Annotated in this window: 59 protein-coding genes and 1 pseudogene (1 of these 60 cut by a window edge); 34 read left to right on the top strand and 26 right to left on the bottom strand. The window is 68.2% G+C overall.

The window, feature by feature from the left end:
• Positions 1–425: the 3' portion of a hypothetical protein gene (locus ACWGSK_RS27165; RefSeq protein ID WP_358515469.1), read on the top strand. It extends 265 nt beyond the left edge of the window; only the last 425 of its 690 coding nucleotides appear in the window; its start codon lies off the left edge, out of view; the stop codon is at positions 423–425.
• Between the two features lie 4 nt (positions 426–429).
• A complete protein-coding gene (locus ACWGSK_RS27160) occupies positions 430–1041 on the top strand; it encodes a mismatch-specific DNA-glycosylase (protein WP_452457145.1) in 612 nt (203 codons plus the stop codon).
• 71 nt (positions 1042–1112) lie between these two features.
• Here the strand turns inward: ACWGSK_RS27160 and ACWGSK_RS27155 are convergent, their stop codons facing one another.
• Positions 1113–2705, bottom strand: coding sequence for an OmpA family protein (locus ACWGSK_RS27155; RefSeq protein ID WP_358515462.1), 1593 nt, complete (start codon positions 2703–2705; stop codon positions 1113–1115).
• Positions 2706–2973: 268 nt separating this feature from the next.
• On the opposite strand from ACWGSK_RS27155, the gene ACWGSK_RS27150 reads away from it, so the two are divergent.
• The 5 genes from ACWGSK_RS27150 (at position 2974) to ACWGSK_RS27130 (ending at position 7541) form a co-directional block, all read left to right on the top strand.
• A complete protein-coding gene (locus ACWGSK_RS27150; RefSeq protein ID WP_452457144.1) occupies positions 2974–3573 on the top strand; it encodes a fasciclin domain-containing protein in 600 nt (199 codons plus the stop codon).
• 144 nt (positions 3574–3717) lie between these two features.
• Complete coding sequence (locus ACWGSK_RS27145) at positions 3718–5346, top strand: molybdopterin-dependent oxidoreductase (RefSeq protein WP_452457150.1); 1629 nt, start codon at positions 3718–3720, stop codon at positions 5344–5346.
• A gap of 100 nt (positions 5347–5446) precedes the next feature.
• Positions 5447–6103 (top strand): fasciclin domain-containing protein, encoded by a 657-nt coding sequence (locus ACWGSK_RS27140; RefSeq protein ID WP_358515486.1) that lies wholly within the window; start codon positions 5447–5449, stop codon positions 6101–6103.
• 110 nt (positions 6104–6213) lie between these two features.
• A complete protein-coding gene (locus ACWGSK_RS27135; protein ID WP_452457143.1) occupies positions 6214–6804 on the top strand; it encodes a sigma-70 family RNA polymerase sigma factor in 591 nt (196 codons plus the stop codon).
• Entirely contained in the window at positions 6801–7541 is a 741-nt protein-coding gene (locus tag ACWGSK_RS27130; protein ID WP_358515453.1) for an anti-sigma factor, read from the top strand. Before ACWGSK_RS27135 ends, ACWGSK_RS27130 begins: the two co-directional genes overlap by 4 nt.
• A gap of 92 nt (positions 7542–7633) precedes the next feature.
• On the opposite strand, the gene ACWGSK_RS27125 is transcribed toward ACWGSK_RS27130, so the two are convergent.
• Both ACWGSK_RS27125 and ACWGSK_RS27120 read right to left on the bottom strand, forming a co-directional pair.
• Entirely contained in the window at positions 7634–8920 is a 1287-nt protein-coding gene (locus ACWGSK_RS27125; protein ID WP_452457142.1) for an MFS transporter, read from the bottom strand.
• Between the two features lie 472 nt (positions 8921–9392).
• Complete coding sequence (locus tag ACWGSK_RS27120) at positions 9393–10670, bottom strand: MFS transporter (protein WP_452457141.1); 1278 nt, start codon at positions 10668–10670, stop codon at positions 9393–9395.
• Between the two features lie 189 nt (positions 10671–10859).
• Between ACWGSK_RS27120 and ACWGSK_RS27115 the strand changes: the two genes are divergently transcribed.
• The 5 genes from ACWGSK_RS27115 to ACWGSK_RS27095 all read left to right on the top strand — a co-directional run bounded on the left by ACWGSK_RS27115 (position 10860) and on the right by ACWGSK_RS27095 (position 16197).
• Complete coding sequence (locus tag ACWGSK_RS27115) at positions 10860–11336, top strand: Lrp/AsnC family transcriptional regulator (RefSeq protein ID WP_452457140.1); 477 nt, start codon at positions 10860–10862, stop codon at positions 11334–11336.
• A 106-nt stretch (positions 11337–11442) separates the two neighbouring features.
• Positions 11443–12282, top strand: coding sequence for an EamA family transporter (locus tag ACWGSK_RS27110; RefSeq protein ID WP_452457139.1), 840 nt, complete (start codon positions 11443–11445; stop codon positions 12280–12282).
• A gap of 179 nt (positions 12283–12461) precedes the next feature.
• On the top strand, positions 12462–13526 hold the full coding sequence (locus ACWGSK_RS27105; protein WP_452457138.1) for a DUF6924 domain-containing protein: 1065 nt from the start codon (positions 12462–12464) through the stop codon (positions 13524–13526).
• A gap of 130 nt (positions 13527–13656) precedes the next feature.
• The gene (locus ACWGSK_RS27100) at positions 13657–14547 is read left to right on the top strand and encodes an amidohydrolase family protein (RefSeq protein WP_452457137.1); all 891 of its coding nucleotides are present in this window, start codon (positions 13657–13659) and stop codon (positions 14545–14547) included.
• A 78-nt stretch (positions 14548–14625) separates the two neighbouring features.
• Positions 14626–16197 carry a long-chain-fatty-acid--CoA ligase gene (locus tag ACWGSK_RS27095; RefSeq protein ID WP_452457136.1) on the top strand — a complete coding sequence of 524 codons (1572 nt, stop codon included), beginning with the start codon at positions 14626–14628 and terminating at the stop codon, positions 16195–16197.
• 73 nt (positions 16198–16270) lie between these two features.
• Here ACWGSK_RS27095 and ACWGSK_RS27090 read toward each other — a convergent pair whose 3' ends face one another.
• Positions 16271–17059 (bottom strand): VOC family protein, encoded by a 789-nt coding sequence (locus ACWGSK_RS27090; RefSeq protein WP_452457135.1) that lies wholly within the window; start codon positions 17057–17059, stop codon positions 16271–16273.
• Between the two features lie 85 nt (positions 17060–17144).
• Entirely contained in the window at positions 17145–17942 is a 798-nt protein-coding gene (locus ACWGSK_RS27085) for a VOC family protein (RefSeq protein WP_358515085.1), read from the bottom strand.
• Positions 17943–18074: 132 nt separating this feature from the next.
• Here ACWGSK_RS27085 and ACWGSK_RS27080 point away from each other — a divergent pair, with 132 nt between their 5' ends.
• From ACWGSK_RS27080 to ACWGSK_RS27070, 3 genes are all read left to right on the top strand, one after another.
• Positions 18075–18998: a PfkB family carbohydrate kinase gene (locus ACWGSK_RS27080; protein WP_358515082.1), complete on the top strand. Its 924-nt coding sequence runs from the start codon at positions 18075–18077 to the stop codon at positions 18996–18998.
• A 175-nt stretch (positions 18999–19173) separates the two neighbouring features.
• Positions 19174–19425: a type II toxin-antitoxin system Phd/YefM family antitoxin gene (locus ACWGSK_RS27075; RefSeq protein ID WP_067607479.1), complete on the top strand. Its 252-nt coding sequence runs from the start codon at positions 19174–19176 to the stop codon at positions 19423–19425.
• The gene (locus ACWGSK_RS27070; protein WP_358515079.1) at positions 19422–19682 is read left to right on the top strand and encodes a Txe/YoeB family addiction module toxin; all 261 of its coding nucleotides are present in this window, start codon (positions 19422–19424) and stop codon (positions 19680–19682) included. The genes ACWGSK_RS27075 and ACWGSK_RS27070 overlap by 4 nt, the downstream gene beginning before the upstream one ends.
• A gap of 4 nt (positions 19683–19686) precedes the next feature.
• Here ACWGSK_RS27070 and ACWGSK_RS27065 read toward each other — a convergent pair whose 3' ends face one another.
• Positions 19687–19944, bottom strand: coding sequence for a GNAT family N-acetyltransferase (locus ACWGSK_RS27065; protein ID WP_358515076.1), 258 nt, complete (start codon positions 19942–19944; stop codon positions 19687–19689).
• Positions 19945–19992: 48 nt separating this feature from the next.
• Positions 19993–21714, bottom strand: coding sequence for a M23 family metallopeptidase (locus ACWGSK_RS27060; RefSeq protein WP_358515074.1), 1722 nt, complete (start codon positions 21712–21714; stop codon positions 19993–19995).
• Positions 21715–22263: 549 nt separating this feature from the next.
• Between ACWGSK_RS27060 and ACWGSK_RS27055 the strand changes: the two genes are divergently transcribed.
• A complete protein-coding gene (locus tag ACWGSK_RS27055) occupies positions 22264–22491 on the top strand; it encodes a type II toxin-antitoxin system YoeB family toxin (protein ID WP_358515071.1) in 228 nt (75 codons plus the stop codon).
• 76 nt (positions 22492–22567) lie between these two features.
• Here the strand turns inward: ACWGSK_RS27055 and ACWGSK_RS27050 are convergent, their stop codons facing one another.
• From ACWGSK_RS27050 to ACWGSK_RS27030, 5 genes are all read right to left on the bottom strand, one after another.
• Complete coding sequence (locus ACWGSK_RS27050) at positions 22568–23086, bottom strand: GNAT family N-acetyltransferase (RefSeq protein ID WP_452457134.1); 519 nt, start codon at positions 23084–23086, stop codon at positions 22568–22570.
• Between the two features lie 61 nt (positions 23087–23147).
• A complete protein-coding gene (locus tag ACWGSK_RS27045) occupies positions 23148–23375 on the bottom strand; it encodes a plasmid mobilization protein (RefSeq protein ID WP_452457133.1) in 228 nt (75 codons plus the stop codon).
• Positions 23376–23439: 64 nt separating this feature from the next.
• Entirely contained in the window at positions 23440–23691 is a 252-nt protein-coding gene (locus ACWGSK_RS27040) for a Smr/MutS family protein (protein ID WP_067607473.1), read from the bottom strand.
• A 105-nt stretch (positions 23692–23796) separates the two neighbouring features.
• Positions 23797–24240 carry a hypothetical protein gene (locus tag ACWGSK_RS27035; protein ID WP_452457132.1) on the bottom strand — a complete coding sequence of 148 codons (444 nt, stop codon included), beginning with the start codon at positions 24238–24240 and terminating at the stop codon, positions 23797–23799.
• Complete coding sequence (locus tag ACWGSK_RS27030) at positions 24237–24578, bottom strand: hypothetical protein (protein WP_358515062.1); 342 nt, start codon at positions 24576–24578, stop codon at positions 24237–24239. Before ACWGSK_RS27030 ends, ACWGSK_RS27035 begins: the two co-directional genes overlap by 4 nt.
• A gap of 174 nt (positions 24579–24752) precedes the next feature.
• On the opposite strand from ACWGSK_RS27030, the gene ACWGSK_RS27025 reads away from it, so the two are divergent.
• Complete coding sequence (locus tag ACWGSK_RS27025) at positions 24753–24992, top strand: GntR family transcriptional regulator (RefSeq protein WP_452457131.1); 240 nt, start codon at positions 24753–24755, stop codon at positions 24990–24992.
• Between the two features lie 49 nt (positions 24993–25041).
• Here the strand turns inward: ACWGSK_RS27025 and ACWGSK_RS27020 are convergent, their stop codons facing one another.
• The 5 genes from ACWGSK_RS27020 to ACWGSK_RS27000 all read right to left on the bottom strand — a co-directional run bounded on the left by ACWGSK_RS27020 (position 25042) and on the right by ACWGSK_RS27000 (position 29310).
• Complete coding sequence (locus ACWGSK_RS27020) at positions 25042–25527, bottom strand: N-acetyltransferase family protein (RefSeq protein WP_452457130.1); 486 nt, start codon at positions 25525–25527, stop codon at positions 25042–25044.
• Positions 25524–26336 carry a TIGR02452 family protein gene (locus ACWGSK_RS27015; protein ID WP_452457129.1) on the bottom strand — a complete coding sequence of 271 codons (813 nt, stop codon included), beginning with the start codon at positions 26334–26336 and terminating at the stop codon, positions 25524–25526. The genes ACWGSK_RS27020 and ACWGSK_RS27015 overlap by 4 nt, the downstream gene beginning before the upstream one ends.
• 101 nt (positions 26337–26437) lie before the next feature.
• Complete coding sequence (locus tag ACWGSK_RS27010) at positions 26438–27223, bottom strand: class I SAM-dependent methyltransferase (protein ID WP_452457149.1); 786 nt, start codon at positions 27221–27223, stop codon at positions 26438–26440.
• A 55-nt stretch (positions 27224–27278) separates the two neighbouring features.
• On the bottom strand, positions 27279–28166 hold the full coding sequence (locus ACWGSK_RS27005) for an SURF1 family cytochrome oxidase biogenesis protein (protein WP_452457128.1): 888 nt from the start codon (positions 28164–28166) through the stop codon (positions 27279–27281).
• A gap of 100 nt (positions 28167–28266) precedes the next feature.
• A complete protein-coding gene (locus ACWGSK_RS27000) occupies positions 28267–29310 on the bottom strand; it encodes a chaplin family protein (RefSeq protein WP_452457127.1) in 1044 nt (347 codons plus the stop codon).
• 775 nt (positions 29311–30085) lie between these two features.
• Between ACWGSK_RS27000 and ACWGSK_RS26995 the strand changes: the two genes are divergently transcribed.
• The gene (locus ACWGSK_RS26995; RefSeq protein WP_452457126.1) at positions 30086–31207 is read left to right on the top strand and encodes a CapA family protein; all 1122 of its coding nucleotides are present in this window, start codon (positions 30086–30088) and stop codon (positions 31205–31207) included.
• 74 nt (positions 31208–31281) lie between these two features.
• On the opposite strand, the gene ACWGSK_RS26990 is transcribed toward ACWGSK_RS26995, so the two are convergent.
• Positions 31282–32256 (bottom strand): GntR family transcriptional regulator, encoded by a 975-nt coding sequence (locus ACWGSK_RS26990; RefSeq protein WP_452457125.1) that lies wholly within the window; start codon positions 32254–32256, stop codon positions 31282–31284.
• 282 nt (positions 32257–32538) lie between these two features.
• Here ACWGSK_RS26990 and ACWGSK_RS26985 point away from each other — a divergent pair, with 282 nt between their 5' ends.
• A complete protein-coding gene (locus ACWGSK_RS26985; RefSeq protein WP_452457124.1) occupies positions 32539–33711 on the top strand; it encodes a DUF418 domain-containing protein in 1173 nt (390 codons plus the stop codon).
• Positions 33712–33758: 47 nt separating this feature from the next.
• Here the strand turns inward: ACWGSK_RS26985 and add are convergent, their stop codons facing one another.
• Positions 33759–34634 carry an adenosine deaminase gene (gene add / locus ACWGSK_RS26980; RefSeq protein ID WP_358514826.1) on the bottom strand — a complete coding sequence of 292 codons (876 nt, stop codon included), beginning with the start codon at positions 34632–34634 and terminating at the stop codon, positions 33759–33761.
• A 61-nt stretch (positions 34635–34695) separates the two neighbouring features.
• On the opposite strand from add, the gene ACWGSK_RS26975 reads away from it, so the two are divergent.
• The 6 genes from ACWGSK_RS26975 (at position 34696) to ACWGSK_RS26950 (ending at position 40916) form a co-directional block, all read left to right on the top strand.
• The gene (locus ACWGSK_RS26975; RefSeq protein ID WP_452457123.1) at positions 34696–36240 is read left to right on the top strand and encodes a recombinase family protein; all 1545 of its coding nucleotides are present in this window, start codon (positions 34696–34698) and stop codon (positions 36238–36240) included.
• A 54-nt stretch (positions 36241–36294) separates the two neighbouring features.
• Positions 36295–36453: a hypothetical protein gene (locus tag ACWGSK_RS26970; protein WP_452457122.1), complete on the top strand. Its 159-nt coding sequence runs from the start codon at positions 36295–36297 to the stop codon at positions 36451–36453.
• A gap of 1795 nt (positions 36454–38248) precedes the next feature.
• Positions 38249–38440: a hypothetical protein gene (locus ACWGSK_RS26965; RefSeq protein WP_452457121.1), complete on the top strand. Its 192-nt coding sequence runs from the start codon at positions 38249–38251 to the stop codon at positions 38438–38440.
• Between the two features lie 242 nt (positions 38441–38682).
• Positions 38683–39066 carry a hypothetical protein gene (locus ACWGSK_RS26960; RefSeq protein ID WP_452457120.1) on the top strand — a complete coding sequence of 128 codons (384 nt, stop codon included), beginning with the start codon at positions 38683–38685 and terminating at the stop codon, positions 39064–39066.
• Between the two features lie 2 nt (positions 39067–39068).
• Positions 39069–39989, top strand: coding sequence for a hypothetical protein (locus ACWGSK_RS26955; RefSeq protein ID WP_452457119.1), 921 nt, complete (start codon positions 39069–39071; stop codon positions 39987–39989).
• A 531-nt stretch (positions 39990–40520) separates the two neighbouring features.
• Positions 40521–40916 (top strand): hypothetical protein, encoded by a 396-nt coding sequence (locus ACWGSK_RS26950; protein ID WP_452457118.1) that lies wholly within the window; start codon positions 40521–40523, stop codon positions 40914–40916.
• 664 nt (positions 40917–41580) lie between these two features.
• On the opposite strand, the gene ACWGSK_RS26945 is transcribed toward ACWGSK_RS26950, so the two are convergent.
• Positions 41581–42552 carry a helix-turn-helix domain-containing protein gene (locus ACWGSK_RS26945; RefSeq protein ID WP_452457117.1) on the bottom strand — a complete coding sequence of 324 codons (972 nt, stop codon included), beginning with the start codon at positions 42550–42552 and terminating at the stop codon, positions 41581–41583.
• 739 nt (positions 42553–43291) lie between these two features.
• Entirely contained in the window at positions 43292–43561 is a 270-nt protein-coding gene (locus ACWGSK_RS26940) for a GntR family transcriptional regulator (RefSeq protein ID WP_452457116.1), read from the bottom strand.
• A gap of 164 nt (positions 43562–43725) precedes the next feature.
• Here ACWGSK_RS26940 and ACWGSK_RS26935 point away from each other — a divergent pair, with 164 nt between their 5' ends.
• Positions 43726–44079, top strand: a complete 354-nt coding sequence (locus tag ACWGSK_RS26935) for a hypothetical protein (protein ID WP_452457115.1) — start codon at positions 43726–43728, stop codon at positions 44077–44079.
• On the top strand, positions 44076–44489 hold the full coding sequence (locus ACWGSK_RS26930) for a hypothetical protein (RefSeq protein ID WP_452457114.1): 414 nt from the start codon (positions 44076–44078) through the stop codon (positions 44487–44489). The genes ACWGSK_RS26935 and ACWGSK_RS26930 overlap by 4 nt, the downstream gene beginning before the upstream one ends.
• Before the next feature lie 88 nt (positions 44490–44577).
• On the opposite strand, the pseudogene ACWGSK_RS26925 reads toward ACWGSK_RS26930, so the two are convergent.
• Positions 44578–44736, bottom strand: a pseudogene (locus ACWGSK_RS26925) (adenosine deaminase); the annotation flags it as partial.
• 172 nt (positions 44737–44908) lie between these two features.
• On the opposite strand from ACWGSK_RS26925, the gene ACWGSK_RS26920 reads away from it, so the two are divergent.
• Positions 44909–45553 carry a hypothetical protein gene (locus ACWGSK_RS26920; protein ID WP_358514795.1) on the top strand — a complete coding sequence of 215 codons (645 nt, stop codon included), beginning with the start codon at positions 44909–44911 and terminating at the stop codon, positions 45551–45553.
• Between the two features lie 42 nt (positions 45554–45595).
• Here the strand turns inward: ACWGSK_RS26920 and ACWGSK_RS26915 are convergent, their stop codons facing one another.
• The gene (locus ACWGSK_RS26915; protein WP_452457113.1) at positions 45596–47056 is read right to left on the bottom strand and encodes an aldehyde dehydrogenase (NADP(+)); all 1461 of its coding nucleotides are present in this window, start codon (positions 47054–47056) and stop codon (positions 45596–45598) included.
• Between the two features lie 494 nt (positions 47057–47550).
• On the opposite strand from ACWGSK_RS26915, the gene ACWGSK_RS26910 reads away from it, so the two are divergent.
• The 3 genes from ACWGSK_RS26910 to ACWGSK_RS26900 all read left to right on the top strand — a co-directional run bounded on the left by ACWGSK_RS26910 (position 47551) and on the right by ACWGSK_RS26900 (position 49857).
• Positions 47551–48141, top strand: a complete 591-nt coding sequence (locus ACWGSK_RS26910) for a TetR/AcrR family transcriptional regulator (protein ID WP_358514835.1) — start codon at positions 47551–47553, stop codon at positions 48139–48141.
• Complete coding sequence (locus ACWGSK_RS26905; protein ID WP_358514789.1) at positions 48135–49037, top strand: alpha/beta hydrolase family protein; 903 nt, start codon at positions 48135–48137, stop codon at positions 49035–49037. Before ACWGSK_RS26910 ends, ACWGSK_RS26905 begins: the two co-directional genes overlap by 7 nt.
• A 196-nt stretch (positions 49038–49233) precedes the next feature.
• Entirely contained in the window at positions 49234–49857 is a 624-nt protein-coding gene (locus ACWGSK_RS26900; protein ID WP_358514786.1) for an HD domain-containing protein, read from the top strand.
• Between the two features lie 28 nt (positions 49858–49885).
• Here ACWGSK_RS26900 and ACWGSK_RS26895 read toward each other — a convergent pair whose 3' ends face one another.
• The 3 genes from ACWGSK_RS26895 to ACWGSK_RS26885 form a co-directional block, all read right to left on the bottom strand.
• Positions 49886–50644: a sulfite exporter TauE/SafE family protein gene (locus tag ACWGSK_RS26895; RefSeq protein WP_358514783.1), complete on the bottom strand. Its 759-nt coding sequence runs from the start codon at positions 50642–50644 to the stop codon at positions 49886–49888.
• A 187-nt stretch (positions 50645–50831) separates the two neighbouring features.
• A complete protein-coding gene (locus ACWGSK_RS26890; protein WP_358514780.1) occupies positions 50832–51758 on the bottom strand; it encodes an SPFH domain-containing protein in 927 nt (308 codons plus the stop codon).
• 355 nt (positions 51759–52113) lie between these two features.
• Complete coding sequence (locus ACWGSK_RS26885) at positions 52114–52899, bottom strand: ABC transporter ATP-binding protein (RefSeq protein ID WP_452457112.1); 786 nt, start codon at positions 52897–52899, stop codon at positions 52114–52116.
• Between the two features lie 55 nt (positions 52900–52954).
• Here ACWGSK_RS26885 and ACWGSK_RS26880 point away from each other — a divergent pair, with 55 nt between their 5' ends.
• The 3 genes from ACWGSK_RS26880 (at position 52955) to serB (ending at position 55912) form a co-directional block, all read left to right on the top strand.
• The gene (locus ACWGSK_RS26880; RefSeq protein WP_358514774.1) at positions 52955–53716 is read left to right on the top strand and encodes a hypothetical protein; all 762 of its coding nucleotides are present in this window, start codon (positions 52955–52957) and stop codon (positions 53714–53716) included.
• Between the two features lie 185 nt (positions 53717–53901).
• Complete coding sequence (locus ACWGSK_RS26875; protein ID WP_358514771.1) at positions 53902–54567, top strand: DUF1707 SHOCT-like domain-containing protein; 666 nt, start codon at positions 53902–53904, stop codon at positions 54565–54567.
• Positions 54568–54688: 121 nt separating this feature from the next.
• The gene (gene serB / locus ACWGSK_RS26870; protein WP_358514768.1) at positions 54689–55912 is read left to right on the top strand and encodes a phosphoserine phosphatase SerB; all 1224 of its coding nucleotides are present in this window, start codon (positions 54689–54691) and stop codon (positions 55910–55912) included.
• Positions 55913–56200: the final 288 nt, after the last annotated feature.

Raw genomic sequence — 56200 nt, 5'->3', positions numbered from 1 at the left:
ACCTCGCCCCCGGCACCGTCCTCACCGAGGAGAGCGGAGCGATCGACGGGGTCGACGACGCCGAACAGCTCTCCTGCACCTACAGCGACGGGAACGCCGCACCGGGCACCCCCTCCTTCACCCTCCTGTTCACCTCCGGCGCCGACCCGAGCGCCAACCCGGACGTCATCGAGGTTCCCGGTTCGGAGGCCGAGATGAACTGGGAGGTGGACGTCGACGTGGACGTGGACACCTACCACACGGAGGAGTCCGACGACCTCGACGGCGACCTGGAGTACGTGGGCACCGTGGACGGCTCCAGCCGCCACCTGTACCTGCAACTGCCCGGCGACTTCCACGTCACCGCCATCGTCTTCAACGAAGACGTCGAGCGGGGCGACCTGGAGCGTGTCGTGTTGCAGGCCGCCGGTCAGATCCGAAACTAGTGTCATGGCCGGTGAGGCAGGGAGCGGACCCACACGAGGGGTCGGGGGACTGAGCCGAGAGGAGCTCGACGCCGGCCGCGACCTCCTGGTGCCCGACGTACTCGTCGAAGGGTTGTCGGTGGTGTTCTGCGGGCTCAATCCCGGGCTGACCAGCGCGGTGCGCGGACACCACTTCGCCACCCCCGGCAACCGCTTCTGGCCCTCGCTGGGCCGGTCCGGGTTCACCCCGGGCCGCTACACCCCCGACCGGGAGTGGGAGCTGCCCCGACTGGGGTTGGGGATCACCAACCTCGTCGCGCGCACCACCCGCGGTTCGGACGAACTCGCACCCGAGGAGTTCGTCCAAGGCTCCGAAGAGCTGCGCGGCAAGATCCTCGACCTGGCCCCCGCGTGGTTGACGTTCCTGGGCATCACCGGTTACCGGGCGGCCTTCGGGGTCAGGCGACCGAAGGTCGGCCCTCAGGAGGAGACCATCGGTCGAACCCGGCTGTGGTTGCTGCCCAATCCGAGCGGACGCAACGCCCACTACACGCCCGCGATGTTGACCGAGGAGTTCGTCCGGCTCCGGCTCGCCGCGGGCCTGCCCGACCGTTCGGCGGACACCGACTCCCCCTGAGAGCCGGCCCCGGGAAACGACAAGGGAGGGGGGCCCGACATCGTGTCGGGCCCCTCCCTGTTCACGTACCCCTAGTACTCGACGGGGATCTCCTCGAACTCACCGAAGGGGCCGGCGCGCATCGTGAGCTCCTCGATGTCCACCGGCGGGGCGGGGAACACCGCGACCAGCTCGTGCGTGTTGCCGGGCTGGATGGTGTGCACCTCCTCGGCGAAGCTGCTGTAGCGGTTCTCTCCGAAGTCCATCTGCGCCACGTAGCGGACCAGTCCGCCCTCCGGCTCGTACAACTGGAACCCGCCCAGGGTGCCCTTGTTGAACTGCTCGGGGCCACCGGCCACCGTCTCACTGCCGCCCAGCTCGGGGGCGAGCGGTTCGTCGGTGGTGTTGGTCATCGCCACGGTGCCGATGACGTAGGCGCCGTCACGGCGCAACGGGTAGATCTCCAGCCGGATCCCGTTCTCCTCCCCCTCGGCGACCACGGAACCCGGGTCGTCGCTGTAGGGGGCGGGCCAGGTCACGTTGCGCTGGGCCACGCCGAGGCCGTCGTCGTCGTACTCCTCGTCCTCGGTGGCCTCCACCGTCGGGTTGAAGACGTAGGAGAACTCCACGCGCCGGTTGCGGGCCCGCGCCTCCTCGTCGTCGGAACCGCCCTCGCGGGCGATGGGCTCGCGCTTGCCGCGACCCTCGACCTCCAGCTGGTAGTCGGTCCCGAGTTCCTCGGCGAGCAGGTCCCGTACGCTCTCGGCGCGTTCCACCGACAGGTTGTCGTTGTAGGCGTCGTCACCGATGCCGTCGGTGTGGCCGACCACGGTGATGCTGGGCTCGTCGGGGTCGACGTTCTGGGCCAGGGTGGTGGCGGCGCGGCGGACCACGTCCTCGGCGTCGTCGGTCAGGTCCGAGCGGTCGAACTCGAACATCACGTCCGAGTGCAGCGAGATGATCTCGCGGTCGCCGTCCCGGGTGGTGGAGGCGATCTCGGAGTCGACGAAGCTCTGTACCCAACCCTCGTCGGCGAGGGCGTCCTCGTCGGGGCGACGGTTGGCGAAGACGAGGTTCTCACCCCGTGCGGGCGGGTCGTCCAAGGTCAGGTGGTCGGGCCCGTTGGGGTTCTCCGGGTCCTCCCGCTCGGTCTCCACGTCCTGGACGGGGATGCCGGTCATGGCGCCCAGCCCGCTGCCGACGAACGTCACCTGGGACACCTCGTCGGGAATGCGGGGGAAGTAGCGGGTGTACTCGTTGGTGACCCCGTCGTGCACCGGGTAGAGCCCGTCCTCGTTGGGGCTCTCCGATCCGTACTTGAGGCCCTCGCCGTCGAGGAACTGTCGGTAGACGCGTCCGGTGAGGGGGTCGACCAGGGTGTGGGCCATGCTCAGGTTCCGGTTGGGCCCGGCGAAATCGTCCAGGTAGGTGACCTCGTAGTGCATGACCGTGTAGTCGTCGGTGCGCTCCAGTCCGGTGACGGCGAAGCGCATCTCGGCGTCCTGTCCGGTGTCCTGGAAGATGCGTCCCTCGCGTACGTAGGGGAACTCCTCCCTGACCTCGGGCGGTCCGGACGCGTCTCCGAAGGTTTCGGACCACCAGTCGGACACGGGGGCGCAGCCACTGAGGAGGAGGCTGCCCGAGACCATGAGCGCGACCACGGTTAGGTGCTTCTTCCGCGCCATGTGGGGGAACTCCGATCGTTGAGAGGACGTACCGGCAACATCTTCCTGCACTCACGGGGTCGAACCGACCACAGTGCCCCAAGAAGAGTCACGGCACCCGCCCTGGCCAGCCATGACCCGTATAGGCGGATTCCATGGCGGGGCGTTCCGGAGCGTTGGCCGGTGCCCCGTTTCGCGTTCGCGCATATGCGCGTCGCGGCTCTCGATGCAAGCGATTCACACGTAACGTGATGAACTCGTAACGTCGAGTCATCCATCGGGGCGGAAGATGCACCGAACCACCCTCACGGCCGGGTGTGCCGTACTCCTCCTCTCCCTCGCCGCCTGTTCCGGTGGCAACGGCGAGGGTGAGGGCGAAGAACACGGCCACAGCGCCGAGGCCGGCGTCGAACCGGTCAAAGCCTTCGGCCCCGGTTGCGCGGACTTCCCCGACACGGGACCCGGAAGCCTCTCCGCGATGGCCGACCGCCCCCTCTCCACCGCCATCGCCGACAGCCCCTTTCTGGGCCGCCTGGCCGAGGTGGTGGAGCGATCCGGTCTGGGATCGGACCTGGACACGGCCGACGACATGACCCTGTTCGCCCCCACCGACGACGCCTTCGACATGTATCCCACCCCGGCGATCCAGGAGCTGCTGGACTCCCCCGACGGGCCGGCGCACCTTCTGGGCCACCACGTCGTCCTCGGCGAGTTCGGCAGCGCCGATCTGGACGGCGGCTCCTTCGACACCCTCAACGGCGACCGGATCCGTGCCACCGCGGACGAGGGCGAGTACACGATCGACGGCTACGCCCCGGTGGTCTGTGCCGACGTGCGGACCACCAACGCCACCGTCCATGTGGTGGGCATGCTCCTCATCCCGTCCTGACACACCGCCTCGCGTTCCGGCACACCACTCGACGTGGGCCGCGAAACCCACGTCGACGGCGGGCGCACGGTGGCTCCGGGCGCTTGGAAAAAGAATCCCGAGAAAAGTCGTCGACCGACCCATCCGCCCCCGCGTCGGCGCCGAATACCCGACGTGACCACCAAGGAACGCGGGACACGACGCCCGCAACGCGACACCCGGCACCTCATGGTCGGGGTGGGTCTCGGCCTGCTCGTCGTCGGGGCGGCCCTCGGATTCGGCGAACTCACCGCCGGACTGACGCGTGCGACCTCGCCGGTGGTCACGGTCGGCGACGCGCTCGTCGACAACAGTCCCCCGTTCCTCATGGAGTGGGCGATCTCGCTCTTCGGCACGGCCGACAAGGCCGTACTGATCACCGGGGTCGTGGTCGTCCTCGTCCTGGCCGGCGCGCTGCTCGGTGTCGTGTCACCGCGCCGCCCGGCCGTCGGATACGTGGGGCTGCTCCTGTTCACGGTGGTGGGGCTCGCCGCCGTGTTCCTCCGCCGCGCCGATGACCTGGGAGCGGCCTCGGCCGTGGTCGTCGGCGGGGCGGCGGGCGCCGTGGCGCTGTGGCTCCTTCTCAGGAGCGCTCGCCCGGCCCTCGAAACCGGGGGAGAGAAGGGGGAGCCTCGGGCACCGGCGGAAGCGGAGGGTGGAACACCCCCCGCGCCGGGGCCGGACCGAGGACCTGGGAGGCGCGGTTTCGTACTCACCGCGGCCGGGGTCCTCGCCGCCACCGGTTCCGCCGGTGCCCTGGGGCGGTTCCTTCCCTCCATGACCGGCGGTACCGGATCGCGAAGCGCACTGGCGCTGCCCGCACCCGCCGAGCCCCTGCCGGCGCCGCCCTCCGGGGTCGACCTCGGCGTTCCGGGACTGGCGCCCTTCACGACCCCGAACCGGGACTTCTACCGGATCGACACCGCCCTCACCATCCCGCGCCTGGACTCCGATCGTTGGACCCTGCGTGTGCACGGACTCGTGGACCGGCCCTTCGAGATCGACATGGACGAACTGCTGTCCCGCGAACTCGTCGAGACCGACACCACCCTGACCTGTGTGTCCAACCAGGTCGGCGGGGACCTGGTCGGCAACACCCGCTGGCTCGGGTTCCCCCTCGCCGACCTGCTGCGCGAAGCGGGGGTCCACGCCGACGCCGACCAGATCCTCAGCACCTCGCACGACGGCTGGACCTGCGGCACCCCCACCGAGGTGGTCATGGACGGGCGCGACGCCCTCCTCGCCGTGGGGATGGGCGGCGAACCGCTCCCCCACGTCAACGGCTACCCCGCTCGCATGGTGGTGCCCGGCCTGTACGGGTTCGTCAGCGCCACCAAGTGGGTCACCGAGATCAGGCTCACCCGTTTCGCGGACGACCAGGCGTACTGGGCCCGGCGCGGGTGGGGCGTGCGCGCTCCGATCAAGACCATGTCCCGGATCGACGTGCCTTCCCCGCTGGGTCGTGTGGACGCCGGCGAGGTCGTCCTGGCCGGGGTCGCCTGGGCCCAGCACCGCGGGATCGACGCCGTGGAGGTGCGTGTCGACGACGGCGACTGGTGGGAGGCGGACCTGGCCGCCGTCCCCGGCATCGACACCTGGGTGCAGTGGGTGGCCGAGGTCGACGTCGACCCCGGCATGCACTCGGTGGAGGTACGGGCCACCGATTCCACCGGCTTCACCCAGCCGGCCGAACGGGTCGACCCGATCCCGGACGGGGCCACCGGGTGGCATCGGATCCGCTTCACCGCCGGCTGAACACCACAGACCTCATCCGCGACAACGGCTCGACACAACCGCAGATCGTCAACACCCACAGATGTGACCAGAGGGAACAACGGGAGAAGAGATGAACACCATGCTCCGCAAGAACACGCTCACCGCCACCGCTGCCGCCGCCGTGCTCGCCTTCGGTCTCTCGGCCTGTGGCGACATGGACGGCGCGGCCGAGGAGTCCCCGGAGATGGGTGGCGCCGAGGAGACCACCGAGAACACCGATGGCATGGAGGAGGAGAGCACCGACGAGGGCGCGGAGACCGCGGGCGAGAACTTCGGCCCGGGCTGCGCCGACGTGCCCGAAGACGGTGACGGCAGCTTCGAGGGCATGGCCCAGGACCCGGTCGCCACCGCGGCCTCCAACAACCCGCTCCTGTCCACCCTGGTCAGCGCCGTGGAGGAGGCCGACCTGGTCGACACGCTGAACTCCGCCGAGGACATCACCGTCTTCGCTCCCGCCAACGACGCCTTCGAGGCGATCCCGCAGGAGGACCTGGACGCGCTGTTGGCCGACCAGGAGCAGCTCACCGAGGTGCTGACCTACCACGTCGTCGAGGGCACACACGCTCCCGAGGACCTGGCGGACGGCACGTTCACCTCCCTGCAGGGCGAGGACGTCACCACCAGCGGCTCCGGCGAGGAGTTCACCGTGAACGACGAGTCCCAGGTGGTGTGCGGCAACGTGCAGACCGCGAACGCCACCGTCTACATCGTCGACACCGTGCTGATGCCTTCCTGATGGGAGGCTGAACCGAGCACCCGGGCGGCTCGAACTTCGAGGACGGGCCGCCCGGGACCACCCATCGCACCGTGACCACCAGACCACGACTCCCCACCGGAAGGCCGTAGATGGACAGGGCAACGGCGGCACCGCAGGGGTCCTCCCCGGAGGGCCCTCTCGGGTTGGAGGATCTTCTGAGCCGCGTGGCGCGCGGCGAGGAGCAGGCGTTCGACAGGGTGTACGACCTGATCAGCCCGACCGTGTACGGGCTGGTCAAGCGTGTTCTACGGGACCCCGCCCAGTCGGAGGAGGTCTCCCAGGAGGTGCTGGTGGAGGTGTGGCGCAGTGCCTGTCGTTACGACCCGCGCCGGGGGAGCCCCCAGGCGTGGGTGATGACGTTGGCCCACCGCAGGGCGGTGGACCGGGTGCGTTCGGAGCAGGCGGCCACCGACCGGGAGTCCCGAGCTGCGGCGGGCGACACCGAACGCCCCTATGACCAGGTGGCCGAGGAGGCCACGAACCGGCTCGAACGCGATCGTGTCCGACGATGTCTGGAGAACCTCACGGAACTCCAGGAGCAGTCGGTGCGCCTGGCCTTCTACGGCGGCTACACCTACCGTGATGTGGCACGCCTGTTGTCGACGCCCCTGGGCACCATCAAGACCAGGATGCGCGACGGACTCATTCGACTCAGGGACTGTTTGGGGGTGGAGTGGTGAGAAGGTCGCTCAGCCCGGACCTGCACACGCTGACCGGCGCCTACGCGTTGAACGCCCTCACTCCGAGCGAGAGCGTGCGCTTCGAGGACCACTTGGCCGACTGCGACTCCTGTGTACAGGAGGTGCGGGGTTTCACCGAGACCTCCGCGCGGTTGGCCGCCACGGCCGCCGAGACACCGCCCGCGGAGCTTCGGGCGAAGGTGCTGGAGGAGGTCTCCCGGACCCGTCAGCTCGCCCCCGCCCCCGAGCGCCTGCCCGAGCCCCGCCGCCGCGGACTTCCATGGACGCTGGGTCTGGTGTTGGCCGCCTGCCTGGCCGCGGTCATCGCCCTGGGCGCGGTGGTGCTCGACCAGCGTGAACAGGTGAACGAGCTGCGCGGCAACGAGCGGCAGATCGCCGCGGTGCTGGCCGCGCCGGACGCCGTCACCACCAGCGCCGAGCCCATGGAGGGTGTGAGCGTCACGGTGGTGCGCTCCGAGTCCCTGGGCGACCTGGTGTTCAGCGCGCACGGTCTGGAGGACCTGCACGACGAGGACTACCAGCTGTGGCTGAGCCGGCCGGACGGGTCGGTCTACTCGGCCGGGACGCTCTCGGTCGACCAGGAGGGTTTCGTACTCCCGGTTCTGGCCACCCCGCAGGACGAGGAGACCGACGGCGTCGCCGTCACCATCGAGCCCGAGGGCGGGTCCGAGCAACCCACCTCCGATCCGGTGATGGCCATGCCGGTCACCGGCTGACCGGTACCGATGGCCCGAGCGCGCCGTGACCCCGCGGGACCAAGGGGTCACGGCGCGCTCGACGGGCGGCCGGAACGGCGGGGAACGGCTCCTCAGAGGACGGCGACCTCATCCGGGCGAGGCAGGGCGCGCATGGTGGGTCCGAGGGTGAACAGCGCGGCCGGCGCGGACACCACCGCCATCGTCACGAACACCGCGATCGGGCCGGCCAGGTCGAAGACCACCCCCACCCCGACGATGCCGATCGGTTGGGACAGCAGCGCCATGAAGGTCACCGCGCCCAGGGCCCGCCCCTGGTAGTGGTCGGGCACCGTGGCGGCCACGTAACCGAAGAAGACCGCGTTGACGCAGGGGACCGCGGCGAAGACGAACGCCACGATCATCCCCAGCGGAAGCACTCCGGGCGTGACCACCAGGACGAGCGCGCAGACCGGAGCCGACCACGCGGCGAAGAGGAGGATCCGGGAGGGGCTCACCGCCCGCAACACCGGACCGGCCGCCAACGCTCCGGCCAGCCCGCCCATCCCGGCCAGTGACACGGTCACTCCGACCAGCAGGTTGGAGGCACCTCGTTCGTTCGCGGTGGCGATGATCGCGAGGAACACACCCGTCTGGGTGAAGGCGAGGTTGAACCCGATGATCCAGCACATCATCGGCCGCAGGATCGGGTGCCGGGCCAGGAGCACGAACCCGGTGACGGTGCCGCGCAGGGTCCACGGTTCCCCTTCGGCGCGCCTAGGGGCCTGCATGGGTCGGCGGATGCGCAGGAGCAGCGCCGTGGACAACAGGTAGCAGACCGCCTCTGCGAGGAACGGGAAGGCGCGACCCAGGCCGAACAGCGAACCGGCGAGCGGCGCGCCCAGCGCGGTGGTGCTGAAGAAACGGATCTGGTTCTGCGCCGACGCGCTCGCGATCTGCGAGGACGGGACGAGCTGTTTGATCGCCGCCATGGCCACCGGGTTGGAGACACCCGTGAGGGCCGAGGAGGTGACCGCCACCCCGATGACGAGCGGCACGTCGGCCTCACCGTTGAGCAGTAGCGAGGCGAAGGCGACGAGGAGCAGGAGCCGTCCGATGTCGCAGACGAGCAGGATGGCGCGCCGGTTGACGCGGTCGGCGAGGGCACCTCCGACCACGGCCGTGATCATGGTGGTGGCGACCTGCGCGGCGCCGATGATGCCCGCCTGGGACGCGGACCCGGCCAGGAGGAGGATCAGCAGGGGGTAGGCGACCTCGCCGCTCTCCTTGCCCAATCCCGCGAAGAAGCGGCCGGCCCACAGGGCCTGGAAGTCCTGGTTGCGGATGAGCGGAGCGGGTCCCTCGGCCCCGTTCCCCGGTCGTTCCGGGTGGCGGTACGGCTGTGGCCGTTCCATGGTCATTGTGTGCGACTTCCCGTGGTGTGCCCGCGGAGAGCCGGGGTTCCCCGACCCCACCTCCGACGTGCTGAACCGTTGTTCCCCTCGGGGTCGAGGCGATCAGGGAGGGAATTCGGGATACGCGAAATAAGGGCATGCGGGGGGTTGGATGCTCATGTGGCCATTATGCGCCTGTTGTAGGCATTGACGAGCTTCTGAGACCGCATGTGATGCATATCCATGAAAGTGGCCACTATTGGCCGTTTGTGCACATGCATGCGCCTGTTCTCCCTGTGCCTTTCGTCCCACAGAAATGGGACTCAGGGCACTCACAGGGGCGGGTGTGACGTTTTCCAGTGACCGTCCGTCACCGATTTTCCCTTTCGGGACATCGGTGGGCCGGACGGAAACGGAATCGGTGGGACGGCCCCTCCCTCCCGGGGTTGGGAAGGGGCCGACCCGAAACGCTCACGTCTCTCTCCCGGGCGCCATCCGATCAGGCGTGGAGGAGCCCCGCCCCGTCTCGACGGGGACACCGTCCCCGCGCCGCCGCCTCGATGGTCCACGGGGTGCGTTCGACGTAGGCGACGACCGCCGCCACCACGAGCGAACCTCCGGCGACGAGGACGTAGGAGGCGGTCCAGCCTCCGGTGAGCTCGCTCAACAGTCCGAACAGCAGCGGCCCGCCCAGGGCGATCCCGCTACCGGCGCCCTGCACGAACCCGGACAGGGCGGCGGCGCCCCGGGCGGTGGAACTTCGAGCGTTGATCATGGTCATGGTGACCACGAACAGGCTGGTGCCCAGTCCAAGGAAGAGGACCCACACGACGGCGAGCCCCGGTGCCAGCGCCACACCCAGGTAACCGATCCCGTAACCGGACAGTCCCAGGGCGACGATCGGGAAGGTATCGGCGGTGCGCAGGGTGGCCGCGGGCGCGACCAGGCCGAACAGCAGGCTGGTGCCGACCATCAGCGAGACCATGCTCCCCGCGGCGGCGGGGCCGTGCCCGGCGTCGCTCAACAGGGCGGGCAGCCAGGTGAAGAGCGTGAAGACGTTCCAGGTGACCATGCCGAAGAGCAGGGCCATCCGCCAGGCCATGCCGACCCGCGGGATGGGGCGGGCCAGGGGCCGATCATCGCCCATCGTCGTGGTCGGGGAGGCCACGGGGCCGCCCCTGCGCCACTGCACGGCCCACAGGAGGGCGGCGACGAGGGCGATGCCCGACCAGGCGCCCAGGGCGACCCGCCACCCGGCGACCTCGGCCAGGGGCACGGCCACCAGCGGTGGGAAGAGCGCGCCAAGGTGGATCGCGACCATCTGGACGGTGCTCAGCGCGGCGATTCGGTCGGGGAAGTACTGCTTGATCAGCGGCGGCAGCACGACGTTGCCCAGGGCCGCTCCGGTGAGGGCGATACCGGTGAGCGCGAGCAACGCCCCGGTGTCGGGGGCGAAGGCCCGCAGGACCTGTCCGATCCCGGTGAGCAGCATGCTCAGGGTCGCCGTGGCCTCGGCGCCCAGACGACGCATGATCGCGGGGGTGACCAGGCCGAAGATCGCGAAGGCGACCAGCGGCAGGGTGCCGAAGACGCCGACGACGGTGGCGGTGAACCCGAGTTCTCCGCCCACGGTGGTCAGCAGTGGGGACAGTGAGGTGACGACGAGGCGCAGGTTGAGCGCCGCGCAGACGATCGCGACCAGGGCCAGGACGCGGCCCCTCGTCACAGGGCCCACCGACGATCGGTCGGTGTCGGCCGCGGCAGAGGAAGGTCTCATGGTGACGGGACGTCCCTTTGTTGTGCGGTGGTGCGGCGTCGCACCGGAGCGTGGTCGATCGGCGGGCGACGCTGCCGGCCAGGAGAGGATCACTCCCCGGCGAGCCAAATACGACCTTTTCTCTCAGATGTTACGCATACTCCGGAGTTGAACTCAACATTCCGGATTAAGTACGGATAGACTCCGCGTATGGCTGATATTGACGAACTAGATACGGCGATTCTGGCCGAACTCCAGTCGGACGCACGGAAGACCAACCGCGACGTGGCCGCGGCGGTGGGCGCCTCGCCCACCACGACGCTCGATCGCACCCGCGCACTGCGGGAAAGGGGTGTGATTCGCGGCTCACTGCTGGACGTGGACCTGGAACTGATCGGTCGCCCGGTCCAGGCGCTCATCACCGTGAGCGTCGTGAAACCCTCGCGGCACAACATCGAGGCGTTCCGCGACTGGGTCCGTTCCCTGCCGGAAACGCTGTCGGTCTTCGTGACGTCGGGCGAGGAGGACTTCCTGGTGCACGTCGCCCTGCCGGACAACAACAGCCTGTACGCGTTCGTGGTGGACAAGCTCACCGAACGACCCGAGGTCGCCGACGTGCGCGCGTCGATCGTCTACGAGCACCTGCGCAACCACGCCGTCACCCCCGCCACGCGCACCCGTACCTGAGTCGGAACATCGACCGCCCACACCCTGTGGGCGAACCCGATCAGGTCGAGGACGAGGGCCGGGACCTACTCTTGCGGGGTCCTCTGAACCCTGCCCGAGAGGTCCAATGACCACACCCGTCCTCGCCGCGGTCCTGGTGGCCGCGCTCCTCCACGCCACGTGGAACGCGATCGCGCACGCCATCACCGACCGGCTGCTCGGGTTCGCCCTCATCGGGCTCGGCGGGATGCTCGCAACCCTGCCCCTGCTGTTCGTGGCCGGGCTCCCGCCGGTCGAGGCCTGGCCGGTTCTGCTCGGGTCACTCGTCGCGCACGTGCTCTACCTGAGCCTGCTGATGCTGTCCTACCGGACCGGTGACTTCGGACAGGTGTACCCGTTGGCGCGTGGCACCGCCCCGTGGGTGGTGGCGCTCATCGGCGTGGTGGTGTTCGGTGACGCCCTGCCGCCGAACGAGTTCGCCGGGGTGCTGACGGTGTCCGCGGGGCTGATGGTGCTGGTGTTCGCGAACGGCATGCCCAGTAGAGAGCACGCCCCGGCACTCCTGGCGGCCTTCGCCACGGGGCTCGCCATCGCCACCTACACGGTGGTGGACGCCTACGGTGTGCGCCTCACGGAGAACCCGACCGGATACATCGCCTGGATCATGTGTCTTCAAGGACCGGTGTTCCTCTTGGTCGCCCTGGTCACCCGGCGGGGAAGGCTGGTGGAGCAGCTGCGCCCCATGTGGAAGGTCGGCCTGCTGGGCGGGGCGGTGAGCGCGGGCGCGTACGGGCTGGTGCTGTGGGCCCAACTGTCGGGGGCGGTCGCCGGCATCGCGGCACTGCGTGAGACCAGCATCGTCTTCGCGGCCGTCATCGGCCTGATCTTCTTCCACGAACGGTTCGGGACGGTGCGCGTCGTCGCTTCGGTGGTGGTGGTCGCCGGGGTCCTCCTCCTGGCCCTGTGAACCCGCTCCGCGACGCGGTCCCACCACGTACCGCTCTCGAATCGCATGTCCCTGATACGTGGTTTTCAGGAGGCCGGGCCAGGTTCACGGTGTTCTACCGAACGCACGTGGCGCGCTTTGTCGGCGCGGCGTGTTATCCAGGCCCTTCCACCCCTTTCAGCAAGTGCAAGGTGCCTCCCATGCGACCCCCTTCCCCACTCTTCCTTCCGTCCTTCCCCGCAGAGGAGGAGATCACGGTCTTCCTCGTTGTTCGTACCGCCTACGACGACCAGGACGCGTGGCAGGACACGCTCTCGTACCTGTCCGACCTGCCCGGTGTGCTTGCGCACCCACCGCTCCCCCAGCCGGAACACGACGGCCGAGGGGACGTTCCCCCTCCCAACGACCAGCACCTGATCCTGGTGGACGACCCCGCCTGGCGGAACGCCACCACCGCCGAGGTCCACTCGGCCCTTGAGCAGGCCGGGTCCGAGCTCCCGCACATGGTGTTGCTGGCGGACGAGCGCACCATGGCCGACCCCGTGCACCGCCCCCTCCTGGCCTTCACCACCTCTCCCGAGGACGAGGACACGCCTCAGGAGCCCCCTTTCGTCCCCCACGAGCACGTGCTGCGGATCGGAGTCCGTCAGGCCTGCATGCTCTACCTGGTGTCCGATCCCGAAGGCCATTACCTGGAAGATTGGAAGGTCACCCTGCCCGAGGAACCCGACGAGGTCTTCGGCACCGACCTGGACCTGCTGGCCTCCCCTCCTCGCTACCGCCCCCTCACGGGGCGTCCACCACGCCTCCCCGTCAGCGAGGACCCACTGCTCGTACGCACCCATCACGGTGACGACGGGGCATGGAAGGCGGTCCTGAAAGCCGTACGCGCTCCCGTCTTCGACGACGAGGAATTCGAGCTGCCCGAGGAGGACCCCGACACCTTCTACGCCTATGTCCACGTGGTGGACGACAGCGGCTACACCGGGCTGTCCTTCGAGCAGCTCATGTGCCTGTCACCGCACGACGAGCACACCTTCCTGATCGTCGCGGACGAGCTGACCATGCTCGACCCCCGGCATCCGCTGTTGGTGGTGGACCTGTGGGACCAGCCCGGCAGATCCTTCCGAGCCGTACCGGGGGCGATCCAGGCGATCCAGAACAACCTGTCCATCTCCAACATGGACTTCGACGACTTCGACTGTGGTGAGGGGTTCATCCAGTTCTGGGAGACGGAGCACGAGGACGGTGCCGAGGTCCTGTAAGGACACGGGGCCCACTGGGCTGAGGAACGAGCGGACCGGCTCCCCGGGGTCGGTCCGCCCCGAGCCCTCCGGGTGGCCGGTCGCCGCCCCGGCTCCGAGCGCGGTTCGGACGGGCCATAAGCTGGATGATGTGACTGGAGTCTCATCATTGATCGGGGCCGACGAGAGCGCCGAGGTCCGCCGGGTCTGGCGGGATCTCGGGCTCCCCGGCCTCGTGGACGTGCACACCCACTTCATGCCCGACAACGTTCTGAGCAAGGTGTGGGCCTACTTCGACGCCCTCGGTGACGGCGTCTGGCCCATCACCTACCGCTTCGACCAGGAACAGCGCCTGGACATCCTGCGCGGATTCGGGGTCCGGTACTTCACCGCGCTGTCCTACCCGCACCGCCCGGACATGGCCCGTTGGCTCAACTCCTGGGCCGCCTCCTTCACCGAGGGCAACCCCGACTGTCTGCGCAGCGCCACCTTCTACCCCGAACCCGACGCCAAGGACTACGTGGCCGAGGCGATCGACTCCGGGGCCCGGGTCTTCAAGGCCCACTTGCAGGTGGGCGCCTACGACCCGCGCGACCCGCTGCTCACCGACGTGTGGGGGACGCTCGCCGACGCCGGGACCCCGGTGGTCGTGCACTGCGGTTCCGGCCCGATGCCGGGTGAGTTCACCGGGCCCGGTCCCTTTTCCGAGGTGCTGCGCGCCCACCCCCGGCTCACCGCGGTGGTCGCCCACGCCGGCGCACCCGAGTACACGGCCTTCCTCGACCTGGTCGAACGGTACGAGCGCGTGCACCTGGACACCACCATGGCGTTCACGCCCTACATAGAGCGGATGTCGCCCTTCCCACGCGCGGAACTCCCACGGCTGCGCGACCTCGGGCACTGCGTCCTGTTGGGTACGGACTTCCCGAACATTCCCTACGCCTACCGCGAGCAGATCCGGGCCCTGGTCGACCTCGACCTGGGATCCGACTGGCTGCGCGGGGTCCTGCACGACAACGCTTCCGGACTGTTCGGGCTCTGACCGCCACCACACGCACCATCTGCCCTGATAGCACCACAAGCCGCACGGGCACTTGTAGAAGTCGAAGGAGAGGGCACCTTGGAACTCACACTGACGCCGCTGGAGTTCGCCCGCCGCACTCGCAGGCTGTACCCACAGCGCGAGGCGGTGGTCGACCGGGACCTGCGCCTGACCTACGAACAGTTCTTCGATCGCTGCGACCGCTGGTCCTCGGCCCTCCAGACCATGGGGGTGGCCCAAGGCGACCGCGTCGCCTACATCGCGCCCAACACCCACGCCCAGCTCGAATCGTTCTACGCCGTCCCGCAGCTGGGCGCGGTGCTCGTCCCGGTCAACTTCCGGCTGACCGCCGAGGACTTCGTCTACATCGTCAACCACTCCGGCGCCAAGGTGCTGTGCGTGCACGCCGACCAACTCGGCGCCGTGGACTCGGTGCGCGACCGGATGCCCGGGGTGGAACGCTTCGTGGCCCTCGAAGGCTCGCGCGAGGGATGGGAGGACTACGAGGCGCTCATCGCGGCCACCTCCCCGGACTTCCGGCACCCGGAGATCGCCGAGACCGACCTGCTCACCATCAACTACACGTCGGGGACCACCGCCCGCCCCAAGGGGGTGATGATCACCCACCGCAACGCGTACATGAACTCGGTGGGCACCCTGCTGCACCTGCGCGTCGAGCTGGGGCAGAAGTACCTGTGGACCCTCCCGATGTTCCACGCCAACGGGTGGACCTACACCTGGACGGTGACCGCCGCGGGCGGCACGCACGTGTGCCTTCCGGTGATGGATCCGGCGCGGGTGTTCGAACTGATCCGGACCGAGGAGGTGAGCTGGTTGTGCGCGGCCCCGACCGTGCTCATCATGCTCGCCAACACCCCGGAGGAGGTCCGTGGCGGCGTCCCGCCCGGTGTTCACGTGGTCACCGCCGGCGCCTCCCCCGCCTCGGAGACCATCGAACGGCTGGAGGAGGACTTCGGCTGGACCATCACCCACGTGTACGGACTGACCGAGACCGCCCCGTTCATCACCGTCTGCGAGCCGCGCCCCGAACACCGGGAACTGTCGGTGCGCGACCGCGGCACGCTCAAGGCCCGCCAGGGCGTCGAACTCATCACCTCCGGCGAACTGCGCGTGACGGACGACGAAGGCGCCGAGGTTCCCTGGGACGGCAAGACCGTCGGCCAGATCACCGTGCGCGGCAACGTCGTCATGAAGGGGTACTACAACGACCCCGAGGCCACCGAGAAGGCCATGGGCGACGGCTGGTTCCGCAGTGGCGACGCCGCCGTCATCCACCCCGACGGCTACGCGGAGATCCAGGATCGGATCAAGGACGTGATCATCTCCGGTGGGGAGAACATCTCCTCGGTGGAGGTGGAGGGTGTACTGCTTCGCCACCCGGCCGTATTGGAGGCCGCGATCGTGGGTGTGCCGCACGAGCGCTGGGGTGAGACCCCGCGCGCCTTCGTGGTGCTTCAAGAGGGGGCCACGACCACGGAGGAGGAGATGATCGCGTTCACCCGCGAGCACCTCGCCCACTTCAAGGCACCCACCCAGGTGGAGTTCGTGGACCAGTTGCCCAAGACCGCCACCGGCAAGATCCAGAAGTTCGTGCTGCGCGGCGGTTCCTCCGCCGTCTCCCGCCAGTAGCGTCCATGGGGCGGGGCCGCGAGGCGGCTCACGGGCCGACCCGCCGCCCCGCCCTCGGCTCATACGGGCGGGATCACTCCGGTGATGGGGTGAGCAGGACGAACCCCGCGGAGAAGGGGTCGGCGCAGACCGCGAGCCGCCCCACGCCGGGCGCGTTCTCCGGACCCATGTGGACCTGGCCGCCGGCCTCACGTACCCGGGCGACGGCGGCGTCGCAGTCGGTGACGTGGAAGACGGGATGCCAGTCGGCGGCGCCCCGTGTCTGTGGCAGGTCCTCGGCCCGCACCTCCATGATCCCGCCGAAGTAGCGGTCCTCGCCCTGTTCGGCCGGGCGGATGGTCGCGTACACCTGATCACCCATCGGAACGTCGTTGAACTCCCAGCCGAGCAGCGCTCCGTAGAAGTCCTTGGCCCCCACCGCCGAGGGCGTCCACAGTTCGGTCCACATGAGCGAACCCGGAACGTCGATCGCTTCCGCGCCGGCGAAGCCCCGCGGCTGCCAGAGCGGAACCGCGCCGCCCTGCGGGTCGCTCAGGAAGGCCATCCGCCCCAGATCCATCACGTCCATGGGGTCGATGTGGACCGTGGCGCCCAGGGCCCTGGCGGCGTTCACCGTCCCGTCCAGATCCGAGGTGGTCAGGTAGACGGTCCAGGAGATCGGCTGCTCCTCCGACATCCGCGGGCTGAGCGCGCCCACGAGCGCACCGTCCAGCCGGAAGTTCACGTAGCCGCCGGCCTCCGGTCCGGCCGACTCGGCCTCCCAGCCGAACAACGCGCCGTAGAACGCGGCCGAGGCCTCGACGTCCGGGCTGGTCACCTCGGCCCAGCAGGGTGAACCGGGTACGTAGTCAGTGGTGAGCATCAGATCGCCTCCTGTGTCGACTTCCCAGTGTGCTGTCGGATACCGACGTTTCGCGGCTCGCCGCGGTGCGGGTTCGGGGCCGGGATCAGAGATGTCCGTTCAGCGGCTCCAGGATCACGAACCCGGCGGAGAGCGGGTCCGAACAGACCGCCAGCCGCCCCACCCCGGGTACGTCGTGCGGCCCCACGTGCACCCGACCGCCCGAATCCCGTACCGACGCCGCCACCGCGTCACAGTCCGCCGCCTGGAACACCGGGTGCCAGTCGGCGAAGCCCTCGATCTGGGGCAGTTGCACGGGAGGCATCTCCATCATCCCGCCGAAGTAACGGTCCTCGCCCGCCCCGGACGGACGCGCCATCGTATAGGTCTCCTCGTCGGCGAGGGGGATGTCGACGCACCGCCAGCCGAACAGATCACGGTAGAAGTCCTCGGCACTCTGCACCGAGGTGGTCCACAGTTGCACCCAGCACAGTGCTCCCGGGCGGTCGGTCACCTCCATACCGACGAAGGTGCCGGGCTGCCAGAGGGCGAACCAGCCGCCTTGCGAGTCGGTGGCGTGCGCCACCGTGCCCAGCTCGAACACCTCGGTGGGCTCCACCTGGAGGGTGCCTCCCAACTCCCGCACACGCCGGGCGGTCGCCTCGATGTCGTCGACTTGAAAGTAGACCGTCCAGGACAGCGCTTCCTCGTCGACGATGCGCGCACCGATCCCGGCCACGTTTCCACCATCCGACCTCATGATCGGGTAGTCGCCGACTCGCGCTCCCCCGCTCTCGGCCTCCCAGCGGAACACCCGCTTGTAGAAGTCCGCCGAGGCCTCGGGGGAATCGGATCCCAGTTCGACCCATCGGGGCGAGCCGTTGACGAAGTCGGTGGTCAGCATGGGTTCTCCTCCTGTCGCGCCTTCCCTATCGAGTCTGGGACGCAGGAGCGCACCTGAGCGGGACCGCCCCGGCAAAAACTCGACAACCGACTACGGGATGATCCGGGGACGAGCCGACGAGAGGACCCGGCAGTGCCCCTGCGACTCCACCACGTGGGACCGGTGATCATCGACGTCGTGATGGAGGTCGACGGTGTGCCCGAGCCCGGCGGTGGTTCCTTCGCGAGCTCCGCGCGGACCCTGCCCGGGGGCGGGTTCAACGTGGTCTCCGCCGCCGCGCGCGCCGGGTTGGAGGTGGAGTACGCGGGGGCGCACGGAACCGGACCCAATGGTGACCTGGTGCGGGCGGCCCTGCGCGCCGAGGGCGTGAAGGTCGCGCATCCGCCTCGCCCGGCCGACACGGGGTTCTGCGTGGTCATGGTGGACCCGAGCGCCGAACGCACCTTCGTCACCCATCTGGGTGCCGAGATGGACCTGCCACTGTGCGACCTGAACGACCTGCGGCCGAGGCCGGGCGACTTCGTCTACGTGGTGGGCTACTCGCTGTTGCCGGGTGGGCGTGCCGACGACCTGGTGACCTGGATCGGTGGGCTCGCCCCCGGTGTGCGCCTCGTCCTGGACCCGGCGCCGGTGGTGGGAATGATTTCCGAGGCGACCCTGGAACGGGTGCTGCCCCGGGTCGACGTGCTCAGCCTCAGCGCCGCCGAGGCGACCACACTCACCGGCACCTCCGATGGGATGGAGGCGGCCTCGGCCCTGTCCCGACGCGTCGACGGCGTGGTGGTACTGCGCGCCGGCGCAGAGGGTTGCCTGGTCGCAGAACCCCACACCGCCCCCGTGCCGGTACCCGGGTTCGAGGTCGAGGCCGTGGACACCAACGGCGCGGGCGACGCGCACGTGGGGGTGTTCGTGGCCGCCCTGGCGGCGGGAGAGGACCCGGTGTCGGCCGCCCGCCGGGCCAACGCCGCGGCGGCGCTGGCGGTGACCCGCAAGGGCCCCGCCACCGCCCCCACCGCCGAGGAAGTGGAGGCGTTCCTCCAAGGCCGAGGTCGATGACCCCTCAGGCCTGTCCGGGCAGGGCGACGTGGACCCGGTGGGGGCCGTTGTAGTGCAGGCCCCGGCTGACCACGAGGAAACCCCTTCACCCATCCAGTGACACAGAATTCTCACCCATACGTACAACTTATTGTACAATGATGGCATGTCCGGTTGTACTACGAAGGGGCCAGGAATGAAGACCTTGACCTACTCGGAGTCCCGAGCCAACTACGCCGCGACACTCGACTCCGTGGTCGATGACCGGGAAGAGGTCGTCATCACGAGAGCCGGGCGCGAGCCGGTGGTGATGATGGCTTTGTCCGAGTACGAGACTCTGAAGGAGACCGCCTACCTGCTCCGCAGCCCTGAAAACGCCCGACGTCTGGTGACCGCGATCGAGGAGCTCGAAGCCGACCAGGGGATCGAACGGGAGCTCGGCGAGTGAAGTTGGTCTGGGCTGAGAGCGCCTGGGAAGACTACGTCTGGTGGCAGGGCCAGGACCGGAAGATCCTCAAACGCATCAACATCTTGATCAAGGACATCGCCCGCAACGGCAACGAAGGAATCGGTAAGCCGGAGCCGCTGCGACACGGTTTCCAAAGCTACTGGTCACGTCGCATCACCGATGAACACCGACTGGTGTACAAGCTGGTCGAAGAAGAGATCAGGATCGCCGCCTGTAGGTACCACTACGGCAAGTGACGCCTTACTCCCGTATTTGAAGTGGACGAAAGGCGGCCAGGCCACTCACGAAATCGGGCCTCGCCTCAGGGAACACCCAGGCCTGTCCGGGCAGGGCGAAGTGGACCCGGTGGGCCCCGTTGTAGTGCAAGCCCCGGCCCACCACGAGGAATCCCAGGCGTTCGGCCAACCGCAGGCTCGGGGTGTCATCCACGTGCACCAGCGCCCAGACCGAATTCAGCCCCATTCCGTCGAGCCCGTGCCGACGAGACCCCCTGGTCACGCGGCTTCGAGCTCCCGCGCCCCAGGGGGTGTTGCCCTCAGACCCGGGTCAGGGGCAGTTGTGGGCCGCAGAGGTCGCCGAACCGACGACGACGTCGATGCCACCCGGACCAGTCAGATGGACGCCGTTCACGGTGAAGCCGCCGTCCTCCTCCTCGATCTGCTCGTTGACCACGAGTTTCGTCCCCAGGATGCCGCCCAGGTCCACTTCGAGGTCAGGGGTGTCGCCGACCTCCACCGGCACGCCTGCCACCGTCAGGGTCATGTCGACGCTGCCGGTCTGCTCCTCACAGGTACTGGTGGAGCTGACCTCCAGACCGGACACACCGATGACCGGCAGGCCCACGAGCCCGATAGAGGCGTCCGCGACGTTACTGCTCGCGGTGGAGCTCGCCGGCGCGGTACCGGTCTCCACCTCGGCGCACAGAACGTCCGCGGTGATCAGAGTCGAACCGATCCGCTCGGAACACACGGGTTCCATCGTCTCGGCGTCCGCCGTGCGCACCTCACCGGTCTCGGGCTCCGGTCCCAAGGAGATCGGCAGACCAAGGACGGGGACCTCGGCGGACAAACCGAAGGCACTACCGGTCACGTACCCCAGGGCCACGTCCGAGGACGCCTCCGAGGGCAGGTAGAAGTCGCTGCCGGCGAAGGTCAGCGCCACGGGAACGGTGGCGTCGTCGTTGAGGGGCTGATCGACCTCGTCGATCGTGCAAGAGGCGTTACCGTCACCATCGGTCGTCCCCTCACAGGCCTGCTCAGCCTCCCCGGCGCCCAACACGAACTCCACGTCCTTGTCGGCGACCGCCGCACCGGTCTCGTCGATCAGCGTCCCCGACAGCTCGGCGGGCTCGTCATTGGCCACCGTCTCGGGGCCGGTGAACTCCAGTTCCGTCTCCAACGTGATCCGCAGTTCCGCGGAGGCCTCCGAGGCCTCGTACTCGTCGTCACCCGCGAAGGTCAGTGTCACGGTAACCGTGCCGTCGTCGTTGAGGGGCTGATCGACCTCGTCGATCGTGCAAGAGGCGTTACCGTCACCATCGGTCGTCCCCTCGCAGACCTGCTCACCGTCCCCCGCACCCAACACGAATTCGATGGCCTTCTCAGCGACCGTGTCTCCGCCCTCGTCGGTCAGCGTGCCCGACAGCTCCAGCGGTTCCCCGTTGGTGGCCGTCTCAGGGCCGGTGTAGGCCAGTTCGGTGGGTTCCGCCTCCGGCGGCGGCTCCTCGCCATCGCAACCGTTGGTGCTGGTCACGAACTCCTCGTGATAGCCCAGCGGGTAGCCCAACGACTCGCCCTCGAACTCGATCTCTTGGGCGACCTCGTTCAGGCGCTGTTCGTAGTGCAGGTGTGCTCCGGTGGTGTTGTCGCCGGTGTTCCCCAGTGTGCCGATCTGTTGGCCCTGTTCGACCTCCTCACCTTCCGTGACGGTCTGCGAGTCCAGGTGGTAGTGCTTGGTCTCCCAGCCACCCGCGTGGTGGATATTCACTACCAGCCCGGCTCCGTCCTGCTCCAGAACCTGCGCGGTCCCGGGGGCCGAGGCGAGAATCGGCGTACCGGTGTCCTGTCCTCCGTCGGCACGGATGAAGTCGAGGGCGTTCTGGTCGTGTCCGGAGTATGTCGCGTACGTCGTCTCCAGCCCGCATTCGAACGGTGCTTTGAAATCGGTCGGCAGATCCCGGGTCTCGTCAGAGGCCGGGGCCGCGTGAGCGGCACCCATCGAACCGATGGTGAGCACCGCCGCCGCCAGTACGGCGATCACAGGGCGCACACCCGTGTGCTTGGCGGGCCGTTTCAAATAATCTGGTAACGCAGAAATGGCTCTTTCTCCTCGATCAGGCACCCACGACCGAACAGGGCCGTGGGCGAACTATGGGCGATGACATATTCGCGCGATCCACGCGGTCGATACCCAAGTCGAATGCAGCGGCCAGTTCATAAGAACGACACCGCATCTGACACGAACACGTGAACCCATCAACAGAACTCCCCGCATCACCTAGGCAATGCTCGGACAGTTTGCAACAGAAGATTGCACGACTCAAGCGCCACCATTGACCGCTCCCGGCCGGCCATGCGATTGACTTTTCATTCAGGCATGATAAATAACCCCACCTCATCAGAAACCAAGGCCCCTGCAAGCAATCCAGCCCCTGGAGTCACACACATAATCCGCACGGAAATCTACACAAGAACAAATGGGATCCGGGTTCCAATTGGAACAAACACCCCGGCCTCATAAACACATAGAAATGAATATCCAACGAGACCTGATTGAAAATCGACCCACCGTGTCAATCGACCGCCACCCAGCACCCCGGTGCACGCACATGAATCCACACTGAACCGGGGTAACGAAAATTCCAGTGGCCCTGGCGGCGGAGAGGTACGGACCGGAACGCAGCGTCCAGCGGGCCGTCCGGGGCCGCTGCGACACGGTTTCCAAAGCTACTGGTCACGTCGCATCACCGATGAACACCGACTCGTGCACAAGCTGGTCGAAGAAGAGATCAGGATCGCCACCTGTAGGCACCGCTACGGAAAGTGACGCCATACCTCGGCATTCGAAGTGGACGAAAGGCAGCCAGGCTACTCACGGAATCGGGCCTCGTCTCAGGAAATGCTCAGGCCTGACCAGGCAGGGCGACGTGGACGTGGTGGGGGCCGTTGTAGTGCAAGCCCAGGCCCACCACGAGGAACCCCAGGCGTTCGGCCAACCGCAGGCTCGGGGTGTTGTCCACGTGCACCAGCGCCCAGACCGAGTTCAGTCCCAGTTCGTCGAGCCCGTGCCGAAGCAGCGCCAAGGCGGCCTCGGTCGCCAGACCACGGCCGCCATGACGCGCGGACAGGTACCATCCGATCTCCGGAAGGTCGCCGGGCAGTTCCTTCGAGGGGCGTAGGTGGGCCAAACCGATGAGGTCGCCGTCGAGCATGATGACCCAATGCCCGAGTTCCGGCGGGCCCTCATAGGCGAGCCGGTTGTCCACCATCGCCCGGGCCAGGTCGGGATCGGAAAGGTCCGCCCCTAAGTGGGCGCTTATCACCGGGTCCGCGAACAGCGCCACCACGTCATCAGCGTGCCGGCGCTTCAGGGGAACCAACGTCGGTCGCCCGGTCTCGACGATCGCCTGCTTCACTCCCACACACCCCACCTCGCACGTCCACGGTGCCTGCGCCATCGCTCCGAGCACGCCTACCGGCCGGTCACAGGCCGAGCTCCTTGGCAACATCCTCGGCGGAAACGACCTGGGCATCTCCGGACCGGATCTCCTCCAGTCTCTGCTGCGCGACTCGTCCTTCGGCATCGGCCATCTGACAGATCGCGGCGTTGAGCAGGTAGGAAGACAAATCCATCCCCGCGCGCTCCGCATGGGATCTGACACGCTCCGCCTCATCCGGATCGAGGCTGACGCGGATTCTGACCTTTGCCATGGCACGATCGTAGGACTCGCGTCACTCCATGTCTCGACGTAACCGGTCCACAGGCCTCATCCGCTCAGTGTTTGAAGTGGATGAACAGACGACCGAAGTTCTTCGAGTCCTTCTCCACCCGGTGGTAGCGGGCCTTGACGTCCTTGCGGTCCAGGAAGCGCAGCACGCGCTTCTTCAACTGGCCCGAACCCTTGCCCGGGATGATCTCCACGGTCTTGGCCTTCTTGCTCTCGGCCTCGTCCATGATGTCGTTCAGGGCCTGGTCGATGCTGCGCCCCTTGTTGAAGATGTCGTGGAGATCGAGCTTGAGCCGCACGCTTCTTCCTCCCGGTCGGTTGGCACGGATGATACGCGCACGCTCCCCGTACGCTCCGCCCCGAACCGACGCCCCCGCTCCGAGGAGCGGGGGCGGGCGGCGAGGTCAGGCACGCCGCCACGGTTCGGGCAGCGGAGATCCCGCGCGAAGCAGGCCCTCCAGCGTCCTCCAATGCCGGCAGGCTTCACGGAGCGCGGTGAACACCGGGCCGGTCTCCCCGCTCTCCCCGGTCTCACGGAGGGCTTCGGACAGAGCGTCGTACACCCGCGTGATGGGCTCCATGTCGCCATCGTGCCCGCTCAGGACCCAACGGGACGGCAGTGGAGCACCCGCACGAAGCAGCGAGTCCAACGTCGTGAACACGTTGTCGGCGCTGTTCAGGGTGGCCACCGCGCCGCACGGCGGCCCCGGCGAGGTCAGCAGTCGGTGGAGTTGTGCGGCGCAGGCGTTCACCACGAACGGTTCCGTGTGCTCGGTGTGCGCACCCCCGTGGTTCTGGCCCAGGACACAGCGAGGCGACGCGCAGTTCAGAGGTTCGATGTTCGTCATGCCGCCACCCCCGCGGCGAACGCACGCGATCCCGTGTGGTGGACGTAGTACCCGCGAACCAGCCGCACGGGCGGGAGCGGGTAGCGCGGGTCGACCTTCAAGGGCGCGTCCGGTGACACGGGGCGGGGAAGCGAGTCGATGGGCCGGCGCGGAGCCGGGACCACCGGGGGAGAGAGCGTCGACGGAGGTGAGGCAACGTACCGGCGGACTCGGCGAGCACGGTTGCGGCGCAGCTCCGCGAGGACACCCGCACAGCGCCCGTAGGGGTCGGCGTGGACGGCCTGCGAGGGCCTGATCAGCCTCATCAGGCAGGCGAACAGAGCGATAAGGTAAGGCATGTTGCCGCTCCTTTTAAGCGGTGGCCATGGCCCCGGGGCGTGTTCCAGCACGTCGCCGGGGTTCCTCATGTATGAGGACTCCTTCATCATAGACGAACTTGGCCCACCTGGCACGTGCCGGCTCGTACCTGACCGTTATGGCCCACATAATTACCGGCCGGATAGATTTGACCCGTGGTGGATCTAGATGGACCCGAACCGATGTACCGGCAGATCGCGCGAGCGTTGAGCGACCGGGTGAAGGACGGCCGGTATGCGGCCAACCGCGTGATGCCGTCAGAGTCCGACGTGTGCGAGGAATTCAACGTGTCACGTCGCACCGCGCGCTCCGCGTACGCCCTCTTGGCCGAGCAAGGGGTCGTCACCCGTGTTCCCGGCAAGGGAACCTACGCCGCCGACCTGGGCCAGGCGTGAACGCCACCGACCCGCGCACCTTCGCGAGGATTCCGCGTTTCCTACCGGCTCACAGGCGCAGCTCGAAGCACATCCGATCCGTGCCGGGACCGTCGTAGTCCTCGTGCGGACCGGTCACGGTGAAGCCGATCGACCGGTGGAAGGCGATCGACCGCTGGTTGGACGGAGAGGTCACCGCGCGCACCATCCCCCTCCCCTCGGCGAGGGCCGCGTTGGTGAACAACCGGTACAGCTCGCGCGCCAACCCCGAGCGACGCTGCGCCGGGGACACCCCCGCGAAGTGCACGTAGGCCTCCTCCGACCGCGCCTGCGAGGGGAAGCCCACCAGAAACCCGACCAAATCCCCCTCGTCCTCCGCGACGAGGCTGGTGGTGTGGAAGTGGTCCAGGAACAGCCGGGGCAGGATGTGCGTGACCGGCTTGCCCCACCAGGCGTCGCACACGCGAAGAATCCGCCCGTGATCATCCGGCCGAGCGTTACGGATCAGTGTTCCGGACGGCCCACGGCTCTCCCACGTTCCACTCCAGGCGTTCATCCGCCGAAGACCTCCTCGAAGGGCGTCCGCACCGCCGGGTCTCGATCCAACACCGCGAACACCACCCGATCGAAGACCCCCGCAAACTCCCCCTTCAGGTGCCGCCCGAAGGCACCGGCCACGACAGCCGGGTCGTTGCCGAACACACCGCAACCCCAGGCGCCCAGAACGAGCCGAGTGGAACCATGGTGGGCGGCCACCGCCAACACCCCGCGGGCCCGCGTCTCCAGCGCCTGCGGCACCCGGTCGGCGTGTTCGGGCTGGTTGCGTTCCACCATCCGCCGGTTGGGTGCGGGCGAGGTGAGGAAGTCGATCGGAACCGCGTCGGACAGCCACCCGCCCTTGGCGTCCCGGTAGACCGGCACGCTCGACGACCAGATCACCCGGTCGGAGTACAGCAGGCTCCGCTCGGCCCGATGGTGCTCGTAGTACTCGGGGCAACGGGTCAGCGAGTCGTACAGCGCACTGGAACGGGCCAGACTCTCCTCCTGGGCGCGCGCCCCGTTGACCACCCCACCACCGGGGTTGCGGGCGGACGCGAAGTTGAGCGCCGCGACCCTGCCACCGCTCTCGCCGACCACCCGCCGCGCGGCGGCCAAGGTGTCCTCGCCGGTCACCTCGTAACGGGTGTCGAACCGCGGCTCGGGCACCGACAGCGCGGCGATCTCCTCCGGCAGGTGCAGCCGCGTGCCCTCCCGCATCACGGCGAGCGCCCCCTCCAGGTCCACCATCCGCCCTTCCACGGTGTAGTGGCCGGCCTCGTAGGCCTCCCGGGTCTGTCGCCACACCTCGCGCATGCGTACGGACACCGTTTCTCCCCTCGTCTCCGGACCGAAGCTACAGCGCGCCCCATCCGAACCCAAGGGGTTTTACGTCCGTCCGAGACCACCGAACCGGGGAGACGCTCCGGCTACGGCTTGACCGCGCTGAACACCGCGGTGCCGGGGATGAGGCGACCGCGCACCGGCCCCCACCCTCCCCACACCTGGTCGTTGTCCTCGGGCCACTCGGGTTCGACCAGGTCGCGCAGGACCAGGCCGGCCGACGTGATGCCCCGTACCCAGTCACCGATCGTGTGGTGGTGTTCGGCGTAGATGGCGCGACCGTCCTCGTCCTCCTCCACGTAGGCCCGCCGGTCGAAGTAGGACTGCCCAACGGTGAGCCCGTGTTCGGTGGGGTCGTCGGGAAAGCACCACCGGATCGGGTGGGTCACCGAGAACACGAACCGTCCCCCGGGGCGCAACGTCCGGGCCGCCTCGGCCAGCGCGCTCTCGGCGGCGGGCACGAAGGGGAACGCCCCGAAGGCGGAGAAGACCACGTCGAAGGAGTCGGTGGCGAACGGCAGACGCTGGGCGTCCGCCTGCACGGTGGGAACCCGCAGGTCGGTCTGCTCGTCGATCCGCCACGAGTGTTGGAGCTGGCGCCACGAAAGGTCGAAGGCGACCACCTCCGCCACCCCTTGGGAACGCAGCCACCGGGAGCACTGGCCGGCCCCACATCCGATCTCCAGGACGCGGTCGTCGGTCACGTCACCGAGCAGCCGCGCCTCGGCCTCGTCGAGCCCCTCCGGGGACCAGACGAACCCGGCGTCGCGCAGGAAGTCCCCGTGTTCGGCCTGGTAGGCGTCGGCGGCCCCATCCCACCAGTACCGCCCCGCCCGAGCGCTCTCCGTCGCCCCCACCGCGCGTCGGTCCATGCCGCCGGGCACCGGGTACTCCGGGCCCCCGATCAGGTCGTCGTCCACGCCGCTCCTAGTTCTGTGTCTGTTGGATCCGGTCGGCGGAGGCCTCCTCGGGCCCGGCCTTCTCCTCGGCCCCGGATTCGGCTTCCCTCTCGCCCTCGGCGCCGTCTCCGGGTTCGCCCTCGGACCCGTCGGCGGCCTCGTGCCCCGACCCGTCCCGGGGCGGATCGCGCAGCTCACGCCGGATGAGGATGATCCACCCGACCACCACGACGATGGTGAAAACCCACCACTGGAAGGCGTAGGAGGCGCTCATGCCCTGGTCCTCCTCGCGCAGGGCCAGGCGTTCGGGCGCCGGGTCGGGCGCGGGGTCCTGCTCGATGAGTTCCACGTATCCGCCGTAGATCGGATAGGGCAGCTCGGCGGAGAGCCGATCGACGTCGACGAACATGATCTGGCCTTCGGGCAGCCCCCCGTGTTCGCGCAGACCGGTGTTCTCCTCGGTCTCGCCGAACTGCAGACGCCCGGCCACCTCGATGGTGCCCTCCGGCACCGGGGGGACCTCCGGGGTGTCCTGTGCGGTCTCACCGCGTTCGATCCACCCCCGGTTGACGAGTAGGGCGGTCCCGTCCTCGGTGACCAGCGGGGTGAGGACGTGGAATCCCACCCCCTGGGAGCCGTCCCGGTTGCGCAGCAGCAACTGGTGATCGGTGTCCCACTCCCCCTCCGCCTCGACGGTGCGCCACCGGTCGTCGGGATCGACGTCACCGCCCACGCTGGCGAGTTCCTCCACCGGGACGGGCTCGGCGGCCACGTTGTCCCGCTGGAGATCGACCGAAGCGGCACGCTGTTCGGCACGGTCGAGCTGCCAGAACCCCAGCCAGATGAAGGACGGGACGATCAGCAGGACCAGCGCGTGGAAGGCCAGCATGCGTCTGGAGAACAGGACTTTGAGCACGTCTTCGAGGTTATGAGACGACGGCGGCCGCGCCGCACCGCCCCCGTGTCGGGAGCGGCACGGCGCGGCCGTGAGCGTGGGTCCGTGCCCGGAGTGTGTCCTACTCCTCGTCGGCGGTGCCGGCTGCGGCCTTGCGCTTACGGGCGAAGTACAGACCCGCGCCACCGGCGCCGACGGCGGCCAGGGCCGCGGCCACCAGACCGCTCAGGGCGCTACCGGTGACGGCCAGCGCGGGGCCGTCCGCCTGGTCGGAGGGGGCGGGCTTGTCGTCGGAGGGCTCCTCCTCGCGCTCCTGCTCCTTCTCCGGCGTCTCCGGGTCCTCCTCGGGCTTCTCGGGCTCCTCCTCGGGGGTCTCCGGCTCCTCTTCCTGCGGCTCCTCGGGCTTCTCGGGCTCCTCCTCAGGGGTCTCCGGCGTCTCCTCGGAGATCGTCTCGATGCAGGAGGCCTCGGCCATGCCCAGGACGGAAACGGCGTTGCCGCAGATCTCGACCGCGGCGTCGACGGGGACGACCACCTGGTTTCCACTGGCCACACCACCGGAACCATCGGTGGCGACCTCGGTCGCTCCCTCGTTGTCCGGGGAGGCGTGGATGATGTTGATGACGGTGGTGCAACTGGCGCTGGAGGCGCCCAGGACCGCGACGGAGTTGCCGCAGATGTCGATGGCGGTGTCGACCGGCAGGACGATCTGGTTTCCGCTGGCCACGCCACCGGAACCATCGGTGGCGGCCTTGGTGCTCGCGGCGCCCTCCTCTTCCAGGACCTCCACGACGGAGGTGCACTCGGCCTCGGAGACACCGGCGACGGCGACGGAGTTACCGCACACGTCCAGGGCCGCGTCGACCGGAACGATGATCTGGTTTCCACTGGCCACGCCACCGGAACCATCGGTGGACGCGGAGTATCCGCTGCTCTCGTAGAGGACCTCGGACACCTTGGTGCAGTCGGCCTTGGAGATACCCAGGATGGCGAGCGCGTTGCCGCACAGGTCGGCCTCGACGTCGACGGGGACGACCACCTGGTTTCCGCTGCCCACGCCGCCCGAGCCGTCGGTCTGGGCGTCGGCGAACGCGGCACCGATCGGCGCGAGCACCAGTCCGGCGGTCATTGCGGTGGCGAAGGAGTAACGGAGTGTGTTGCGCATAGTGCGGCTGGACCTTTCAGAAGACTGCCAGGGGATGCGCCGAGCGGAGCGCGGATTTCGTGCGATCCACACCTTTCGATACCCGTGTCGTGGGCACTCGGGAGGGTCGCACGGTGAGCGGACCCGGCCACAACAGACCGGTGGCACGGTGAGGTGGCCCGCTTGTTCGTGCAGGGGTGACGGTGACGTCCTTTCGGAGTTCACTCCAAGGACAACCGCCAACGGACCGAAACGTTAGAGCAGGGCGCGAGGAAGTGCAGTGCTTTTCCCAGAACTTCCCGAACAACCCATGATCACCCTGCACGCACGGATGATCACTACTTGGCATATCCACTGCTCAGCGCGCATGCTTCAGCCATTCATCGGCACGATCCACGCCTTGATGTCATCGATCAAGACCGAAAAATTTACTTCCCGACACGCCCGAAAGCACACTAAGGAACTTAGTGGATTCGTCCTTCGCTCCCCTCCGGGTCGCGCCTTAACCCATACATAGAAAATTGCCTGGATTGCGCACTATGACCGAAGAGTGAATATCGACCCTCCCATTCTTCAAAACCCCGGAATCCTCGCCCGAAAATCCGTGTCATCGCTGTTCAAGACGCTTACGCTGACCATGTCGGGCCACTCTCGACCCGATTCTCGTCGAACACCGAAGTCGAACACCACAGCAGGAAACCCGCGCACCAACCGGTCGAATCGGCCAACCGGATCCGGCGGGCAGGCGTCCTTCATCCCATCGGACATGCCCTCGGTCCCCCTCACGGAGCATGGAATGAACCCCGAACACACGCGTCCACGCAAGCTCCGGGTTCTCGCGGCCGGCACCGCGACCCTGGCGTTCGCCCTCTCCGCCGCCTGTTCCTCGGCAGACCCGAACACATCGCCCGACGAGGGTGCCGTACCTCCCGGGGAAGGCACCGACACACCCCCATCGTCCACCGAGGCGGCGCCCGATCCCTTCACCATCGCCTTCGGTGGTGACGTGATGTTCGAGGGCCTGCTCCTGCCCCGACTCGACGACCCATCGACCGCCCTCGACCCGATCTCGGAACGGCTTTCCGCCGCCGACCTGGCCATGGTCAACCTGGAGACCGCGGTGACCGAGGGCGGCACACCCGTACCCCACAAGGACTTCGTCTTCCGTGCCCCCGCCACCGCGTTGGAGGCCCTGGACTCCGCGGGTGTGGACGTGGCCACGATCGCCAACAACCACGGCATGGACTACGGCGAGCAGGGACTCCTCGACACCCTGGCCAACGGTGCCGACTCCCCCGTCGCCCTCGTGGGCGCCGGCCACGACGCGGCCGAGGCCTACGCCCCGCACGTCGCCGAGGTCAACGGCCAGAGCGTCGCCCTGTTCGGCGCCACCGACGTGCTGGACGAGGAGCTCATTCCCGCCTGGACCGCGAACGAGGACGGGCCCGGTCTGGCCACCACCAAGTACGAGATGAAGGACCGGCTGGTGGAAGCGGTCACCGGCGCCGCCGCCGAGCACGACAACGTCGTGGTCTTCCTGCACTGGGGGTTGGAGGGCGCGCACTGTCCACTTCCACACGCCCCCGAACTGGCCGACGAGCTCATCGACGCCGGCGCCACCGCCGTGGTCGGCGGGCACGCGCACGTGTTGTCCCCGGGCGGATTCCAGGGCGACGCCTACGTGCACTACGGCCTGAGCAACTTCGTGTTCTACAACTTCGACGGCCCGACCGCCGAGACCGGGGTGCTCACCCTCACCCTCGACCAGGGCGGTGTCCTGGAGGCCGATTGGGCCCCCGCCCGGATCCAGGACGGCGTGCCCGTTCCCTACGAGGGTCAGGACGCCGAACGGGCCCACCGAACGTGGGTGGACATGCGCGCCGACTGCGGACTCCCGCTCAGCGACTCCCCGGCTTGATCCCCGGTTCCCACCCGAGGCGCCGGTACCCGGCATCCGGCATCCGTCGCCGGGTACCGGCGCCTCGGCCCGGTTCACGGGGTCGCGGTGCCCTCGATTCGCGGTGTGAGCCCGTCCAGCAGGTGTTTCATACCGGCCTCGAAGATGCCGTCGACATCGAGTGGCCCGGACACGCTGAACATGACGGGGAAACCGCCCCCGGCGGCCAGACGCAGGAACTCGGGGGCCCGGGAGCGCCACCACTGATCGGCGTCCATCCCGAACTCGTGGTCCTCCAACACCACCCGCGTGGCCTGAAGGGCCATACCGGAGGTGTAGGCGGACACGAAGACGAGGATCTCCTGTGCTTCGTCGGCGGAGCGCCCCTGGTCGGTGATCACCCTCATCATCCACTCGGCGTTCCTCATCAGCCCCGGTGACACGACCGCGCCGGCCATCATCGTCAAGCGCATGGCCCAGGGATGTTCGCGGTAGATCCCCCACTCAGCGACCAGGGCCAGTTCGAGGGCCTCCCGCCAGTGGTCGGGCGGCGGTTCGGGGAGCGCGGCATCGGTGTAGACACGATCGATCATCGCCGTCATCAACTCGCCCTTGTCGGCGACGTGGCGGTACAGGGCCATGGTGCTCACCCGCAGTTCCGAGGAGACCCTGCGCATGGACAACCCCTCGATCCCCTCGGCGTCGGCGACGGTGATGGCGGCACCGACGATGGCCTCACGGGTCAGTGCGGGTACGGTCCGGGAGCGGCGTTCACGCCGCCGTTCGGGTTCGTGCCCCTCCAGAGCGGAAGCGGATTTCGGGGCCGGTTCCGAGTCTGGTTCGCCCCGCACCACGGTCCCGACCCCGCGCACCGCCTCCACCAACCCCTCTCGGCGCAACGCCGTCAGCGCTTTGGTGGCGGTGGCCATGGCGACCCCCCACTCCCGGGTGATCTCCCGGGTGGAGGGCACACGGTCACCGGGCCGGAGTTCTCCGGAGTCGATACGCGCCCGGATGTCGACGAAGACCCGCGCGTAGGGCGGGATTCCTCGTCCCAAGGTTGTGGACATCGCCGGCCCCTTTCGGCCATTCTCCGTTCGGACTCCAGAGTGTACTAGTGCACATGCACTCGTGAACCACCTCGGAGCACCGCTTCACCCTCGCTCGGAAACCTCCTTTCACACCCAGTGCACTAGTACATTGACCTGCAATTACATGGAAAAATAGGGTTCACAGCGGCGACTCCTCCTGTTTATGTTGTACGCACACGATGCACCACCCATGAGAATCCGACCTCGACGCGTACAACGTCCACCGAGCCGCACAGACCGCGGCCCCTTTCGGAGCCCACCATGTCCCACACGACCACGCCCGGACCACGGGTCCCGGGCACCACGGACCACCCGCCACCCCCCGATCATCGTTCCCTGGCCCCGGACCTGGCCCGCGGTGTCATGCTCCTGGTCATCGCGCTCGCCCACGCGCACCTGTTCACCGTTCTCATCGGCGGCCCCGAAAACCCGCTCACCATCGCCGACCGGATCACCACCGCCGGCACGGTCGCGTTCGTGGACCTGCGCGGCCACCCCATGTTCGCGGCGCTGTTCGGCTACGGCCTCGCATGGATCCACCGTCGCCGAAGCGAACAGGGGCACGAACCGCGCCGAACCCGCGGCCTCTTGCGTCGACGCGGCCTCTGGCTGGTCGTCTTCGGCCTGGCGCACGCCGTCCTGCTCTTCCCCGCGGACATCCTGGCCGTCTACGGTCTGGTGGCGCTGCTCTTCGTCGGAGTACTCCGCTTCCGCGACCGGACCCTGGTGATCCTCGCCCTGGCCTGGCTGCCCGTGGCCGCCACCGTCCACGCGCTGGTCGGCTCCTACGACGCCATGACCGGCTCAGGCCCGCCACCGATGCCCGACGGCTTCGTGAACGAGCTCTTCTTCCGTCTGGAGCTGTTCGCGGTCCTCTTCGTGATGATGTTCCTCGGCACGATCGTCCCGTTCCTGCTCGGAGTCCTGGCCGGCCGGCACCGCGTTCTGGAACAGCCGGGCGAACACCTGCGGCTGCTGCGCGCGACCGCGTTCGTCGGTGTCCCCGTGGCAGTCCTGGGCGGACTGCCGATGGCCCTGACCAAAGCGGGTGTGTGGACCGCCGCGACCCCGTTGGACGTACTCGTCATCACCCCGCTGCACCAGGTGACCGGGTACGCGGGCGGGTTGGGCTACGCGGCGCTCATCGCGCTGGTCGCCGCGCGATCGACCGGCCCACGAGGGCCGTCGACCAACGCCCTGGCCGCGCTCGGGCAACGCTCCATGACCTTCTACCTCGCCCAGTCCGTGGCGTGGGCGGTGCTGTTCTCCTCCTACACGCTCCACGTCCAGCACACGTCGCCGGTCGTCGGGGTGGGCATCGCGGTCGCGGTCTGGACGACCACCGTGCTGCTGGCCGACCTCATGCGCCGCCGGAACAGGCGCGGGCCGGCCGAGGTGGCGCTGCGCCGGCTCACCTACGGGCCGTCCCACTGAGCCCGCGGGCCCGATGTCCTGAAGGGAGGGTGCCGGGCCCGCCTCCTTCAGGACACTCCGTGCCGGGCGGCCACCGCGTCGATCTCCGCCAGCAGCGCACGACGGCGTGCCGCACCCAGGTAGGAGGCCTCGACCCCGTTGCGGGCCAAGCGCACCGGCCCGGCCGCGCCCAGCAGGTCATGGGCGATCCGGTACTCACCGGTCAGATCGCTGCCGAACATCGTGGGGTCGTCGCTGTTGAGGGTGACCAACAGCCCCGCGTCGAGCATGGCGGGCAGGGGATGGTCCTCGATCCGCTCCACGGCGCGGGTTCGCAGGTTGGAGGTGGGACTGACGTCGATGGGCAGTTGTTCGTCGACCAGGCGGGCCACCAACTCCGGATCCTTCATGGTGTCGATGCCGTGCCCGATCCGCTCCGCCTTCAGCACGTCCAACGCCTCACGGACCCGTACCGGTCCACCGTGCTCGCCCGCGTGCGGCAGGCTCACCAGACCGGCGGCCCGGGCCCGTCCGAACACCTCCGCGTAGGGCTCCAGCGGGGACTCCACCCCGCCCACCCCGAGACCGATCACGCTCGACGGGCCGTCCCGGAGCACGGCCGCCACCGTTCGTTCGGCGGACTCCGGCCCGAAGTCCGCGGGGAAGTCGGGGATCCACCTGAGTTGGACGCCGTGGTCCCGTTCGGCCTCGATCCGGGCCTGTTCGATGCCGTCGAAGACCACCTTCGCCGGTACCCCGCGCATCAGGTGGGTGTACAGGCTCACGTGGACCTCCGCGTAGCGGACGTTCTGCGCGGCCAGCCGCTCGGCGACGACCGAGGTCAACAGCGCGAAGTCGGCCTCTTCCCGCAGGGTGCGCACCGACGCCAGGTAGACCTCGACGAAGTGCGGGAAGTCGGTGAAGGCGTACCACGGATAACCCAAACGAACGTCGGGGACCTCCGGGACACACAACGCCGCCTAGGAACATCTAGGAGGCTCCGCCGTGCCCGTTGCCGCAATCTCTATCCGTGTCTCACACGCTGACCAGGCGTCCGTATCCGTCACCACACAGGAACGTCTGTGCCGCGAACTGTGCGAACGGAACGGCTGGACGGTCCACAAGGTCTACGTGGACGAGAACGTATCCGGGGCCGTCCCTCCGGAGGCCCGGGAAGGCATGGCGGAACTTCTCGCCGACCTTCCCCACCTGGACTACGTCGTTGCCGCCAAGCTGGACCGACTGTCCCGTCGTACCTCCCACCTGTTGGACCTCGTGGAGACGTTCAAGGACGCGGGCGTCAAACCGGTCACAGCGGACGGAGAGATCACTCCCCACAACGCCGACAACATGATTGGGCTGTTCGCGTGGCTGGCACAGCTTGAACGGGATCGAATCCGGGAGCGAACCACGGAGTCCCGCGCGGAGATCTTCGCGTCCGGCCGCGTGAGCAACAACGCCCCGTATGGCTACCGGATCACCCGCCGCGACGGCGGAGCGTTCCTAGAGATCGACACGGAGACCGCCGACACCGTCCGCGACTTGGCCCGCCGAATCACCGACGGACAGACCGTGGCGGACCTCGTGACATGGCTCAACCGTCACAAGACGCCCACACCACGCATGCACGCGGCCAAGGTCGCGGGCCGGACCCCCAAGCCCGCTAAGTGGACGGCCGCGACCCTCCGAACCATGCTCGTCTCCCCCGCGTTGCGCGGTATCCGCACCAAGTACCCACGCGAGGAAGTACGGGACGCCACCGGGGCCCCTGTGCTGGACGCCAAGGGCCGTCCCCGCGTGAAGCGATTGCCTCCGGCGGAGTGCTACCGGCCGGACGGCACCCTTGACATCATCGCGGACGAAGTCCTTGACGCGGCCACGTGGCACGCCGTGCGCGAGGCAATGGCTAAGAGGGGCCACCGGTGGACGCGGCCCGCGAAGACAGATTCCCCGCTGTCCCGGGCGGCTCGTTGCGGTGTGTGCGGGGGACGCATGAACCACAGCCGGTCCACGTACAAAGGCAAGTCGTACCGGTACTACCGATGCGCCGCGTATAAGTCATGCACCACCGTCCGGGCGGACGCCCTGGACGAGCACGTTGACCGATGGTTCCGGGAGACCTTCCACGGACTCCACGTGTACCGGGAAGAGGTCCAACGCGGCCACGACGTCACGGCGGAGCTTGCCGACACCGAACGGGCCCTAACGGGTCTCACAGCCGCCATTGAAGCGTCCCCCGCCTCCGCCGCTGTGTTGGGCCCGCGTGTGGCCGAACTGGACGCCCGACGGGCCGTCCTCGTCGCGGAGCGGGACAAGCCACGTGAGGTCATCCGTGTGGCCACAGGAGAGACGTACGCGGACGTATGGGAGCGGGCCGACGGATTGGACCGCCGGGCCCTCTTGGACGACATGGGCGTCCTCGTGAGCGTCGCCAAGGGTCAACGGGGCCGCCACGGGTTCGACCCTTCCCGCGTCACTATCGCTGTGGAGAACGCGGACTACGCGGACGCGGCGGACGTGCTGTCCGCGTCCCTGGCAGACGCCGCGTAGCGCGGCCCCGGCCCCAAAATCTTGACCAGTACCGATCAACTCATAGGAGACGCTGTGAACAACACCGACCGAATCAACGGACTGTCCATGCTCGTCGGGGACCTCGTGGGCGGCCTCGTGGCCGACGGCCGGATGACGGACGCGGAGGCGGACCGTTGGACGCGACAAGCCGACGCGATCGCGACCGGTGACCCGGAGCGCGTCACGGAGTAGGCCAGCCGTCCGGCCTCCGGGCCCCGTTCCCTCGTCGGGAGCGGGGCCCTTGTCATGTCCGGGGCCGCTTCCGCGAACGAACACGCACGCCGGACACATAACCAAGATGACAGTTTCAGCAATAGCGTCATCCGTCCGGTGACAGTTTCCCCAGAAAGGACACGCCCCATGTGCGTTTACTGCGAATCTGACACGACCCCCGTGAAGGTCGCGGAGTTCCTAGCACGCCTTCCCCGTGACGAGAGCTACCGCACAACCCGCGTGTGTCTGTGGAACGCCTACCTTGCCTCACAGCCGCCGGGGATCGCTCCGGCGGAGGGCAAGCACGAGCTATACCGGCAGGTTCGCGGCCTGGAAGGCGTCCGGGAGTTGCGCACGGCTAGTGGCCGGTGGTTCGCGGGGATCGCATCCCAATGACGCCCTCCGGGGCCGCCCTGGACGTCTCTGGAAGTTTCCACGAACGTTTCCCCGAACGGGACACACAACATGTGTACACACAACGGACGAGAGGACACGTCCATGTACACAGCAACTATGACAAGCGTTCCTATCTGCCAGCGTCCCGGCTGTTCCCACGTGGCCACGTGGGCATACCCGCACGCGCGACACCGTCCGGTCTACTGCGGACGCGATTGTCGCCGTGTGGTGGTTCGGGCCCGCCAGCGGGCCGCGCGGTTCGCGGCGGTGCCCGTGGCCGCTTAAAACCAGCTATGACCAGCGGTCCGGCTGTCTCTCGCGAGAGGACGGCCGGGCCGCTTTCCTTTGGTTACGCTTTAGGGATGATGAGTACCTAGGTTTCTATTTTCTTTAGAGTTTTCATAAGAAAACAAAAACATAGGTACTCATCATCCCTAAAGCGTAACCACCCAACCGAACGGAGAACTTGTGCCCTACTACGCTTACGACAACCACCGCGACACCTGCGCTCACTGTGGTGCGAAACTTTCAACTCGCCAAGAGCTTTGGTGCGGGGAGCGTTGCCGCCAAGCGGCCCGCGCTCTCGCGAGACGCCCGCTACGCCGGGTCAAGTGTGAGCTGTGCGGAAACGTCTTCACTACCCGGAGCGGGCGTAAGAAACGCTGCACTCTTGGAACAGGGGAAAACGCGGACGCCGGGCCGGGTGATCCGTGTTGGGAACTCCAGAACGACGCCGACGCAGCGGAGGCCGCCGCCGTGGACGCCCGCGACTTTCCGACATGCGCGCACTGTGGCCAGGAAACCGAATACGCGGGGACGGGACGTCACCGTAAGTACTGTTCTGACAAGTGCCGTGTCTACGCCCACCGGGCCCGGAAGGGGCGGAAGAAACGGACCTTCGTGTAATGGCCGCTTGATATCCCAACCTTGTCCGCGAACCGCGTAGGGGCCCGGCTCCGCCGCCCCCCCTTGTGCGCCCACAGGATGCCCGTAGACGACCGGAAGCGGCGGCCTCCAAGCGATGTTGGGGTTCGCCATTCCAGGCTCGGAGAATTGATTTCAGGGCTTTCCTTGGTTTTTCGCTAGAGACGCCGGGGCCCGCGAACCACCGGACACATAACTACTCAGTGGGGGCCGGTCCGCTGTTTACAGTTCGGGCCGGCTCTTCACTCACGGGTGCCCGCACAGCATCCGTTACTCGACTTGCGCGCTTCCTAGTTCTGATCAGGACTGACCAAGCGCGTTCCCGGCCCCTGGCCGACGTTGGACCTTACGAATATGTGCGGTATTCGTAATGCCACGTTGGTCGGGGGCCGATTTTTTTTTGCCCAAATTCTTTTCCCGCGAACGTTGCGGGTCGTGAGTGAATGGAATCCCTATGTCGGAAGAATTGCCCGTGTGGCTGGTCGGTCGCCTGGAGTCCATGGACGCGGACGAGGCTGAACGCGGTATCGCTGCACTTCAGAAGCGTGTGGACGCCACGCGCGGCCCGGTGGCGGGTCGGGACGAGGCCGGGAAGGTCGACCCTTCCGAATTGGCGGAGCGCATCCGAAAGGCAATGCCGTACTAATGGACATTACTCCCATTCCTTACGGGGCCCTTCGGGCGGCATTTCGCGACCCGACGGCCGCTACCGGCCTTATGGTCCGGCCCGTCGTTGGTTTCACCGCTCCCGCCCCTTCTGGCTCCGCCATGGTGTTCGGCGGGCCGATTCCTCCGGAGCTTTACGCGGCCAATGTTCCCGATCCGGACGCGAACGCCGGAGCGGTAGGCGTTCCCGTGGTGGTGACGCGACGCGGGGAACTCCGGACCGTGCGAACGCATTTCCCGACCACGGGCCCCGACGACGTTCAGGATGCGGCCCCCGCGTCGGTTGACCTCGTGGACGGCGTGGAGCCGGGCCCCGCGTTCCTTGGCCTCGTCCAGTCGCACGAGGACCCGGCGGAGGTGTTCCGGGCCCACGTGGAAGCGGCTACCGCGCACAAGGCCGCTGTGGAAGCTTCCAGGGCTGCACAGGAACGCCCGGAGCTTCCCCCGCGAACTGTGGACGCGGTCGTCTCCGACCCGGCCCCGGTCGCGGAAGCGGCCCCCGTGGTCCGACGTGCCCGCCGGGACCTGGACGCGCTGATCGACGACGCCCGCGCACTCACCGACACCGACATTGAAGCCATGGGCGAAAGCCCGGAGGACTGGTAACCATGAACGACAAGGCCATTGCCACCGATCACAGGGGCGTCCCCGCCTCCCACCTGGAAGCCCGGGAGTATGCCGAGTTCGGCCCGGACCACCGGGGCCCGGCCCTAGCAAGGCACGAGGCCGCTGAATACACGAACCTTCCCCTCATGCCCAAGGCCGTCCAGGCGGCCAAGGCCAACATGGACGCGGCGGCGGAGCTTGTCCGTGAATTGGACGAGGCCGCCCTAGGCGTCCTGGACGAGTACCGCGCGGCCCCGCGTGAAGCGGCCCGGAAAGCGGCGGAAGCCGTGGCCGCCGGGAAGGTCCCGGAGTCCACGGAGGACCTGGACGCACGCCTTGGGAAGCTGGCCGTCCGTTACCGGGACAGTGTGGCCCACCGAAAGGCCGTGGAAGCCCACCTTGTGAAGCTCGTGGACGACTATCACCGGACGGCGGAGGCGGCCTATCCCGCGTGGCGGGACGCCATCGCGGCGGAAATGGAATCCCGCGCGGAGCGGGCCCGTGTCGCGCTGTCCAAGGCCCTTCCGGACGCACGGACCGTCTACGCGTTGGCGGCGGCTGTGGAGTCGATGGATCGGCCCGTAAGACGTGACCGGGACGAGCGTCCCCGTGTGTCAGCGTTGGCCGGGAAGGCGTTGCCGGAGGTGTTCGACATTGACCGCTCACGCGGCCAAGGCGGCGTCAACTACGCCACGAACACCAAGGCGGTAGCGGCGGACCTGGACGCAATAGCGCGTGTGGCCACGACGTGGCTACGCGTCGATGGCCGTCAACAGCTTGGCCAGGGCCCTATCCCGGAGGCGTTCACGGTCCCTGTGGCGGACCTTCCGGACGAGGACCCGGAGGCTAAGCGCGCGGAGGCGGAGCGGGCCGCAAACGAGCGACGAGCTCGTGACTACCTGGCCAGGATGGGCCGGGCTTAAGCAACCCACACGAGGGCCCGGGGCCAAGCTCCGGGCCCTCCGGCATTCCCGGAAGGAACACCACCCCATGCCCTACGACAAGGCCCCGGCCCCCTCATGTGTCCGGCCCGGATGTGGCCGCCGCGTCACGCCCGGAACGAGGCCTAGCGGAAACGCTCACATCGGTTGCTCATTCGCGTGTGTGCTAGCACAGCAGACAGCGGAGGCTATCGCAGGGTCGACGACTGTTCCGACGGGCCGCGACCGGCACGACGACGCGCGCGCCGTACTCCGTGTATTCGCGGCACTGGACGTTGCACCTGAAGGCCAGCCTCCGCCGCGACCGACATGGAACGAGTTGCAATCGCTGTCACGGGCGTGGATCAAACGCGGACGCCGTGGTCGTCGTCATGGACGTTCCCGCTGGCCAGGGTGGGGGAGGCCCCCGGAATCCGGGGGACAGCTCTCGGCGGGGGTTAACGACTTACACGCGGGCCGCATGCCCAACCATTCTGATTTTCCGGTGACCTGCACAGATGCAAGGAGGAATTCATGAGTGACGAACCGGCCTCCGCGTCTGCGCGGCTCGTGGCCAGTTACGAAACCGAGTTCGAACTAGACGAGACACAGCGGGCCGCGCTCACACTGGCCGGTGAACACCTGGACGCGGCGGAGCGGCTGGACGCCGCCGTTCGGGAGCATGGCGTCATGGTCTCCGGCTCCGCCGGACAGCTCGTGGTGAATCCCGCTGTGTCGGAGGCCCGCCAACAGCGCGCGGCCGCGTGGGCCGTCCTCCGGTCCATGCTCCCGACGGACGCGGGGACCGACGCGGCGTCCATGGGACAAGCGGACGCCGGTAACGCGGCCCGCTCCACTGCCAGTGTGAAGGCTTCCCGCGCGGCGACGATCCGGTGGGACCGGGCACGAGCTTCCGGAGGTGTGGCGTGAAGCCGCTCCGGCGTAAGTCCGCCGCGTCTGCTTCCGCTCCGCCGGTGGCGGTCCCGGACGTGCTCCCGCTGTATCAAGCTTTGTTCCCGGAGTTGGGTATCTCCCCCGACGTGCCGACGGTTCAACTTCACGTATCCGTGTGTGAGGCCGCTGTGTCCCATGCGCGCGGCTCGTGGCCACCGGGCCTATGCACGTGCCCGAACGGTTCCGGCTACCCGCGAACGGTGGCGACGGTGGCCGACGGGGACGAGCCCGTGAACGCGGCAATGTCGGAACGGAACCGTTCCCTTGGACTCACCTAGGACGCGGGGCCGACACTCGTCCTCGTCGTCCAGGAGGACGAGGACGAACACGCGGAAACGCTGTGAACAGCGGGTTTCCGCTCGTTCCGGAAGGCTTTTCCGCTCCGTTCCGCTGGACGTTTCCGGTTCCGGAAACCTGTTCCGGTGGCTCCGGAACGGCCTCCGGCCTTGTTCCGGAAGGCCGGAGGCCGTTCCGACGCGTTCCGTTCTGTTCTGAACGATCGGAACGAGCTCCGGAACGGTTTCCGACGCGTTCCGCTGGCCTCGTTCGGTTGGCGATGCCGTTCCGCGAACGGCAGTAGGGCCGCGCTTCTCACCGGAGCGCGGCCCTTTTCGTGCGTCTAGGGGTTGAACAGTACTGATCACGCGACCTGTGCCTCGTCCAGGGCGTCCCGGTACTCCCGGCACCACTCCGCGTCCCGTTGCTCCGGGGGAAGGCCGTCCAGCCCGGCCCGTAGGTTCTCCGCCGCCTCCGCGTGGTCCCCTAGGGCAAGGTGGACGAGACCTATACCCATCCGGGAGAACGTAGGGGAGAGCCAATAAGCGGTGATGGGCGGGGCCGTGTCCTCCGCCGCGTCGGCAAGTTCGGAGGCTTCCCCCAACAGACGCCGGGCTGTCTCCGGGTCCCCTAGCAACGCGTGGCCGTGGGCCGCTTGGACAGCGTCCCCGACGCGCTGTAGCGGGGCCGCTCCCGGCGTGTAGTACGCGGCGGAAAACCAGCGAACCACGGCCCGGGGCCGCCCCTGTTGCCGTGCTAGGTAGCCCTTGAAGTTCGCCGCTTGCGCCGCTAGTTCCCCGTTGTCGATGTCGTCCGCGCGTCCCTCCGCCTCTGTGAGCCAACGGACCGCCTCCGCGTCGTTGCGTGCTTCCGCGTGCAACCACCCGATGAACTGGCTCCACTCCGCCGCTACCTCGTGGAGCGCGTCCGTGTGCGGGCCGCGTGAGTCCCGTGCCAGCCGCTCCACGGTTTCCCACTGTGCGGACGTCGCGGGAAGCATGGCGACAGCGGGAAGGGTGTCGTCTAGACGCCGCTGTGCCGCGAGAACGTCCGCCAACGCGCGCACGGTCCCCGCGTCCAGCCGATCCGGCATAGCGACGCTGTGAGCGATCCGGGCCCGGTCATCATCGGTAACCGTGACCGCCAACGCGGCTAGAGCCCCTTCCGCACCAACAAGGCGGTCCAAGACCTCCGCGACGTGTGACGGGACCGGGCGTTTCCCGGACAACATCCGGGAGAGGTGGCCAGGGTCCACGGGGACGGCGTGAGCCGCCGTACGGAGGGAGATACCACGTTCGGCTAGGGCCGCACGAGCACGTACCGCGAAGTCGGACAAGGTGGACCCCCGGGTGTTGCCAACACTGTTGCCCCCAAGGGTAGGCAACGCGAACGCCTAGCAGTAGGGCGTTTGGCGGAGAACGCTGGAAACATGATCGCTTCCAAGCAACGCACGGACTCCGCCGACGCGGAGGGGACGACACAGTTCGTCGCACGGCTTACGACCCTGCTGTCTGTTCGGGGGACGGACGCGGAGATACGCCGCGCGCTCCGCGAGGCTGACAGCGTGTTTGATGATCTGCACTGGTTCATGCGCACGGGTGGGGAACTTCCGCACGGTTGGAACCCGGGTCGGGGACGTAAGGGGAAGATGTACACGACCGCGTGGTTTGACGCATTGTCGGAAACGCTCCGCCACACGGACGCGCGGCCTACCCTCCGCCAGACGATCAACGCGGCGGAGGTGGCGTGGTGCGCACTGGACGCCGCACTCCGGGACGGGAAACCTCTTCCCCAACCGTGGGAGTCGCGGAGGGTACGGAATGAGTAACGAGCACGGTCCCCCGGCGGGAATAGAAGACGACGGCGGCGTGTACCGGCGTCAATGCGGTTGGCCCGGGTGCGGGAAGCTGGAAGGGTCGTTCGGCTGTGACACGCACGGGATCACGGGGCCCACCGGACAAGGACAAGTATGACCAGGCGGGGAAGTAGGTCCTAGACCTCCGCGTGTGCGTCGGGCCTTCCCTCGTGTGCGCGGACGCCGGTCCCGGAGCACTTCCCCGCTCCGGGCCCGGCATTCAACCTTCGTGGACCGGCCACGCACCCTTACCGTTCGACACCCTTACACGCCCGTGCTCCGCAAGGACGGACACGGCCCGCTGTGCGGTACCGCGCGAGACACCGAACTCGTTTTGCAGTTGCGCCACGCTCGGAAGCCGCGCGTCCCCCGGGAAGTCCCCGCGTTCAATCCGGGCCACGAGGACGGCCGCAAGCTGCATGTATTTCGGCTCCGGGCCTTCCTTGAGACGGCTGTCCGGCCCGTACCCGGCGGGAAGCGGTGTGGTCATGTCGTTATCGTCCCATGGCGGGAAGGTCTGAACTCGATAGACAGCCCTGAACGGTTGCGGTAGGGTCACGCATGCCGACACGGCAAAGCCCGGCGGGTGCTGGTAACACCCCCGGGCCGTGGTCAACGCTTTATGGGAGCGTCAACATGCACAGCCTACTTGCCATGCTTGCAACCCTCGTTCGGTTGCTCCGCCCGGCTCACGGACTCCACGCGGCCCCGCGCGCGCTCCGCCGGGACCTCCGCGAGGAAGCCCGCGCGGCCCGCGTCCGCCGGTACGCGGACCCGCTTCCGGCCCGCCCGACGGGCCCCGGGTACGCCTCCGCGCTCCGGCCGGTCCCGGCGGACTATGTGTCCGTCGTCCAGGCGGAGGCCGTGAGTCCTCCGGCGGACATCGTTCGCGGCTACTACCGCGCCCACGAGGCACGCCAGCGGAACGCGCGCATGGACCGGGACCGGTTGGGCGTAGCCGTGCTGTTGGACGTCGCTACCGCGACCCGCGTGGCGGTGACGGCATGAACCGCTGTGAACTCACCCGCTGGCACCCGTTCAAGGCTGGCGACGACATGCCGAAGAACTGTGTGAAGCCTGCCGGACACGCGGGCATGTGTCGCGACTACCGAGGCGACTACGAGGGCGACGCCGGGCGTACCCGCGAGATGTCCCCGGAAGAGGTCGACGCGCACAATCTTTCGGACGAGGCAGACGCCACGACGGACGCAGACAACGCCGTGACCGGTACAGACGTCCCTACCGTGGACACCAACGAATCCAAGGGGGACGCCATGACCAACGCCCGTGAAATCGATCCGACGGAGCTTGACGCCCTCCGGGCCGCCGGTTGGACGGAGGAAGACCTCCGGGAACACTTTGGGGACGCCGTGTCCCTTCCGGACGTGGCGGAGGACGTCCCGCTCCGGGACGCTTAGCGTCTGGCCGCGAACCTCTTGGGCCCCGGGAGTCCCGGGGCCACTCTTAGACCCGAACTGAAGTGCTTTTGCCTAGGTTGGCCAACTCGTACCAATTCCGAAGCTCTTCGAGGGTGCCGGGGAGACCATCGACCCGGTGCCGTTTCGCCAGTTCGAAAAGGGTCTCGGCGGGCATCGACCCTTCGAGGTGGACGTGGAGTTCCACCTTGGGCAGGGCGTCGACGAGGGCGTGGGGATCCTGGGTCATGGAGACAACCTCGGGGCGTGGTGCGAATACGGTCGGTCTTCGCAACCTAGGGGACGGTCTCCTCCGACGACAGGTCGTCGGGGCGGACCTGACGAAAGTTCGGGAACTCCGGTTCGGGTTCCTGACTTCCGTGCATGGTGCGCGCCGTGCCGGGATTCGTAGTGTGAGCGCCATGACCTCCCCGCTCTGGAACAACTCGTACGCCTCCGTTCCGTCCTCGGATCCCACCTCGGGGCAGGTGGCCAAGGCCCGACTCCGGCTGCACGCCCAGCACCACCCGGTGGCCCACTCCGCGCTCTGGGGGGCCGGCGCCGGGGTCATCGCCCTCCTCCTCGCCGCGATGTTGACCGCCCCGAACCTGACCGATCCGACCGGCGTCCCCGGCTGGGTCCCGGGCGCCGTCGCCATCATGGCCCTGTCCGTCACCGTGTTGTCCGGACTGGCCGCGTACTCGATCCTTCGCGTGATGCCCGCGTCACCCGAGACCGATCCGGTGCGCTACGCCATCGCCCGACGCCAGGCGGTCTCCGGGGCTCCTGGTCCGGACGAGAAGGTCAACCGGACCGCCCGACACATGATCGACCACCTCGTCTACGTGTCGAACCCGACCTACCGGTTCGTGCCGCTGCTGGTCGCCGCGGCCGCCTTCGCCGTCCGCCCCCTGATCGAGATGGCCGGCTCCGGGGCCGAGACCTGGACGCTGTTCGAGTTCGCTCCGGCCGCGCTCATCATCTTGGGCATGGTCTTCATCGAACCCATGGCCGACCGGGAGAGGGAGGCCTGCCTCTCCTTCCGCGAGCAGTACGACTCGGAGTGAGTCGGTGGTCCGGGCCGCGACCCGGACCACCGTGCGAGGCCGTCAGACCGCCGGTGATCCGCCGTCGACCTTCCTGGGTACACCGAGCGGGTTGCCGTCCCGCAGCGCGGCGGGCAGCAGGGCGTCCGGCACCGACTGGTAGGTGACCGGACGCAGGAACCGACGAATCGCGGTGGTGCCCACCGAGGTGTGCCCGGGCGCCGTCGTGGCCGGGTAGGGACCGCCATGGGTCATGGCGTGTGAGACCGCCACCCCGGTCGGCCAGCCGTTCCAGATCACCCGACCCGCCACCGAGGCGCCCAGGGCCAGCAAGGCCGGCGCGATGGGGTCGTCCTCCTCGCCGTGGACGGTGACGGTCAGCTGCCCTTGCAGGGCGCCGCCAACCTCCAGCAGCCGCCGCTCATCGGGATAGGTGACCACGAGTGTGGCGGGACCGAAGCACTCGGTCAGAAGGGCCTCGGAGTGCTCCAGCAGGGAGTCCAGGTCGGTGCGCAACAGGCTCGGCGTCCACCCCTCACCGGTCCGCCGCCCCTGGACCAGCACCTCCGTGGCCGGGTGCCCGGACAGGTCGTCCAGCCCGCGCGAGTAGCCCTCCTCGACCCGGTCGTTGAGCAACGGGGCCGCCGCACGACCCTCCAGGTCACCGACCAGGGCGTCCAGCTTCGCTCCCTCGGGGACGAACACGACCCCGGGCTTGGTGCAGAACTGGCCCGAGCCCATCGTGGCCGAGCCGGCGTAGCCCTCCAGTACCTCGGTGCCGCGAGCGGACATGGCCGCACGGGTCACGAAGACCGGGTTGAGGCTGCCCAGCTCCCCGTAGAAGGGGATCGGGTCGGGGCGGGAGACCGCCAGGTCGTACAGGGCACGCCCGCCCGGGATGGACCCGGTGAAGCCGACCGCGCGGGTGTGCGGGTGGGTCACCGCGCCCTTACCCGCCTCGAATCCGAAGACCAGCGCGAACACCCCTTCGGGCGCGCCCGCGTCGGCCAGGGCCGCGACGACCACCTCGGTGGTGCGGCGGGCCAGTTCCGGGTGACCCGGGTGGGCCTTGACCACGACGGGACAACCCGCGGCCAGCGCGGAGGCGGTGTCCCCGCCGGCGGTGGAGAAAGCGAAGGGGAAGTTGCTCGCCCCGAACACCACCACGGGACCCAGGGGGACGAGGACACGGCGCAGGTCCGGTCGGGGGGTGCCCCACTCCGGGTCGGCGGAGTCCACCATGGCCTCCAGGTACTCGCCCTGTTCCAGCACGTCGGCGAACAGACGGATCTGGAACGTGGTGCGCCCCAGTTCACCGCGGCATCGCGCCTCCGGGTAGTGCGATTCGGCCATCGCGATCGGGACCAGGTCCTCGGCGGCGGCGTCCAATGCGTCGGCGACCGCACGCAGTACGCGGGCGCGGTCGGTGGGGGCGAGTGCGGCGAAGAGGGGCGCGGCGGCGGACGCGCGCTCCATGACGGCGTCGAGTTCCTCCGCCGTGGTGTCGGGGATGGCCGTGGTCATGCCTGGACCTCCTGGAGGGGTGGATGTGCGGGCTCGGACCCACCATGCCATGCATCTACTGCAAACGGTTGCAGCGGGGTCGCGTCCCGGCGCACACTGAAGGACGATCCACCCACTTGAACCCGTGAAGCGACAATCCGACTACCGACAGCGACAACAAGCGATAAGTCGGCCGAATAGGACAAGTTTCAACCACTTCTCTCGACCCGCTCTCACCAGGAAGAACGAATGAATCACCCGAATCGGACAAGTGTCCACACGGAACTTCGGAACGAAACTGGAATTTCCCCGGAACCAGGTGAATCCGAAAAGGCATCATAGGAGACGTGACGACCAATTCCCGAAGCTCAACACCCCCGCGCGCGCGACGCTCCCCGGAGCCGACCGACGGGGCCGTCTCCCAGCGTGAGAGCCGTGGACCCGCCAGAGTCGCCAACGACGAACTCGCGTTCGCGCAGGCACCACTACGCCGGCTCCCCGCCCAGCAGCGCAGCATGGTCCGGGTCCAACGCATGCTCGACTGCTGTGCCGAACTCCTCGACGAGGTCGGCTACGACAACCTGTCCACCACACGGATCGCCGAACGGGCGGGCGTGGCCATCGGCTCCGTCTACCAGTTCTTTCCGGACAAGAAGGCGATCACCCAGGCGCTCGGACTGCGCTTCCTCGACCAGTTCGGCACCCGGGTCACCGAACGACTCGCCGACGCGTCCTTCAGCCATTGGACCGGGGCCGTCGATACCATCATCGACGAGTACATCGACATGCACCGTAACGTGCCCGGCTTTCGCAGCCTCCACTTCGGTGACATCGTCGACCCCCGTCTCCTCAGCGGTGGCAGCGACAACAACCGGGTGATCTCCGTGCGCCTGCGCAAGATCATCGTCTCGGTCACCGGCCTCCCCGACAACGATGAACTCGACAGAGCCGTCCACGTATCCGTGGAAGCGGCGGACGCCGTCCTCAAGCTCGCCTTCCGTGACAACCCCGAAGGCGATGCCGCACTGGTGTACGAGGCCAAGCGCCTCGTCAGCAGCTACCTGTCCCACTTCTCCGAACGCAACGGAGGCGACCATCCGTGGTAGTCGACGCGCCGGCCATCGAAGCACCGACAACCGGGACCGCCGCGGGCGTGCCCTTCCTCGCCCTGCCCCCGGCGGTGGCGGCCCCCGCACCGGCCCCACTCGTCATCGGCCTGCACGCCTTCGAACCACCCCGCAGTGAATCCGCCCTCGCCGGGACCATCCCCATGGCGGCGCTCCCGGCATGGCGGGTCTACCTCGGGCTGCCGTTGTTCGGCGCCCGGCTGCCCGAAGGCGGCGTCCCCGAGATCAACCGGCGCGGTGAACGCGACTACCTGGTCGAACTCTTCGGCCCCGTGGTGGAAGAGGCCGCCGCCGAACTGCGCAAGGTCGACGCCGAACTCCGGTCGTCCCTGCCCATCGCCGACGTCCCGACCGGCCTGGTCGGCGTCGGGGCCGGAGCCACCGCCGTGCTCCTGACCCTCGCCGAGAACGGCCTCCCGACCAGCGCCGCCGCGGTGGTCAACCCGATCGTCGACCCGACCCTGCTGATGGCGGCCCGCGAACGCCGCACCGGCACCCCCTACCGCTGGAACACCCGGGCCCAACGCACCCGCGGATGGCTGGACATGAACGCGCGGGCCCCGGAGATCGCCCGGAACCACACCCCGCTGCTCATGGTCGGCGGAGGCGCGGACGAGGTGTCTCCACCCGGCCACGGACGGGCGTTCCACGACGACCTGGCACGAGAGCTCGGTCGGACCATCGACGCCCCCGGCCACGAACATGCGCTCCGTCACATCGTGGTGCCCGACCTGGCACACTCCATCGGACCGGAGCCCGGCCTGGAGCCCGGACCGCTCACCCCGGCCGGGGTCCTGGCCGACCGAGCGCTGACCGAATGGTTCCATCGGCACCTGCCCGTTTCACCACAGGTCCGGATGGATCGGGCACACTGAGAGAAGACACCTCGGGGCCGGCCACACCACGAACACGGCCGCTCCCCGACGTTCATCGGGGGCACGCCGCCTCCTTCCCCCCAAGCCGCCTCCCCGTCGTCGGGGCGACAGACGGCACGCGTTCCATGGGATCATCCAGTGGCGACCGCGCCAGCGGTCCCACCTGATCCGTTCATCCATCAGGAGGGCGAACCACGTGACGGAACCGGCACCGGTCTTTGCCAGCGGGGTCGACAACGAACGGCTGAACGCTCAGCTGCGCTTCATCCTGGAAGTGGACAAGCTCAAGCGCGTCCTACGTAGGAACCTGCTGGTGGACGGTTCTCGCCGAGAGAACTCCGCCGAACACTCCTGGCACCTCACCCTGTGCGCGCGGACCTTCGCCGAGTACGCGCCCGAGGGCACCGACATCGACCGTGTCATCGAGATGCTCTCCATCCACGACATCGTCGAGATCGACGCCGGAGACACCTTCGCCTTCCAGCCCGACGACGCCGAGTCCCAGGCCGAACGCGAGCGTGCCGCCGCCGAACGCATCTTCCCCCTGTTGCCCGAGGACCAGGCCGCACTCGCCCACGAGCTGTGGCAGGAGTTCGAGGCCCGACAGACGGCGGAGGCGCGTTTCGCCCGGGCCATCGACCGGCTGTCCCCCATGCTCGCCAACTGGCACAACGAGGGCGGCGCCTGGGTGCGGTTCGGGGTCACCCGGTCCGAGATCATGACCAAGGTGAAGCTGATCGCGGAGGGCTCCGAGGCGCTGGGATCGTACGCGACCGCGCTCATCGACGACGCCGACCGCCGCGGTTACTTCCGGGCCTGATCCACCGGCGGGGGCGGCGCCGAGGGCGTCATACCCTGCCCATGATGATCTGTGCGGCGGCGGACAGGCCCACGATCACCAGGATGACGCGCAACGCTGTCGGGCTGAGCCTGCGGCCGAAGTTCGCGCCCAGGTAACCACCGACGATCGTCCCCGCCGCGAGCAGTGCGACCACCGGCCACGCCGGTGAGGCGAACACGATGTAGAACACGGCCGCCGTGCTGTTGGCGATGGTGGCGAGGGCGTTCTTCAGGGCGTTGAGCCGCTGGATGTCGTCGTCCAGGGTGGAACCCAACAGGCTCATGAGGATGATGCCCTGCGCCGCCGCGAAGTAGCCACCGTAGGTACCCGCGCCGTAGGCACCGATGGGCATCAGGATCCCACCGTTCTCGTGGGCCGGTTTGCGCGCCCTGGCCCACTTGGTGATCTTGGGCTGGAAGACGATCAGCACGCAGGCGCCGCCGATCATGAACGGCACCACGGACTCGAAGACCCCGGGCGGCAGATAGACCAGCAGCGTCGCACCGGTCAGCGCGCCGAAGAAGGACATGACACCGAACCTGATCAGCCGCGGCCGCTGCCCGGCCAGTTCACGCCGGTAGGCGATGGTGCCGCTGAGGGTCCCGGGTGCCAGGCCGACGCTGTTCGAGATGGTCGCGGTGATCGGTGGATAGCCCAGGGCCAGCAGCACGGGGAAGGTGAACAGGGTCCCGGACCCCGCGATCGCGTTGATGCCGCCGGCGGCCACCCCCGCGAGGAGAATGGCAACGGCCTCCCAGAGTTCCATCGCCCCACCTTCCGCTCCGCGGCTCCCCGACCGTCGAGGGCTCGAACAGACTACGAGAGCCGGTCATCCGATGATCAGGTCGGGTGCGACCTGAACCGGACGCCCAAGCGCACCCGGCCCCTGACACGCGAAGGCCCCGCCCAAGGGACGGGGCCGGAGCACGCGAGGGGTCGGTGGACGACCCGGCTCAGGTCGGGATCTTGACGACCTCGTTCTGGATGCGTTCGAAGGCGCTGCTCACACCCTGCAGGGCCTGACCCATCTCCGCCGGAACGATCCACACCTTGTTGGCGTCGCCCTTGGCGATCTCCGGGAGCTTCTGCAGGTACTGGTAGGCCAGCACGTCGGGGTCGACCCGGCTGGTGTGCAGGGCCTTGAAGACCATGTGGATGGCGTCCGCCTCACCACGGGCCCGCAGGGTCTGGGCGTCGGCGTCGGCCTTGGCGGTCAGCATCAGCGCCTCGGCGCTACCCTTGGCCCGCAGCACGGACGAGGAGCGCTCACCCTCGGCGCGCAGCACGGCCGACTGCTTCTCACCCTCCGCGCTGAGCAACTGGGCCCGCTTCTCCCGGTCGGCGCGCATCTGCATCTCCATCGCCTCCTGCACGGAGGACGGTGGCTCGATGCCCTTGAGCTCGATCCGGCTGATCTCGATGCCCCAGTCCCGCGTCGCCTCGTCCAGGACGGACTTGAGCTCGCGGTTGATCTGGTCGCGGGAGGTGAGGGTGCCCTCCAGGTTCATGCCACCGATGACGTTTCGCAGGGTCGCCAGGGTGAGCTGCTCGACCGCCTGGATGAAGTTGGCGACCTCGTAGGTGGCCCGGTAGGCGTCGATCACACGGATGTACACCGCGGAGTCGACCTCGACCGCGAGGTTGTCCTCGGTGATCGCGGACTGCGGCGGGAAGCTGACGACCTGCACACGGCGGTCGATGCGTTCGCGCACCTGGTCGACGCCGGGAATGACGATGTTGAAGCCCGAGCTGAGCGTACGGTGGAACTTACCGAAACGCTCGACCACGTCCTCCATGGAGTGCGGAACGATACGCACGCTTCGCCAGAAAATGATCAACAGGACGGCGACGAAGAGTGCGACGATGATGATCGTGGTCACGGTTACCGACCCTCCACCGAGTCGGGCCGGGTGACGGTGTTCAGTGACGACATCTGGGGCGGCTCCGGATCTGCTGACGGGGGTGACAGGCAGCGCGGGAGCGGACCGCGCCCTAGGCCGCCCGTCATAAAGCGCGCCGAAATAGAGCGATCCGCCCACTGTTCGACGACGCTACCCCATACCTATCCGGGACGACCACATCCGGACGGAAATAGGAATTACGGACCCTAGGATTTCTTCCATAAACACATCCCCAATCACTCCCTTCACAGAAGGGCCCCGGGGCCGACGAGGCCACCGGGGCGATCAGGGAGAAGGGGACGGGGGTTCGGGTCCACTCGAAACGCGATGAACCTCAGACGGCGCGGGCCGACCAACGACCGCCGTCGCGCTCGACCTTCAACCCCAACCCGAAGGTCTCGCTCAGGTTCTCCGCCGTCATCACCTCGTCCAAAGGACCCGCCCGCATCACCCGACCGTCACGGATCAGCAGAGCATGGGTGAAGCCCGGCGGGATCTCCTCCACGTGGTGGGAGACCACGACCAGCGCCGGCGCGTCCTCGTTGCGCGCGAGCTTGCCCATACGACGCAGCAGGTCCTCTCGCCCACCCAGGTCCAGCCCGGCCGCGGGTTCGTCCAGGAGCAGCAGTTCCGGGTTCGACATCAGCGCACGCGCGATCAGCACCCGTTTGCGTTCACCCTCGGACAGGGTGTGGAAGAAGCGGTCCGCGAGCTCGCCCACCCCCCAGTGACCCAGCAGCGCACGGGCACGCCCGTAGTCCGGAACCCCGTACTCCTCCCGGAACCGACCCAGGTAGCCGTAGGCGGCGCTGAGCACCAGGTCGAGGACGGGGGCGTCCTCCTCGATCCGGCCGGACACGGAGGCGCCCGCGTACCCGATCAGCGGCCGCAGCTCGAACACGTCCACGCCCCCGAGGTGCTCCCCGAGGACCTCCACCTTGCCCGAGGTGGGATACAGCTGGCTGGAGGCCACGTTCAGCAGGGTCGTCTTACCCGCGCCGTTGGGACCGAGGACGACCCAGCGCTCCCCCTCCAGCACCGACCAGTCCACGCCATCCAGCAGGTTCGCCCCGCCTCGTCGTACCGTGACCCCGTTAAGGCCCAGAACACGCCCGTCCATCATCCTCCTTCTCTCACGTCCCACGCCGGTGCACGGGCCGCCCTACCCTGTAGCAATGCATTTGACGTCCGCACCACTCGTCGCCTGGGGCAACGCCTGGCTTTCGGGCCACGTCGGGTTGGACGACGCCGTCGACGCCGTCGAACGTCGGGGCGGCCCCAACCTGATCGGGACAGTACCCCCCGGTGACCTGCCCTTCGACAGCGGCGTACCGCTGCGTGCCGCACTGGTACGTCTTCGTGGCCTGGGCCTGTCCGCGTTCCGGTTGGCGCTGCCCACCTGGGGCGATCCCTGCGGGCTGATCGGCCCCGCCGAACTCAACCGGGCGGCGATCGAGGCGCAGGAGGGTGTGTTGGTGCAGCTCGCCGAACGACAGGTGGGGTTGGTGCCCTCCGCCGACCTACGTGGTTCATCCTACGTGGGCGTCTCATGGGCCCCGTATCCGGCGAATGACGGCATACCCCAGGTTCCCGACCTTTCCGACGCCGAACGGCGACTCAAACTCACCCTGGTGCGGGTCGCCGAGCTCCTTCAGGGGGTGGACGACGTGGCCTCCTTCGCGCCGTCCGTCCACCGCGAGTTGGGGGACCTCGGTGACTCGGGCACCCCGCCCCTCGCCCACGGGTACCCACCACGCGCCCATCGGGTCGCGGCCCAGGCGAAGAGGCTCGCGAAGGTGGTGGCCCTCGCCGAACCCGGTTCCGGGCGGGGCATGAACGCCCACCAGATCGACCTGAGGGCCCAAGCCCTGCGGGAACTGGACGGTGTCGTGCGTCGCGCCCTGATCGCCGCGCACGCGGCGATAGAACTGCCCTGAGCGGGGAGGGTGCGCCCGGACGGGGGTATGGCCCGGAGGCGACACGAGTGGGACCCTGGTGTCGGGGGCGGGGAGACTCCGGGACGAACCAGGGACGACACCTGATCCGGGATCTCGTCGAACACACCGATACTTGAGTGTGCGGCCGTGTCCAGGCCGACCCACCGAGGAGGAGAGCCGTCACCATGCAGCCCGATCACATCCGAGCTTCCGACACGGACCGGGACCAGGTTGCCGAACGGCTCCGGGAGGCGCTGGCCGAGGGCCGCCTCAGCCCCGTCGAACACGAGGAGCGCCTCGACACCCTCTACAAGGCCAAGACCATCGGCGAACTCGGCCCCATCGTGTCCGACCTCCCCCGATCCGGGATGCCCGGGGTACCCGGGCTCCAGGGGCTCGGCGGCACCGACCACAGCGGCACCACCGACGGCATGGAGATACTCGGCAGCGACGCCCGAGACCTCGCCGGACAGAGCAAGGGCTCGGAGAACCTGGTGGCGGTCTTCGGCGCCGCGGAACGCCGTGGACGCTGGCTCGTCGAGCCCCGCACCAACGTGTCGGTCCTCTGTGGCGGGGTCGAGCTGGACCTGCGCGAGGCGGTACTGAGCCGGCACGAGGTCACCATCCAGCTCGCCGTGATCCTGGGCGGAGTGGACATCACCGTGCCGCACGGCGTGCGAGTGATCAACAACACCTCGGCGATTCTGGGCGGCACCGACCTCCACGGCACCGATCAGGTGACCGACCCCAACGCCCCGGTCGTACACCTGACCGGAACCTGCATGCTGGGCGGGGTGGACGTCAAGGCGAAGAAGGTCAAGAAGAAGCGCAAGGGCAAACGCGGCGAGTGATCTGCCTCGCACCCCCGGGGCCCTGGATACTCGCCTACCTGTCCACATAGTGAACGAGCTGCGAAAACCTCGTGCCCCGATCGTCCCGGGCGTCCCACGGCCGAGTACCGTGGGGCATGCCATGAGTGATGAATCCACGTTGTTGGTAACGATGACCGGGCATGACCGTCCCGGGATCAGCGCACGTCTGCTGAGCACTCTTTCCGTCTTCCCGGTGACCATCGTCGATCTGGAACAGGTCGTTCTCGGTGGACGTCTGGTGCTGGGGACCGTCCTCGAAGTGGACGAGAAGGTCGCCCCCGGGGTGAGTCATCGGCGGGTCTACGAAGAAGTCCGCTCCGCACTCGACAAGACCGCGATCGATCTCGGCATGGACGTCGAGTACGCCGACGGGAACGGGCGGGTCAACGCCAACGGTGACGAGCACCTGCACGTCACCGTGCTGGCCTCCCCACTACGCCCCGGCGCCCTGAGCGCCATCACCTCGTGCGTGGCCCGCTCCGGGGCGAACATCGACCGCATCGAACGTCTGTCCGCCTACCCGGTGACCTCCGTGGAGATGGAGATCTCCGGAGGCAACGCCGACCATCTCCGTGCCGAACTGGCCATGGAGTCCGCCACCCAGGGAGTGGACGTCGCCGTACAGGCCGGGGGCCTGCATCGACGCGGCAAGCACCTGGTCATCATGGATGTGGACTCGACCCTCATCCAGGGCGAGGTCATCGAACTCCTCGCGGCCCACGCCGGCTGTGAGGACGAGGTCGCGAAGGTGACCGAGGAGGCCATGCGCGGTGAACTGGACTTCGAGGAGTCCCTCCGCCGCCGGGTCGCCCTCCTCGAAGGTCTGGACGCCTCCGCCATCGAGAAGGTCTGCGGCGAGATCCAGCTGACCCCCGGCGCCCGTACCTTGATCCGCACCCTCAAACGCCTGGGCTACGAGTGCGGCATCGTCAGTGGCGGCTTCACCCAGATCACCGACGTCCTCGTGGAACGCCTCGACCTCGACTACTCCGCGGCCAACACCCTGGAAGTCGTCGACGGCAAGATCACCGGCCGCCTCGTCGGCCCGATCATCGACCGCAAGGGCAAGGCCACCACCCTCCAGCAGTTCGCGGAGGAGGCCGGGGTCCCCCTCAACCAGACCGTGGCCATCGGCGACGGGGCCAACGACCTCGACATGCTCCAGACCGCCGGCCTGGGCGTGGCCTTCAACGCCAAGCCCGTCGTACGCCGTCAGGCGGACACCTCGGTCAACGTGCCCTACCTGGACACCATCGCCTTCATCCTGGGGATCACCCGCGAGGAGATCGAAGCCGCCGACCTCGTCACGGACCCCGTCCCCTGACGGAGTCCGCGCACCCGTTTCACCTGTGGTCACTATCGATGTCGATAGTGACCACAGCCGTAAGAGCACGAGGAAACAGCGTCCAGTAGAACACCTCCACCAACCCACAACAAAAAAAGGGGGCCGCCTAAAAAGACAACCCCCCAACACACAACCCCACCCACACACAAAAAAAGGGGGGCCCGCCAACAAACGGACCCCCCAAGAAAAACCGTGGCAGCGACCTACTCTCCCACCCCACCACAGGGCAGTACCATCAGCGCAAAGAGACTTAACGACCGGGTTCGG

The sequence above is a fragment of the Nocardiopsis sp. NPDC055551 genome (genome assembly GCF_053619415.1).
The sequence above is the reverse complement of the archived record's forward strand: the minus strand, read 5'-3'. Positions and strand labels throughout refer to the sequence as shown.

Coding starts and splice junctions, on each gene's coding strand:
- ACWGSK_RS26940 (WP_452457116.1), bottom strand. CDS start 43,561: ATGACCACACCGCTTCCCGCCGGGTACGGGCCGGACAGCCGTCTCAAG.
- serB (WP_358514768.1), top strand. CDS start 54,689: ATGAGTGATGAATCCACGTTGTTGGTAACGATGACCGGGCATGACCGT.
- ACWGSK_RS27105 (WP_452457138.1), top strand. CDS start 12,462: ATGCGACCCCCTTCCCCACTCTTCCTTCCGTCCTTCCCCGCAGAGGAG.
- ACWGSK_RS27140 (WP_358515486.1), top strand. CDS start 5,447: ATGCTCCGCAAGAACACGCTCACCGCCACCGCTGCCGCCGCCGTGCTC.
- ACWGSK_RS27135 (WP_452457143.1), top strand. CDS start 6,214: ATGGACAGGGCAACGGCGGCACCGCAGGGGTCCTCCCCGGAGGGCCCT.
- ACWGSK_RS26965 (WP_452457121.1), top strand. CDS start 38,249: ATGTCGGAAGAATTGCCCGTGTGGCTGGTCGGTCGCCTGGAGTCCATG.
- ACWGSK_RS27125 (WP_452457142.1), bottom strand. CDS start 8,920: ATGACCATGGAACGGCCACAGCCGTACCGCCACCCGGAACGACCGGGG.
- ACWGSK_RS27035 (WP_452457132.1), bottom strand. CDS start 24,240: ATGACGAACATCGAACCTCTGAACTGCGCGTCGCCTCGCTGTGTCCTG.
- ACWGSK_RS27150 (WP_452457144.1), top strand. CDS start 2,974: ATGCACCGAACCACCCTCACGGCCGGGTGTGCCGTACTCCTCCTCTCC.
- ACWGSK_RS26920 (WP_358514795.1), top strand. CDS start 44,909: ATGACCTCCCCGCTCTGGAACAACTCGTACGCCTCCGTTCCGTCCTCG.
- ACWGSK_RS26995 (WP_452457126.1), top strand. CDS start 30,086: ATGAACCCCGAACACACGCGTCCACGCAAGCTCCGGGTTCTCGCGGCC.
- ACWGSK_RS27010 (WP_452457149.1), bottom strand. CDS start 27,223: ATGGACCGACGCGCGGTGGGGGCGACGGAGAGCGCTCGGGCGGGGCGG.
- ACWGSK_RS27090 (WP_452457135.1), bottom strand. CDS start 17,059: ATGCTCACCACTGACTACGTACCCGGTTCACCCTGCTGGGCCGAGGTG.
- ACWGSK_RS27075 (WP_067607479.1), top strand. CDS start 19,174: ATGAAGACCTTGACCTACTCGGAGTCCCGAGCCAACTACGCCGCGACA.
- ACWGSK_RS26895 (WP_358514783.1), bottom strand. CDS start 50,644: ATGGAACTCTGGGAGGCCGTTGCCATTCTCCTCGCGGGGGTGGCCGCC.
- ACWGSK_RS26935 (WP_452457115.1), top strand. CDS start 43,726: ATGCTTGCAACCCTCGTTCGGTTGCTCCGCCCGGCTCACGGACTCCAC.
- ACWGSK_RS26880 (WP_358514774.1), top strand. CDS start 52,955: ATGCATTTGACGTCCGCACCACTCGTCGCCTGGGGCAACGCCTGGCTT.
- ACWGSK_RS27160 (WP_452457145.1), top strand. CDS start 430: ATGGCCGGTGAGGCAGGGAGCGGACCCACACGAGGGGTCGGGGGACTG.
- ACWGSK_RS26950 (WP_452457118.1), top strand. CDS start 40,521: ATGAGTGACGAACCGGCCTCCGCGTCTGCGCGGCTCGTGGCCAGTTAC.
- ACWGSK_RS27030 (WP_358515062.1), bottom strand. CDS start 24,578: ATGCCTTACCTTATCGCTCTGTTCGCCTGCCTGATGAGGCTGATCAGG.
- ACWGSK_RS26955 (WP_452457119.1), top strand. CDS start 39,069: ATGAACGACAAGGCCATTGCCACCGATCACAGGGGCGTCCCCGCCTCC.
- ACWGSK_RS27120 (WP_452457141.1), bottom strand. CDS start 10,670: ATGAGACCTTCCTCTGCCGCGGCCGACACCGACCGATCGTCGGTGGGC.
- ACWGSK_RS26875 (WP_358514771.1), top strand. CDS start 53,902: ATGCAGCCCGATCACATCCGAGCTTCCGACACGGACCGGGACCAGGTT.
- ACWGSK_RS27045 (WP_452457133.1), bottom strand. CDS start 23,375: ATGGCAAAGGTCAGAATCCGCGTCAGCCTCGATCCGGATGAGGCGGAG.
- ACWGSK_RS26885 (WP_452457112.1), bottom strand. CDS start 52,899: ATGGACGGGCGTGTTCTGGGCCTTAACGGGGTCACGGTACGACGAGGC.
- ACWGSK_RS26910 (WP_358514835.1), top strand. CDS start 47,551: ATGGTCCGGGTCCAACGCATGCTCGACTGCTGTGCCGAACTCCTCGAC.
- ACWGSK_RS26990 (WP_452457125.1), bottom strand. CDS start 32,256: ATGTCCACAACCTTGGGACGAGGAATCCCGCCCTACGCGCGGGTCTTC.
- ACWGSK_RS27115 (WP_452457140.1), top strand. CDS start 10,860: ATGGCTGATATTGACGAACTAGATACGGCGATTCTGGCCGAACTCCAG.
- ACWGSK_RS26985 (WP_452457124.1), top strand. CDS start 32,539: ATGTCCCACACGACCACGCCCGGACCACGGGTCCCGGGCACCACGGAC.
- ACWGSK_RS27110 (WP_452457139.1), top strand. CDS start 11,443: ATGACCACACCCGTCCTCGCCGCGGTCCTGGTGGCCGCGCTCCTCCAC.
- ACWGSK_RS26930 (WP_452457114.1), top strand. CDS start 44,076: ATGAACCGCTGTGAACTCACCCGCTGGCACCCGTTCAAGGCTGGCGAC.
- ACWGSK_RS27155 (WP_358515462.1), bottom strand. CDS start 2,705: ATGGCGCGGAAGAAGCACCTAACCGTGGTCGCGCTCATGGTCTCGGGC.
- ACWGSK_RS27000 (WP_452457127.1), bottom strand. CDS start 29,310: ATGCGCAACACACTCCGTTACTCCTTCGCCACCGCAATGACCGCCGGA.
- ACWGSK_RS26915 (WP_452457113.1), bottom strand. CDS start 47,056: ATGACCACGGCCATCCCCGACACCACGGCGGAGGAACTCGACGCCGTC.
- ACWGSK_RS27085 (WP_358515085.1), bottom strand. CDS start 17,942: ATGCTGACCACCGACTTCGTCAACGGCTCGCCCCGATGGGTCGAACTG.
- ACWGSK_RS27020 (WP_452457130.1), bottom strand. CDS start 25,527: ATGAACGCCTGGAGTGGAACGTGGGAGAGCCGTGGGCCGTCCGGAACA.